The organism is Streptomyces sp. NPDC005774 (genome assembly GCF_042871645.1).
Classification (GTDB): domain Bacteria; phylum Actinomycetota; class Actinomycetes; order Streptomycetales; family Streptomycetaceae; genus Streptomyces; species Streptomyces pratens.
This window is the reverse complement of sequence record NZ_JBIAIV010000005.1, coordinates 112,586-168,367: the sequence shown is the minus strand read 5'-3', so window position 1 is coordinate 168,367 and position 55,782 is coordinate 112,586. Positions and strand designations below refer to the sequence as shown.

Genomic DNA, 55,782 nt, shown 5'->3' with positions numbered 1-55,782 from the left:
TCCGCGCCGACCAGCACCTCCGCGTCCAGCCGGGACTTCGTACGGTCCCGGTGCGAACGGGAGACGCGCTTGATGACGACCAGGATGCGCGAGGGATGCTCGCGCGAGGCGTCGCCGGCGGACCTCAGTGCGTCGTAGGCGTTCTCCTCGTCGGTCACGATGACGAGGGTGAGCACCATGCCGACCGCCGGGGTGCCGATGGCCCGGCGGGCCTTCACCAGCGACTTGTTGATCTTGCTGGCCGTGGTGTCCGTGAGGGCTGTCTTCATGGCCGGCGCCAGCTCCGTCCGTCTCGCTCGAGCATGTGGTCCGCCTCGACGGGCCCCCAGGTACCGGCCGGATACTGGGCCGGCCTGCCGTGGTTGTCCCAGTACTCCTCGATCGGGTCGAGGATCTTCCAGGACAGCTCGACCTCCTCGGTGCGGGGGAAGAGGTTGGAGTCGCCGAGCAGGACGTCGAGGATGAGCCGTTCGTACGCCTCCGGGCTGGACTCCGTGAACGACTCGCCGTAGGCGAAGTCCATCGACACGTCCCGGATTTCCATCGAGGTGCCCGGCACCTTGGAGCCGAACCGCACCGTGACACCCTCGTCCGGCTGGACGCGGATCACGATGGCGTTCTGCCCGAGCTCCTCGGTGGCCGTGGAGTCGAAGGGGGAGTGCGGTGCCCGCTGGAACACCACCGCGATCTCCGTGACCCGGCGGCCCAGCCGCTTGCCGGTGCGCAGGTAGAAGGGGACGCCCGCCCAGCGGCGGTTGTCCACGCCCAGCTTGATCGCGGCGTACGTGTCGGTGTTCGAGGAGGCGTTGATGCCGTCCTCCTCGAGATACCCGACCGCCTTCGCGCCGCCCTGCCAGCCGGCCGCGTACTGCCCGCGCACGGTGTCCCGGCCCAGGTCCTTCGGCAGCCGCACGGCACCGAGCACCTTGGTCTTCTCCGCGGCCAGCGCGTCCGCGTCGAAGGAGGCCGGTTCCTCCATGGCGGTGAGCGCCATGAGCTGGAGCAGGTGGTTCTGGATGACGTCGCGGGCGGCGCCGATGCCGTCGTAGTAGCCGGCCCGGCCGCCGATGCCGATGTCCTCGGCCATGGTGATCTGCACGTGGTCGACGAAGGACCGGTTCCAGATCGGCTCGAACATCGTGTTCGCGAAACGCAGCGCCAGGATGTTCTGGACGGTCTCCTTGCCCAGGTAGTGGTCGATGCGGAAGACCTGGTCCGGGGCGAACACCTCGTGGACGATCGCGTTGAGCTCCTCGGCCGACTTCAGGTCGTGGCCGAACGGCTTCTCGATCACCGCGCGCCGCCAGGAACCGCTGCTCTGGTCGGCCAGCCCGTGCTTCTTCAGCTGCTGGATGACCACCGGGAAGGAACGCGGCGGCACCGACAGGTAGAACGCGAAGTTGCCGCCCGTGCCCTGAGCCTTGTCCAGCTCCTCGATCGTGCCGCGCAGCCGCTCGAAGGAGTCGTCGTCGTCGAAGGTGCCCTGGACGAACCGCATGCCCTGGATGAGCTGCTGCCAGACCTCCTCGCGGAAGGGGGTGCGGGCATGTTCCTTGACCGCGTCGTGGACCTCCTGCGCGAAGTCCTCGTTCGCCCACTCGCGGCGGGCGAAACCGACCAGCGAGAAGCCCGGCGGCAGCAGACCCCGGTTGGCGAGGTCGTACACCGCCGGCATCAGCTTCTTGCGCGACAGATCGCCCGTGACCCCGAAGATGACCAGGCCCGACGGCCCCGCGATACGCGGGAGCCGCCGGTCTGCCGGGTCACGCAGCGGATTGCTGCTCGACAAGATGTCAGCCCTCCGAAGGGGCGAGGCGCGCGAGCTCCGCCTCGGTCGACTTCAGCAGGTCGTTCCAGGCCGCCTCGAACTTCTGGACGCCCTCGTCCTCCAGCAGCTGCACGACGTCGTCGTACGCGATGCCGAGCTTCTCCACCGCGTCGAGGTCGGCGCGGGCCTGCTCGTAGGTGCCGGCGACGGTGTTGCCGGTGATCTCGCCCGACTCCTCGGTGGCCACCAGGGTCGCCTCCGGCATGGTGTTCACCGTGTTCGGCGCCACCAGGTCGTCGACGTACAGCGTGGCCTTGTACGCCTTGTCCTTCACACCGGTGGAGGCCCACAGCGGACGCTGCTTGTTGGCGCCCTCGCGCTCCAGCGCGCTCCAGCGGTCGGTGGCGAAGACCTCCTCGTACGCCTGGTAGGCCAGGCGCGCGTTGGCGAGGGCGGCCTTGCCGCGCAGCGCCTTGGCGGCGTCGGTGCCGAGCGCGTCGATCCGCTTGTCGATCTCGGTGTCCACACGGGAGACGAAGAACGACGCCACGGAGTGGATCTTCGACAGGTCCAGGCCGCGCTCCCTGGCCTTCTCCAGACCGGTCAGGAACGCGTCCATGACCTTGCGGTAGCGCTCCAGGGAGAAGATCAGCGTGACGTTGACGCTGATGCCCAGGCCGATCGTCTCGGCGATCGCCGGGATGCCGGCCTCGGTCGCCGGGATCTTGATCAGGGTGTTGGGCCGGTCCACCAGCCAGGCCAGCTGCTTGGCCTCGGCGACGGTGGAGCGCGTGTGGTGCGCCAGACGCGGGTCGACCTCGATGGAGACCCGGCCGTCCTGGCCGCCGGTGGCGTCGAAGACCGGGCGCAGGATGTCGGCGGCGTCACGGACGTCCGCCGTGGTGATCATCCGGATGGCCTCTTCGACCGTGACGCCGCGGGCGGCGAGGTCGGTGAGCTGCTCCTCGTAGCCGTCGCCCTCGGAGATCGCCTTCTGGAAGATCGACGGGTTGGTGGTGACGCCCACGACGTGCTGCTGGTCGATCAGCTCGGCGAGGTTGCCGGACGTGATCCGCTTGCGCGACAGGTCGTCCAGCCAGATCGCGACGCCTTCGTCGGAAAGGCGCTTGAGTGCGTCTGTCATGGAAATTCCATCTCCTACGTTTGGTATGTGAGCGTCAGCCCTGGGTTGCGGCGGTACCGGTGCTCGCGTCGAGCGCCTCGCGGGCGACGGACGCCACGTTCTCGGCGGTGAAGCCGTACTCCTCGAACAGCACCTTGCCGTCGGCGGAGGCACCGAAGTGCTCCAGGGACACGATGCGGCCGGCGTCCCCCACGTACTTGTGCCAGGTGAGGCCGATACCCGCCTCGACGGCGACGCGGGCCTTCACGGCCGGCGGCAGAACGCTGTCCCGGTACCCCTGGTCCTGCTCCTCGAACCACTCCACCGACGGCATGGACACCACACGGGTGGGCACACCGGCGGCCTGCAGCTCCTCGCGGGCCCCGACGGCGACGTGCACCTCGGAACCGGTGGCGATCAGGACGACCTGCGGAGCGCCGCCGTCGGCCTCGAACAGCACGTACCCACCGCGCGCGGCGTCCTCGTTCGGCTCGTAGACCGGCACGCCCTGGCGGGTGAGGGCCAGACCGTGCGGGGCGCCCTTGCCGAACTCCTTGGTCCAGCGCTTGAGGATCTCGCGCCAGGCGATCGCGGTCTCGTTGGCGTCCGCGGGGCGGACGACGTTCAGACCGGGGATGGCGCGCAGCGAGGCCAGGTGCTCCACGGGCTGGTGGGTCGGGCCGTCCTCGCCCAGACCGATGGAGTCGTGCGTCCACACGTACGTCACCGGCAGGTGCATCAGGGCGGACAGCCGCACCGCGTTGCGCATGTAGTCGGAGAACACCAGGAAGGTGCCGCCGTAGATGCGGGTGTTGCCGTGCAGCGCGATGCCGTTCATCTGCGCGGCCATGGAGTGCTCGCGGATGCCGAAGTGGATCGTGCGGCCGTACGGGTCCGCCTCGGGCAGCGGGTTGTCCGCCGGGAGGAACGACGACGTCTTGTCGATCGTCGTGTTGTTGGAGCCCGCCAGGTCGGCCGAGCCGCCCCACAGTTCCGGGACGATCGCGCCGAGCGCCTGGAGCACCTTGCCGGACGCGGCACGCGTGGCGAGCGACTTGCCCGGCTCGAAGATGGGAAGCGTCTCCTCCCAGCCCTTGGGCAGCTCCCCGGCCGCGACCCGGTCGAACTCGGCCGCGCGCTCCGGATTGGCGCTGCGCCACTCCTGGAACGACTTCTCCCACTCGGCCCGCGCCCGCCTGCCGCGCTCCAGCGCCCCACGGGTGTGGCCGAGGACCTCGTCGGTCACCTCGAAGGTCTGCTCCGGGTCGAAGCCCAGCACCCGCTTGGTGGCGGCCACCTCCTCGTCGCCGAGCGCCGAGCCGTGGGAGGCCTCGGTGTTCTGCGCGTTCGGGGCCGGCCAGGCGATGATCGAGCGCATCGCGATGAACGACGGCCGGTCGGTGACCTTCTTCGCCTCCTGGACCGCGTCGAAGATCGCGTTCGGGTCCAGGTCGCCGTCCGGCTTGGGGGCCACCCGCTGCACATGCCAGCCGTAGGCCTCGTACCGCTTGACGACGTCCTCGGAGACGGCCGTCTCGGTGTCGCCCTCGATCGAGATGTGGTTGTCGTCCCACAGCAGGACCAGGTTGCCGAGCTTCTGGTGGCCGGCCATCGAGGACGTCTCGGCGGAGATGCCCTCCTGCAGGCAGCCGTCACCGGCGATGCAGTAGACGAAGTGGTCGAACGGGGACTCGCCCGGGGCGGCCTCCGGGTCGAACAGACCGCGCTCGTAGCGGGCGGCCATCGCCATGCCGACCGCGTTGGCGACGCCCTGGCCCAGCGGCCCGGTCGTCGTCTCCACGCCCGTGGTGTGCCCGTACTCCGGGTGGCCCGGCGTCTTCGAACCCCAGGTGCGGAACGCCTTCAGATCGTCCAGCTCCAGACCGAAGCCGGCCAGGTACAGCTGGGTGTAGAGAGTCAGGGACGAATGGCCCGCGGACAGGACGAAACGGTCCCGCCCGGTCCAGTCGGCGTCCGAGGGGTCGTGCCGCATCACCTTCTGGAAGAGGGTGTACGCGGCGGGCGCCAGGCTCATCGCCGTACCGGGATGGCCGTTGCCGACCTTCTGTACGGCATCGGCGGCCAGGACGCGGGCGGTGTCCACGGCCCGCTGGTCCAGATCGGTCCACTCGAGGTCTGTGGTGGTCGGCTTGGTGCTCACCCTGAGTCAGGGCTCCTCTCCACATGTTTTCGGATGCCGGACGAGTACATACCGGCGAGGTCGAGCCTACCCCCGCGGGACGTGCTTCCCCCGAGTCCTCCCGGACTGTGGGACTCCCGGCAATCCGCCTTCTGACTGGGAAGTATTCGCGTTCGGCAGATGAATACGGAGCCGCTCATACGGATGCTCAATCGAGCCCGGATCCGTCCCATGAGCGATCATGTTCAACACGACCCGACCCCCGCGAATGTCCGGGTCTGGGCAACGTCTAAGGTGGCGTGGTACGCGCGAACCTTTACCGTCACTTCATACGGGAAGGCTCGCTGGGATGTCTCTGTCAGGGGTGCGAGTGACGGCCGTTGAATCCCGTCCTGCGGGGGTTACCGGGACGAGCCAGAGCCCGAGTCACCGGCCGATCGGGGCCCGTGTCAAGGCGTTCGTGGCGCTGACCAAGCCGCGGATCATCGAGTTGCTGCTCATCACCACCGTTCCGGTGATGTTCCTGGCGCAGCAGGGGGTGCCCGACCTGCAACTGGTGCTGCTGACCTGCCTCGGCGGCTACCTGTCGGCGGGCGGTGCCAACGCGCTCAACATGTACCTCGACCGCGACATCGACGCCCTGATGGACCGCACCTCGCAGCGCCCCCTGGTCACCGGCATGGTCAGCCCGCGCGAGTGCCTGGCCTTCGGCATCGGCCTGGCGGTCGTCTCGACCCTGCTGTTCGGCCTCGCCGTCAACTGGCTGTCCGCCTGGCTCTCCCTCGGCGCGCTCCTCTTCTACGTCGTCGTCTACACGATGATCCTCAAACGGCGTACGTCGCAGAACATCGTGTGGGGCGGCATCGCCGGCTGCATGCCGGTGCTGATCGGCTGGTCCGCGGTCACCGACTCGATGTCCTGGGCGCCGGTCGTCCTCTTCCTCGTCATCTTCTTCTGGACGCCGCCGCACTACTGGCCGCTGTCCATGAAGGTGAAGGAGGACTACGCGCGCGTGGGCGTGCCGATGCTCCCGGTGATCGCCTCCAACAAGGTCGTCGCCCAGCAGATCGTGCTCTACAGCTGGGTCATGGTCGCGGTGTCGCTGCTGCTCACCCCGCTCGGCTACACCGGCTGGTTCTACACCGCGGTCGCGCTGGCCGCGGGCGGCTGGTGGCTCTGGGAGGCGCACGCGCTGCTCAACCGGGCCAAGTCCGAGGTGGCCGGCGGCAAGCTCAAGGAGATGCGCCTGTTCCACTGGTCCATCACCTATGTGTCGCTGCTCTTCGTGGCCGTCGCGGTGGACCCCTTCCTGCGGTAGGCCCTTCGGATGCGTTCCCCGGGTGGGGTCCGTGGCCAAGGCCACGGACCCCACCCGTCGCCGTTCGATCTACCCGTCGGTAGCATTCTGGTCATGGCAGACACGCAGCAGTCGGACCCGAAGGCCGAGCAGACCTCCGAGCAGCGGGCCGAACAGAAGACCGAGCGCAAGGCCGACCGGAAGGCGGCCAAGCTCGCCAAGCGGATCAACGGCTTCGCCGCGGCCCACGGCGGAGCCGAAGGCCAGATCGCCTACCTCGGACAGCGCGGCGCCCGGATCGTGCTCGTCGGCGAGGACGGCGACTGGGGCGACCTGGTCGCCCACTCCTACCCCATCGCCCAGAAGGCGGCCGAGCGGGCGGGCCTCACCCTCCACGACGACTTCGACGGCGAGTTCGCGGCCAAGGTCAGGACCGGCCCGTACGAATGGACCCGTATGGCGGGTCTCCAGATCGGCGGCCCGGCCAACGGCTGAACCACGCCCTGGGGCGGCGTCGGCCCGGCAGGGGACGCCGGGCCGAGCCACGGCAACCCCGCGGCCGGGCAACACCTACTCACCGGTTCACCGTTAGGCCCTGCGAAGCCAGCGCAGCGCCCACCTGGGGAGCCCGGATGATCGACCCGCCGTCCCTCGTGGACCAGTACTGCCACGGCGTGCTGCGCACCGAGCTGGGCCTCGGTACCTTCGAGGCCCAGCTCGCCCGCAGTGAGGGCCCGCCCGCCCCGGGCACCACCCTCTTCGACACCCAGACCGGGTTCGCCGTACGCCGCTGGTGCCCGCCCCTGCTCGGCCTGGAGCCGCACTGCCCGCCCGCCCGCTATCTCGCCCGGCGCCGTGAGCTGGGCGCCGCCGAGACGGGCCGCCGGCTGCTGCGGGCCAGCGGCATCACCACCTACCTCGTCGACACCGGACTGCCTGGCGACCTCACCGGAACGGCCGAACTGGCCACGGCCGGCGCCGCCGAGGCCCACGAGATCGTGCGCCTCGAACAACTCGCCGAACAGGTCGCCGACACCTCCGGCACGGTGGAGTCCTTCCTCGCCAACCTCGCCGAGTCCGTGTACGGAGCCGCCGCGCACGCCATCGCCTTCACCTCCGTCGCCGGCATACGGCAGGGCCCGGCACTGGCCTCCCAGCCGCCGGGGCCCGGGCAGGTACGCGGCGCGGCCGCGCGCTGGCTGGCCGCACGCCGGGTCGGGGACGAGCTGAGAGACCCGGTGCTGCTACGGCACCTGCTGTGGATCGCCGTCGCCTCGGGCCGGCCCCTGCAGCTGCACGCGGGGCCCGGCGCACCCGGCACCCGGCCCGGGGCCACCGACCCGGCGCTGCTGGGCGGCTTCGTCCGGGCCACCGCCGGACTCGGCACCGACCTCGTCCTGCTGCACGGCTACCCGGACCACCGGCACGCCGCCCGCCTGGCCGGCGTCTACCCGCATGTGTACGTCGACTCCGGTGCCGCGCTCGCCCGCACCGGCGCCGGCGCGGCGACCGTCCTCGCGGAGGTCCTGGAACTCGCCCCCTTCGGCAAGATCCTCTTCTCCAGCGGCGCCCAGGGGCTGCCCGAACTGCACGTCGTGGGCGCACGCCTGTTCCGTGAGGCACTCGCCCGGGTCCTCGGCGGCTGGGTCGCCGAGGGCGCGTGGGCGCTCGACGACGCGCGGCGGGTGGCCGCAATGATCGCCTCGGGGAACGCGGGCAGGGTGTACGGGCTGGAGTGAGGCGAGAACGCGGGGTGTACGGGCCGGAGCGAGGTGAGAAGACCGGGCGGATGCCGACCGACGCCCTGCTCGACCCGGGCCTGCTGACCTTCGCCCGTGCCACGGTCACGCTGCGCGGGGGCCGGCTGGTCCCCGAGCGGGCGGCCCTGGAGGCACTGACCGCCCTCGGGGCCCCGGCGCGGTCGTCGAGGACGTCCGGAGGCGGCGCTACGAGGATCCCATGCCGCCCGACGGGGAATGGGTCCTGCGCCGGGCACGGCCGACCCGGGACTACCTGGGGCCGGCGATCGACTCGCTCGTGGCGCGGGACGCCTGATCGGGCGGCACCGGCAGACCGGTCACCGGCGCATCCGGCCGCTCGCGCAGCGACAGCAGGACCCGCACCACCCAGATCCACATCACGCAGGAGCCGAACATGTGGGCGCCGACCAGGACCTCGGGCAGGTCCGTGAAGTACTGCACATAACCGATCACCCCCTGCGCGAGGATGATCAGGAACAGCTCGCGGGTGCGGTGCAGCGGGCCCTTGGGGGCGTCGACCGCCTTGAGGACGAACCACAGGGCGAACGTCAGCGTCGCCACGATCCACGCCAGCACGGCGTGCAGCTTGCTGACCATCTCCGAGTCCAGCGGCATCCGCTCGACCTCGCTGGAGTCACCCGCGTGCGGCCCCGCGCCGGTCACCACCGTGCCGACCGCGATCAGCAGCACGGAGGCGATCACCAGGAACCACACAAGCTGCCGTACCGGTTTGCCGACCAGCGGCCGGGGTTCCCCGTCGCCCTCGCGGACGCGCTGCCACATCACGGCGGCGACCGCGATCAGCGCGGAGGAGAGCAGGAAGTGCGCCGCGACCGTGTACGGGTTCAGGCCGACCAGGACCACGATGCCGCCGAGGATCGCGTTGCCCATCACGATCCAGAACTGCGCCCAGCCCAGCCGCGTCAGGCTGCGCCGGAACGGCTTCTCGGAGCGCACGGCGACGATCGCCCAGCCGACGGCGGCACACAGCACGTACGTCAGCAGCCGGTTGCCGAACTCGATGACGCCGTGCACCCCCATCTCGCGGGTGGAGGTGAGGGAGTCATCGGTGCATTTGGGCCAGGTGGGGCAGCCCAGGCCGGAGCCGGTCAGCCGCACCGCACCGCCGGTGACCACGATGACCACCGACATGACGAGCGCGGCGAGGACCGCCCGCCGGACCGTCCGGGGGTCCGGGGTCCAGCGTGCGGCGATGAAGGCGAGGGGGCTGCGCAGGGCCGCCTGGGCGTCGGCGCGGGTCAGGTTTGGCACGCTACCCATCGTAGGGCGCCGCTTGTGCACGCTTTCACGAGGGTCCGCCCTGTGGCGGTTCCGTCCCGTTTCCGCCGCCCGCTCATTCCCAGCGGAAGAACCTGCCGGCCGCCGCCAGCCCCGCGACCGCCCACACGGCGAGGATCGCGACCTGGCTCCACGGCAGCCCCGCCCCGTCCTGGAGCACGTCCCGCAGGCCCTCCGAGAGCGCCGAGACGGGCAGCAGCCCGAGGACGTTCTGCGCGGCGTCCGGGAAGTTGTCCAGCGGCACGACGACCCCGCCGCCGACGAGCAGCAGCAGGAACACCAGGTTGGCGGCGGCGAGCGTCGCCTCGGCCTTAAGTGTGCCCGCCATCAGCAGGCCGAGCCCCGAGAAGGCGGCCGTGCCCAGCACCAGCAGCAGGAGCACCACCAACGGGTTGCCCTGCGGCGACCAGCCCAGCGCGAACGCGATCACCGTCAGCAGAACGATCTGGAGCACCTCGGTGACCAGCACCGACAGCGTCTTCGCGGTCATCAGCGCCCAGCGCGGCAGCGGCGACGAGGCCAGCCGCTTCAGCACCCCGTACCGGCGCTCGAAACCGGTGGCGATGGCCTGCCCCGTGAACGCCGTCGACATCACCGCCAGCGCGAGGACACCGGGGGCGAGGAAGTCCACGGCCTCGCCCTCGCCGGTGTCCACGATGTCCACGGTGCTGAACAGCACCAGCAGCAGCGTGGGGATGACCACGGTGAGCAGCAGCTGCTCCCCGTTGCGCAGCAACATCTTCGTCTCGAGCGCCGCCTGCGCCGCGATCATGCGGGGGAGCGGCGCCGCCCCCGGCTTCGGCGCGTAGGCGCCTGTGCCGGTCTCGCCGGTCACGCGGGTCTCGCCGGTCTCGCCGGTCACGGTGGATGCCGGATTCACCGGATTCATGAACGCAGCTCCTTGCCGGTCAGTTCGAGGCTGTGTCTTCCCGGGGGGCGACCCCCGGGCCCCCGGCCGGTCTCCGTGCGGACCCGGATCATGAGCGCAGCTCCTTGCCCGTCAGTTCCAAAAAGACGTCCTCCAGGGTGTGCCGTTCGACCGAGATCCGGTCCGGCAGGACGCCGTGCTGCGCGCACCAGGACGTGACCGTGGCGAGCAGTTGCGGGTCCACCTCGCCGACCACCCGGTATGAGCCCGGGGCCAGTTCGTCGGCCTGGGAATCGGACGGCAGCGCCTTGAGCAGGGAGACCACGTCCAGCCCCGGCCGGCCCGAGAAGCGCAGGGTGTTCTCGGCACCGCCCCGGCACAGCTCCTCGGGGCTGCCCTGGGCCACCACCCGGCCGGCGTCGATGATCGCGACGTCGTCGGCGAGCTGTTCGGCCTCGTCCATGTGGTGCGTGGTGAGGATGACGGAGACCCCGTCGGCGCGCAGATCCCGTACGAGGTCCCAGGTGGCGCGGCGGGCCTGCGGGTCGAGTCCGGCGGTCGGCTCGTCCAGGAAGACCAGTTCCGGGCGCCCGACCACGGCCATCGCCAGCGCGAGCCGCTGCTGCTGGCCGCCGGAGAGCCGCCGGTACGTCGTACGGCCGCAGGAACCGAGGCCGAGGCGCTCGATCAGCGCGTCCACGTCCAGGGGGTGCGCGTGCAGCTTGGCCGTGTGCCGGAGCATCTCGTCGGCCCGCGCGCCCGAGTAGACGCCGCCGGACTGGAGCATCACGCCGACGCGGGGTCTGAGCATGGCCGACTGCCGCACCGGGTCCAGGCCCAGGACGCGCACCGTGCCGGAGTCCGGGCGCCGGTATCCCTCGCAGGTCTCCACCGTGGTCGTCTTGCCCGCCCCGTTGGGTCCGAGCACGGCCGTCACGCCCTGCCGTGCCACCAGGTCGAGGCCGTCCACCGCGGTCTTCGTGCCGTACCGCTTCACCAGGGCCTGCACCTGGACCACGGGCTCGCTTCGCATGGGTCACGAGTCTAGGTAGGCGCCGGGGACCTCAGACCGGCGGGTTCGGGAACTCCTCCGTACGGGGCCGGTGCAGTTCCAGCCACTTCTGCGCGTAGGCCACCGCATCCGGCAGCGGGAACAGCCGCGCCTCGGCCGCCCCGACCCTGCCGCGGACGACGGGGCGGTCCCGTTCGAAGTCGTGGCCCAGTTCGTCGAAGCGCTCGGAGGTGATCGACACCTCGGGCAACGTCTCCCAGCCCGCCGGGCTGGGGCGGCCCACGGCGACGAGCGGGGACGGTATCCGGTACTCGGCGAGGTGGAAGCAGGTGCAGGTGTCGTACCCGGTGCCGAGCAGCAGCACCCGGGCGTCCAGCCGTTCCAGCGCTGCCAGCGGGCTGTGCTCGCCCAGCCGGCAGTCCTGCGCGTGCACCGCGACGACCTCCGCCGCGTGCCGTCCGAGCGCGGCGAACGAGGTCTGCGGATGGGCGCTGCGCCGGGCGCCGGGCCAGGTCCGTACCGTCTCCGGGACGATGCCCACCCCGCGGGTGGGAGTGGTCGCCGGGTCGTAGCCGGGCATGGTGACCCGGACGGTCTTCCACCAGGCCTCCGGCACCGGCGGATCGCTCCACAGCGCCGGGTCGGAGAGGTCGCCGGACTGGGCCGGGACGACCAGGGTGCCGTCCGGGCCCAGCACGTCGAGCAGTGCGCCGACGACCGTGACCGGGCCGCCGTTGACCCAGCCCAGGGAACTGAGCGAGGAGTGCACGAGGAGGGTCTCGCCGGGCTGTACGCCGAGCTCGGCGAGACCGGCGGCGAGGGTGTCCCGGGTGACAAGAGGGCCGGTCGGCGGGGGTGCGGGCATGCCCGGGAGTGTCCCGGAAGTGGTCCGGGGGCGCCACCGACTTGATCGATCAAGGATCGTTTCCGCAGGTCATATTAGGTTCACCTAAGTGATGCAGCGCACCCCGGGGTGGATCTGCGCGGCTTGCCCGGGTCGGATGAATTACGCAACAATGGTGTTGTGAAAAACGGTGCGCGATCGACAGAGCCTCCCCAGGAGGAACTTGCGACCGGTGAGCGGTCCACCCGCAACCGGGTCGTGCGCTCCGTCCTGGACCACGGCCCGTCGACCGTCTCCGAACTCGCCCAGCGGCTCGGACTGACCCAGGCGGCCGTCCGCCGGCACCTCGACGTCCTGGCCGTCGACGGAATCGTGGAGGCACGCGAACGGCGGGTCTACGGCGCACGCACGCGCGGACGCCCGGCCAAGGTCTTCGCCCTCACCGACTGCGGGCGGGACGCCTTCGACCAGTCGTACGACGAACTGGCCGTGGACGCCCTGCAGTGGATCGGCGAGCGGGAGGGCGGCGACGACGCGATCGCCGCGTTCGCCCGCGCCCGGATCGCCGCCCAGGCCGGCTCGTACCGCGAGGCGGTGGAAGCGGCGGGCCCCGAGGAGCGCGCCCACGCCCTGGCCCGGGCGCTCACCGCGGACGGGTACGCTGCCACCGCGCGCAGCGCCCCCCATCCGCAACAGGGCGAGCAGCTGTGCCAGCATCACTGCCCGGTCGCCCACGCCGCCGAGCGGTTTCCGCAACTCTGCGAGGCGGAGACGGAATTTTTCGCCGAGCTGCTCGGTACGCATGTCCAGCGGCTGGCCACCATCGCCCACGGCGACGGTGTCTGCACCACCTTCATCCCGAAGTCCTCGACGGTTTCGAGGGACGCGGGGGCCCCACTGCCCCCGAAGCCCCCGAAACCACCGGAGCCTTCGAAACCCCCGAGAACGTCCGGGACGAAGTCCGAGAAGCCTTCGCCCCGCATCCACAACGCAATCGCATCCGCCAGCACGGCCGGGAGGAACCCCGCATGACTCTCCCCACGGAGACTGCCCACCCCGAACTCGAGGGTCTGGGTACGTACGAATTCGGCTGGGCCGACTCCGACACGGCAGGCGCCACGGCCAAGCGCGGTCTGAGCGAGGACGTCGTCCGCGACATCTCCGCGAAGAAGAACGAGCCGGAGTGGATGCTGAAGCTGCGGCTCAAGGGCCTGCGCCTGTTCGACAAGAAGCCCATGCCCAACTGGGGCTCGGACCTGTCGGGCATCGACTTCGACAACATCAAGTACTTCGTGCGCTCCACCGAGAAGCAGGCCGCCTCCTGGGAGGACCTGCCCGAGGACATCAAGAACACCTATGACCGGCTCGGCATCCCCGAGGCGGAGAAGCAGCGCCTGGTCGCCGGTGTCGCCGCGCAGTACGAGTCCGAGGTCGTCTACCACCAGATCCGCGAGGACCTGGAGGAGCAGGGCGTCATCTTCCTCGACACGGACACCGCGCTGAAGGAGCACCCGGAGCTCTTCCAGGAGTACTTCGGCACCATCATCCCGGTCGGCGACAACAAGTTCGCGTCGCTGAACTCGGCCGTGTGGTCCGGCGGGTCGTTCATCTACGTCCCCAAGGGCGTCCACGTGGACATCCCGCTCCAGGCCTACTTCCGGATCAACACCGAGAACATGGGCCAGTTCGAGCGGACGCTGATCATCGTCGACGAGGACGCCTACGTCCACTACGTCGAAGGCTGCACCGCCCCGATCTACACCTCGGACTCGCTGCACAGCGCCGTCGTCGAGATCATCGTCAAGAAGGGCGGCCGCTGCCGCTACACGACCATCCAGAACTGGTCGAACAACGTCTACAACCTGGTCACCAAGCGCGCCGTGGCCTACGAGGGCGCGACCATGGAGTGGGTCGACGGCAACATCGGCTCCAAGGTGACGATGAAGTACCCGGCCGTCTACCTCATGGGCGAGCACGCCAAGGGCGAGACCCTGTCCATCGCCTTCGCCGGCGAGGGCCAGCACCAGGACGCCGGCGCCAAGATGGTCCACATGGCCCCGAACACCTCGTCGAACATCGTCTCCAAGTCGGTGGCGCGCGGCGGCGGCCGCACCTCCTACCGCGGTCTGATCGAGATCGGTGAGGGCGCCCCCGGCGCCAAGTCCAACGTGCTGTGCGACGCGCTGCTCGTGGACACCATCTCCCGCTCGGACACCTACCCCTACGTCGACGTCCGCGAGGACGACGTCTCCATGGGCCACGAGGCGACCGTCTCCAAGGTCTCCGAGGACCAGCTCTTCTACCTGATGAGCCGCGGTCTGTCCGAGTTCGAGGCGATGGCGATGATCGTCCGCGGCTTCGTCGAGCCGATCGCCAAGGAACTGCCGATGGAGTACGCGCTGGAGCTCAACCGGCTGATCGAGCTGCAGATGGAGGGCGCGGTCGGCTGACCCGCCGCCCCGCCCCCGTCGGCCGGTCGACCCGACCCGCCCCGTCGGACAGCACACGTCTCACTCAGAAAGAGAGCACTACGACAGCCATGGCTGAGGCTCAGAATTCCCCCACCTCCGGCTTCGCTGCGGCGGGGGGACCCCCACCGGTGGGCTCCACCACCGCCGGCTCGATCGCGGTGGCCGCCGAGTCGACCGTCGCCACCCGTATGAGCGCGCCCCCGTCCTTCGACGTGGCGGACTTCCCGGTTCCGCACGGCCGCGAGGAGGAATGGCGGTTCACCCCGCTGGAGCGCCTGCGCGGCCTGCACGACGGCACCGCCGTCGCCACCGCCGAAGGCGTCAAGATCGCCGTCGAGGCGCCCGAGGGCGTCCGCGTCGAGACCGTCGGCCGCGACGACGCGCGGCTCGGCCGGGCCGGCAAGCCGGTGGACCGCGTCGCCGCCCAGGCGTACAGCGCCTTCGAGCAGGCCTCGGTCGTGACCGTGCCGAAGGAGACCGTGCTCACCGAGCCGATCCGCATCGCGGTGCACGGCGAAGGCGGCACCGCCTACGGCCACCAGGTGATCGAGCTCGGCGCCTTCGCCGAGGCGGTCGTCGTCATCGACCACACCGGTGACACGGTGCTCGCCGCCAACGTCGAGTACGTCCTCGGCGACGGCGCCAAGCTCACCGTCGTCTCCGTCCAGGACTGGGACGACAAGGCCGTGCACGTCGCCCAGCACAATGCTCTCGTCGGCCGCGACGCCTCCTTCAAGTCGGTCGTCGTCACCTTCGGCGGCGACCTGGTCCGGCTGCACCCCCGGGTGGCCTACGCGGGCACCGGCGGCGAGGCCGAGCTGTTCGGCCTGTACTTCACCGACGCCGGCCAGCACCAGGAGCACCGCCTCCTGGTCGACCACAACGTTCCGCACTGCAAGTCCAACGCCGTCTACAAGGGCGCGCTCCAGGGCGACGCCGCGCACGCCGTGTGGATCGGTGACGTGCTCATCCAGGCCAAGGCCGAGGGCACCGACACCTACGAGATGAACCGCAACCTCGTCCTCACCGACGGCGCTCGCGTCGACTCCGTGCCCAACCTGGAGATCGAGACCGGCGAGATCGTCGGCGCCGGCCACGCCTCCGCGACCGGCCGCTTCGACGACGAGCAGCTCTTCTACCTGATGGCCCGCGGCATCCCCGAGCAGGACGCCCGCCGCCTGGTGGTCCGCGGCTTCTTCGCCGAGCTGGTCCAGCAGATCGGCGTCCCGGACATCGAGGAGCGCCTGATCGCCAAGATCGAGGAGGAGCTGGAGGCGGCGGTCGCATGACCTTCCAACGCGCCTGCGGACTGAGCGAGCTGGAGGAGGACACCCCGAAGCGGGTGGAACTCGACGGCACGCCGGTCTCCCTCGTGCACACCGGGGGCGAGGTGTTCGCGATCAACGACATCTGTTCGCACGCGAACGTCTCCCTCTCGGAGGGCGAGGTCGACGACTGCCACATCGAGTGCTGGCTGCACGGCTCGCGCTTCGACCTCCGCTCGGGCAAGCCCGACAGTCTTCCGGCCACGCGCCCCGTTCCCGTATACCCCGTAAAGATCGAAGGGGACGACGTGCTCGTCTCCGTCACCCAGGAGTCCTGAGGCACCCATGGCAACGCTTGAAATCCGAGACCTGCACGTCACCGTCGAGGCCGACAACGCCACGAAGGAAATCCTCAAGGGCGTCGACCTCACCGTGAAGCAGGGCGAGACGCACGCCATCATGGGCCCCAACGGCTCCGGCAAGTCGACCCTCGCCTACGCCTTGGCCGGTCACCCCAAGTACACCGTGTCCGGCGGCACCGTCACCCTCGACGGCGAGGACGTCCTGGAGATGTCCGTCGACGAGCGCGCCCGCGCCGGCCTGTTCCTCGCCATGCAGTACCCGGTCGAGGTCCCCGGCGTCTCCGTCTCCAACTTCCTGCGCACCTCCGCCACCGCCATCCGCGGTGAGGCCCCCAAGCTGCGCCACTGGGTGAAGGAGGTCAAGGAGACCATGGAGCGCCTCCACATGGACCCCGCCTTCGCCGAGCGCAATGTCAACGAGGGTTTCTCCGGCGGTGAGAAGAAGCGCCACGAGATCCTCCAGCTGGAGCTGCTCAAGCCGAAGGTCGCGATCCTCGACGAGACCGACTCCGGCCTGGACGTCGACGCGCTGCGCGTCGTCTCCGAGGGCGTCAACCGCGTCCGCGAGTCCGGCGAGGTCGGCACCCTGCTGATCACGCACTACACGCGCATCCTGCGCTACATCAAGCCCGATTACGTCCACGTGTTCGCCGACGGGCGGATCGCCGAGTCCGGCGGCGCCGAGCTCGCGGACAAGCTGGAGAACGAGGGCTACGAGGCATACGCGAAGGGTGGAGCATCCGCGTGACACAGCTGCCGGGCCTCCTCACCGAGCCCAGGCTCCTTGACGAGGCCATCCGAGGCGACTTCCCCATCCTGGACCGCGAGGTCCACGACGGCCGCAAGCTCGTCTACCTGGACAACGCGGCGACCAGCCAGAAGCCGCGCCAGGTACTGGACGCACTCAGTGAGTACTACGAGCGCTACAACGCCAACGTCCACCGCGGTGTGCATGTGCTCGCCGAGGAGGCCACGGCACTGTACGAGGGCGCGCGCGACAAGGTCGCGGAGTTCATCAACGCGCCCTCCCGCAACGAGGTGATCTTCACCAAGAACGCCTCGGAGTCGCTCAACCTCGTGGCGAACATGCTGGGCTGGGCCGACGAGCCCTACCGGGTGGACCACGAGACCGAGATCGTCATCACGGAGATGGAGCACCACTCCAACATCGTGCCGTGGCAGCTGCTCGCGCAGCGCACCGGCGCGAAGCTGAAGTGGTTCGGCCTCACCGACGACGGCCGCCTCGACCTGTCCAACATCGACGAGGTCATCACCGAGAAGACGAAGATCGTCTCCTTCGTGCTGGTCTCCAACATCCTGGGCACCATCAACCCGGTCGAGGCGATCGTGCGCCGTGCCCAGGAGGTCGGCGCGCTGGTGTGCATCGACGCCTCCCAGGCCGCCCCGCACATGCCGGTGGACGTGCAGGCCCTCCAGGCCGACTTCGTGGCCTTCACCGGCCACAAGATGTGCGCCCCGACCGGCATCGGCGTCCTGTGGGGCCGCCAGGAGCTGCTCGAGGACCTGCCGCCGTTCCTCGGCGGCGGCGAGATGATCGAGACCGTGTCGATGCACTCGTCGACCTACGCCCCCGCACCGCACAAGTTCGAGGCGGGCACCCCGCCGATCGCGCAGGCGGTCGGTCTCGGTGCCGCGATCGACTACCTGAGCGCGATCGGCATGGACAGGATCCTCGCCCATGAGCACGCGCTCACCGAGTACGCGGTCAAGCGGCTGACCGAGATTCCGGACCTGCGCATCATCGGCCCCGACACGGCCGAGGACCGCGGCGCCGCGATCTCGTTCGCGCTGGGCGACATCCACCCGCACGACGTGGGCCAGGTCCTCGACGAACAGGGCATCGCGGTCCGGGTCGGCCACCACTGCGCGCGGCCGGTCTGCCTGCGGTACGGAATTCCCGCGACCACGCGAGCGTCGTTCTATCTGTACTCCACCCCGGCCGAGATCGATGCTCTGGTCGACGGACTGGAGCACGTACGGAACTTCTTCGGCTGAGGGGCTGGCTGCGCGTGAAGCTTGATTCGATGTACCAGGAAGTCATCCTGGACCACTACAAGAACCCGCACGGGCGGGGCTTGCGGGACGGCGATGCCGAGGTGCACCACGTCAACCCGACGTGCGGCGACGAGATCACACTGCGGGTGAAGTACGACGGTACGACGATCAGTGACGTCTCGTACGAGGGGCAGGGCTGCTCCATCAGCCAGGCCTCGGCCTCCGTGCTGAACGACCTGCTGGTCGGCAAGGACCTCGCCACGGCGCAGCGGATCCAGGAGACCTTCCTGGAGCTCATGCAGTCCAAGGGCAAGGTCGAGCCGGACGACGCGATGGAGGAGACTCTGGAGGACGCGGTCGCGTTCGCCGGGGTGTCCAAGTACCCCGCCCGCGTCAAGTGCGCCCTCCTCAGTTGGATGGCGTGGAAGGACGCGACAGCCCAGGCCCTGGGCCCCGACGCCGAAAGGACAACGGCATGAGCGAGACCGTGGAGATGAAGCCGGCCTCGGAGGAAGAAGTCCGTGAGGCCCTGCTGGACGTCGTCGACCCCGAACTGGGCATCGACGTCGTCAACCTCGGCCTGATCTACGGCGTCCACGTCGACGACACCAACGTGGCGACCATCGACATGACCCTGACGTCCGCGGCCTGTCCGCTGACCGACGTCATCGAGGACCAGGCCAAGTCCGCCACGGACGGCCTGGTCAGCGAGCTGCGCATCAACTGGGTGTGGATGCCGCCGTGGGGCCCCGACAAGATCACCGACGACGGCCGCGACCAGCTGAGGGCACTCGGCTTCAACGTCTGAGACGCCGGCCGTACGGGCGCGGAATGGCCCCCGGTTCCCGCGAATCCACTGGATTCGCGGGAACCGGGGGCCATCGTCGTGTCCGGTCGGACGAGTCGTTCGTTGCGTACAACCGTACGCATCGTTGTGTACGCTCGTACGCATGGGATACCTTCTGCTCGCCGGGGCGATCGCCGCGGAGGTGGGCGCCACCACCGCCATGAAGTACAGCGAGGGCTTCAGCAAGCTCTGGCCCTCGCTGCTGACCCTGCTGGGCTACGTGGTCTCCTTCAGCCTGCTCGCCCAGACGCTGCGCACCCTCTCCATCGGCACCGCGTACGCCATCTGGGCCGGGGTGGGCACCGCCGCCATCGCCGCGATCGGCATCCTGTTCATGGGGGAGGGGCTCACCGCGGCCAAGGCCACCGGCATCGCGCTGATCATCGTGGGCGTGGTCGTGCTCAACCTCGGCGGCGCGCACTGATGGCCCGCCGGTACGACCCCGAGCGGCGCCGGCGGATCATCGAAGCCGCGATCCGCGTCGTCGGCAGGAGCGGCATCGCGGGACTCAGCCACCGCAGCGTCGCCGCCGAGGCCGATGTACCGCTCGGCTCCACGACGTACCACTTCAAGACCCTCGACGAGCTGCTGGTCGCCGCGCTGCGCCAGACGAACGAGGGGTTCGCCAAGGCCGTCGCCTCGCACGGCGGCCTGGAGGACCCGCGCACCGACCTGGCGACCGAACTCGCCGGACTGCTCGGCGAGTGGCTCGCGGGCGAGCGCACCGGCGTCGAGCTGGAGTACGAGCTGTACCTGGCCGCCCTGCGCCGGCCCGCCCTGCGCCCCGTCGCGGCCGAGTGGTGCGAGGACGTCGCCGAACTGCTGTCCCGCCGCACCGACCCGGTCACCGCCCGCGCCCTGGTCGCGCTGATGGACGGCATCTGCCTCCAGGCACTGCTGACCGGCACGCCGTACGACGAGGAGTACGCGCGGGAGATGCTGGGGCGGATCCTGCCCCGGGACGGAGAGAGCGTCGGCGCACCGCTTTGACCTGGGCCCGTCTCCGCTTCCGGGACGGCCCGCCCGGCACCTGAGACGGCGCGGTACCGGTTCGCATCGACGGGCCGGAGCCGGTTAGGTTTCCCTCATGACCGACTCGACTGCTCAGAGCACCACCGGCGCAGTGGCCGCCGGCCTCGCCACCCTCACCGCCGACGGAACCGTCCTCGACACCTGGTTCCCCGCCCCCGAACTCTCCGACGCGCCCGGCCCGTCCGGCACCGAGCGGCTCTCCGCCGAGCAGGCCGCCGAACTCCTCGGCGCCGGCGCGACCGCGGCGATCGGACCGGACACGCGCCGTGGCGTCGAAGTGGTCGCGGTCCGTACGGTCATCTCCTCGCTCGACGAGAAGCCGACCGACGCGCACGACGTCTACCTCCGTCTCCACCTGCTCTCGCACCGTCTGGTCAAGCCGCACGGCCAGAACCTGGAGGGCATGTTCGGCTTCCTCGCGAACGTCGCCTGGACCTCGCTCGGCCCCGTCGCCGTCGACGACGTCGAGAAGGCGCGGCTCAACGCCCGCGCCGAGGGCCTGCACCTGGCCGTCACGTCCGTCGACAAGTTCCCCCGCATGACGGACTACGTCGTCCCCAAGGGCGTCCGCATCGCCGACGCGGACCGGGTCCGCCTGGGCGCCCACCTCGCCGCGGGCACCACGGTCATGCACGCGGGCTTCGTCAACTTCAACGCGGGCACCCTGGGCACCTCCATGGTCGAGGGCCGCATCTCCGCGGGCGTCGTCGTCGGCGACGGCTCGGACATCGGCGGCGGCGCGTCCACCATGGGCACGCTCTCCGGCGGTGGCAGCGTGATCATCTCCATCGGCGAGCGCTGCCTGATCGGCGCCGAGGCGGGCGTCGGCATCCCGCTCGGCGACGAGTGCGTCGTCGAGGCCGGCCTCTACGTCACCGCCGGCACCCGCGTGACCATGCCCGACGGCGAGGTCGTCAAGGCCCGCGCGCTGTCCGGCGCCTCCCACATCCTCTTCCGCCGCAACTCGATCAGCGGCGCGGTCGAGGCCCGCCCGAACAACGCGGTCTGGGGCGGCCTGAACGACGTGCTGCACAGGCACAACTGACGGGTCGTCCCGTGCGCCCGGGTGCGGTCACCGCCCCGGGCGCGGTAGCCGGCGCGGGGGTCCCGCCTCAGCGGATCAGGGCTGTTTCCCGGCTCATGTGGGACAGCTTCTCCGGGTTGCGTACGGCGTAGAGGCCGGTGACGAGGCCGCCCTCGACGCGGACCGTCAGGACGGTGTCGAGCTCGCCGTCGACCCGGAGGAGCAGTGCCGGGCGGCCGTTGACCTGGGCCGGCAGGAACGACGAACCGGCGGGAATCCTGCCCAGGCCCGCGGCCAGCAGGCGGGCCACCTTGTCGGCCCCGAGGATGGGCCGCAGCACGGCCTGTTTGACTCCGCCGCCGTCGCCCAGCAGGACGACATCCGGCGCGAGGATGTCGAGCAGGTTCTGCAGGTCCCCCGTCTCGACCGCCCGGCGGAACGCGTCGAGCGCCTTTCGGGAGTCCGCCGACGACACGTGTCCGCGCGGCCGGCGCGCCGCCACATGGCCCCGTGCGCGGTGTGCGATCTGGCGGACCGCGGCCGGTTTCCGGTCGACGGCCTCCGCGATCTCGTCGTACTCCAGGGCGAACACCTCGCGCAGCACGAACACCGCCCGCTCCGTCGGCGTGAGCGTCTCCAGCACCAGCATCATCGCCGTCGAGACGCTGTCGGCCAGCTCGACGTCCTCGGCCACGTCGGGCGTGGTGAGCAGCGGTGCGGGCAGCCAGGAGCCCACGTAGGACTCCTTGCGGCGGCCGAGCGTACGCAGCCGGTTCAGCGCCTGGCGCGTGGTGATCCGGACCAGGTACGCCCGCCGGTCCCGTACCGTGCCGAGGTCGACCCCCGACCACCGCAGCCAGGTCTCCTGCAGCACGTCCTCCGCGTCGACGGCCGAGCCCAGCATCTCGTAGGCGACCGTGAACAGGAGATTGCGGTGGCCGACGAACGCCTCGGTGGCGGGATCCGTCACCGCGTCGACCCCTGGACATTCGGCCGTGTGCTCGCTTCGCTCGCTCTTCACCGGACGCTCCCTCGCTTCCGACTGCGTCATGCGCACGGGACACCGGTCCCCGCGATCCTGTGACACCCGGCTGTCATGGCTTGTGTCACACGGCGGTTCCGTCACACGAAGCCGGCGGCCGGCGTCTCGTGTTCGTCCGATGCAACACCACCAGTGAGGACGAAGCCATGGAAGCCCGATTCGATCTGTTCGCCAACGAGATCGCGCTCAAGTTCGCCAAGCGGTTCGCCGGTGCCGGCCTGGTGATCCAGCAGTCGCCGCTGCCCCGGTCCACGCAGGAGCTGGTGTCGCTGCGCGCCAGCCAGATCAACGGCTGCGGTCACTGCATCGACATGCACACCAAGGAGGCCGCGGCCGCCGGTGAGACCGCGGTCCGGCTCCACCTGGTCGCCGCCTGGCGCGAGTCCACCGTGTTCACCGAGGCCGAGCAGGCCGCCCTGGCCCTTGCCGAGGAGGGCACCCGGCTCGGCGACGCCCACCACGGTGTCTCCGACGAGACCTGGGACCGGGTCCGCAAGCACTACGACGACGACCAGACCGCGGCGCTGGTCGCCCTGGTCGCCCTGATCAACGCGGCCAACCGGTTCGCCGTGATCGTGCGTCAGAAGGGAGGCTCGTACGAGCCGGGCATGTTCGCCCACACGTTCGATTGAGTGGAGGGTGGCGCTCGGCCCGCCGCACCTGATCGTGCTGTTTGCCTGAACACGCCGGGTGCATTGTTCCACGCAGGTGTTCCTCGACGTCCTTCGCGCCGCGAGGGGCGGTCCTGCACCCGTGGTGGCGGTAAGCCTGCCGTGAGGTTCTCGTAAAGCGACCTGAGGCTCTCGGTCGTGTCGCGGTCCGCCGGCCTCAGGGGCGGGCGGACCGGGCCCGCGGGCAGGCCGAGGGAGGTGAGGAGGGCCTTGGCCGTGACCGTGCCGGGCAGGCCGTTCGCCATCACCGCCTCGATCAGGGCGGTGGCCCGCTGCTGGAGACCGGCCGCGCGGGCCGTGTCGCCCGCGTCGAAGGCGTCCAGGACGGCGCGCAGGTGGTCCGGGACCACGTTCGCGACCGTACTGACGTACCCGGCGCCGCCGACGGCGTACAGGGCGAGGATGTGCTCGTCGCAGCCCGCGTAGTAGGCGAGATCGGTGCGGTCGAGGATCTTCTGGGCGGCCAGGAAGTCGTACGAGCAGTCCTTCACGGCCACGATCCGGGGATGCCCGGCGAGCCGCAGCATCGTGCCCGGTTCGATGCGGGTGCCCGTGCGGGCCGGGATGTCGTACAGGGTCAGGGGCAGGTCCGTGGCGTCCGCGACCTCGCAAAAGTACGCCTCGATGGCGTCCTGCGGCGGGCGGCTGTAGTACGGGGTGGCGACCAGGAGACCGTCGGCGCCCGCCTTCTCGGCCTCGCGGGCGAGTGCGACGGTGTGCGCGGTGTCGGCGGTGCCGACACCGGCGACGATCGAGGCGCGGCCGCCCACCGCCTCCCGCACCGCCGCGACGAGGGCGGACTTCTCGGCGTCCGTCGTGGTCGGGGACTCGCCCGTCGTACCGGACAGCACCAGGCCGTCGCAGCCGTGGCCCACCAAATGGTCGGCCAGACGCGCGGCGCCGTCCAGGTCCAGGGCTCCGGCGGAAGTGAACGGCGTGACCATGGCGCACAGGGCGCGGCCGAAGGGGGGCGTCGATGAGGTCATGGGGATAGTCTCTGCCCGATCAGTGTGTAGCTCCACTTAAATCTTCTACTTGCTATTGGTAAGTGTCGGTAATGGGTACTGCTCGGGATAGGCGCCGCGCGGTGCGGGTACTCGGAAAGCCCGACCGAGAGGAGGCGGAACACCGTGACCGCAACCATCGAGCGACCGCCGGTTCGCGACACGCGCAGCCGTGACGGCCACAGCCGTGCCGAATACAGCCATGACGAGCACAGCCATGATGAGCACAGCCATGACGAGCACAGTGTGGGCGAACTCGTCGGACAGGCCACCGAGCAGGTCTCCCGGCTGGTACGGCAGGAAGTGGCCCTGGCCAAGCTGGAGTTGGCCGAGAAGGGCCGCCGGGCCGGACGCGGCGGCGGCATGCTGGGCGGCGCGGGCGCCTTCGCCTATGCGGGCCTGCTCGCGGCGGCCTTCACCGGGGGTGCCGCGCTTTCTCTCGTCCTGCCGGTGTGGGCGGCAGCGCTGATCATCACGGCCGTGCTGTTCGTGATCGCCGGTGTGCTGGCCGCGCTCGGCCGGGAGCAGCTCAAGAAGGCCACGCCGGCCACCCCGGAACAGACGCTGGGCAGCGTGAAGGCGGACGTGGAGGAGATCAAGGGGAGGGCACACCGATGACGCGGGACGTGAACGGCGTGAACGCGCCTGCGAAGGCTGCGGATTCCGGTTCCGGGTCCCATATCGAGCCCGGGGCCGAGCAGGGCGCCGCCCGTGGGGCCAAGGGGCCCGACGAGCTGCGGCGGGAGATCGAGCGGACCCGGCACGAACTCGGCGACACGGTCGAGGAGTTGGCCGGGAAGATGGATGTCAAGAGAAACGCGCTGGCCCGCGTGGAGGATCTGCGTGACAGGGCCGGGGCGATGACCGTACAACTGCGGAGCAGCGCCACGCAGGCCCGGCTGGCCGGGACGCGGAAGCCATGGCCGGTGATGGTCGCCGGAGGGACGGCGGCCGGGCTGGCGGCGACGGCCGGGCTGGCGGTGCTGCGGCGGCGCGGGACGCACTGACGGCGGGAGCGGATCTCACCGGGGCTGGGCGGGCACGTACCGGAGGGCCGGACGGAGGCGTCCGGCCGGCCCTCCGGTACGGTTCACGCCCTACGGGCGGAAACGCAGGATCTGCGGGTCGTGGTCGCTGATCTGGTCGTGGAACTCGGTGTTGAGGTGCACGCTGTCGTACGTGAACGCCCCGCCGCGGCGGATCGACGGGCTGATCAGGATCTGGTCCAGGACCTGGCTGTTGCCCTGGTAGACGTACGAGTAACGCTCGCTCCGCGGCAGGGACTTGACCGCCGACCAGAGGGTGCCCCGGCCCTCGAGGATCTTCGTCGTCGTGGAGAACTCGAAGTCGTTGATGTCACCGAGGACGACGACGTCCGCGTTCTTCTGGACGGCGAGGATCTTCGCGGTGAAGTCGTGGACCTCCTTCGCCTGGAGGTGGCGCTGCGTCTCCGAGCCGCGCGACGGCGGCTGGTACTGCGACGTCAGGGCCTGGTCGCCGCCCTTGGAGGCGAAGTGGTTGGCGACCACGACGACCGTGCGGCCGCGGAAGACGAACTCGCCGGCCAGCGGCTTGCGGCTGTTCTCGAACGCCGCGGACCCGGGGGCGATACGGCCGGGAGAGACCGTCAGGGCCGCCTTGCCGCGCACCTTGGTGACGCCGGTGGCCGTCGTGGCGTCGCCGCCCGCGCGGTCGGTGAAGGAGACCCGCTCCGGGTTGAAGAGGAACACCTGGCGGATGTTGCCGCCCGGCTCACCGCCGTCGGCCTTGTCGGCCGGGTCGATCCCGCGCCAGTCGTAGCGCGGGCCGCCCGCCGCCTCGATCGCGTCGATCAGCCGGGCCACCGTCCGGTCGGCGGCCACCGTGCCGTCGTCGGTGGCGCCGTTGTTGTCCTGGATCTCCTCCAGGGACACGATGTCGGGCGACTTCAGGTTGCCCACGATCGCCTCGGCGTGCGCGGCGAACGTGTCGTCGGACGGGTCCAGGTTCTCCACGTTGTACGTGGCGACCGCCAGCTCGCCGGAACGCTGCGCGCGCGTCGACTCGCGCCGCAGGTTCCCGCTCTCCAGCGTGCCGAGTTCGCTCGCCACCAGCGTGTAGCCGCCGAACTGGTTGAAGTCCAGCGGGCCCGCGGTGGTGCCGGCGAGCGTGTCGCCGACGTTCGCGTCGGGGAAGTCCGCGGCCCGGCCCAGGGACTGGATCTGCAGGCGGCCGGTGTTCCGGTCGTCGTAGGACCCGTAGACCGTGCCGCCGCGGTGGTTGCGGTTCTCCTTCGGCTTCACCGTGACCCAGAGCTCGGCGTACGGGTCGGTGGCGCCGACCACCCTGGTGTCGGAGACCTGGACGTTCATGCCCTCCAGGGACTCGTAGAAGTCCAGGGCGTAGCGGTCGGGGCGCAGCGGCAGGGCGTTGACGGAGCCGTTCGCCGCGCCGTCCCCGGCCGGGGTGTAGGCGGCGGGGACGGACCTGGCGTCGATCCTGGTCGCGGCCGGGACCGGGTTGCCGCCGGAGACGACGGTGAACGTGGCGCGGGTGATCTCGGTCAGCGCCTGGTTGCCGGAGGACGTGCCGCCGGGGACGTACTCCGACACCGTGCCGGAGACCGTGACGGCGTCCCCGACGGCGACCCCCTGGGGGGTCGAACCCGTGTGGACGAAGACGCCCTCACTGGTGGCCGGGTCGGCGTCCGGCGTCGGATCCTGGATCCAGAATCCGCGAGACGAGCCGTAGGTGCGGACGCCGGTGACGATTCCGGCCACATCGGTGACCTGCTGCCCGGCGTACGGGGATATCCGGGTGTCGCCCTGGATGTCGTGGATGCGCACGGAGTCCGCGTGCGCGGGCGAGGCGAGGGTGATCGTGGACGCCGCGCACACGGCGGCGACGGTGAGCGCGGCGAGACGCGCGGACGACTTGCTCGGCAACGGATTCCCTCCGGGAATGTGATGAGTGCCGGGACGAGGGTGGAAAATCGTGTGACGCGTGGAGCGGGCGCGGGGTGCGGGTGACCTGCTGCGGGCGGGACCCCGCGACCTGCGTGGCCTCCCGTCCTCTCAGGATGCCCCTGCGGATGGCGTCCGCAGCCGGCCCACGAGTGGCGTCCGGGGCGGCCTCCACGGATGGCGTCCATGGTCGGCTTCCGGCTCCGGTGAACAACTGTCCGCCGATTTCTACGCGCGTCAATCTCCAGCCTGGCCAGACCACTTGTCAAGGTTTCGGCCATGCACGGCAGGTGACGCGGAGGTGAAGCGGGCGGCTTGGGCGGAAATCCGTCTAGGCTGAGTGGCCGAGTCGTCTCCGGGCCGGCCGGCCGGCTGCCGCCGGCTGCCCCCGACGTGACCCGACGGACAGACCCTAGGAGAAACAGCCGATGTCAGACAGCTCCATGCCGCCGGCGCGACTGCACCCCGAAGCGGAGCTGGCGCGCGAAGCACTGTCCACGCCGCTGCTGTCCCGGGCCGCCGGGCTCGCCCGCTGGGCCGGGCCCGAAACGCGGGTCGACGCCGGCGGCGGGCTCGTCGACGAGCAGCTGCCCGCGGCGGCCGAGGCACTCGGGCTGAGCGGCGAGGACGCCACCGCCGACGCCAGTGCCGCCTGGCGCGCCGCCGTGGACGCCGGGCTCGTCGACGTCGTCGACGAGGAGGAGGGCACCGTCACCGCGGGCGCCGACCTCGCGCTGCTCACCGGCGGCTCGCCGCAGGACGTCCTCACCGTGTGGCTCGCCGCCCTGGAGACGGTGCTCGCCGACGCGAGCGTGCCCGACCTGGACGGGCTCGTCGACGCCCTCGCCGCCGGGGACGGATCCGGCGAACTCGACCTCTCCTCGGTCGACTGGAACCCCGAGGCCGAGGCGGACTTCCTTGACGGGGTCCTCGGCAACCTGTATCTGCTGACCGTCGGCGAGGCGGGGCCCGCCGGCTCGCCGGTGCCGCTGCCCGCGCTGGCCGCCTCCGTGATCGTCCCCGACGACATGCCGGAGCCCACCAACGACGTGCTCCAGGAGGTGTCCGACGCGATGATGCGGCTGGACGACCGGTTCCGCCTGCTGGAGCCGGCCGGACTCGTGGAGTACCAGCCGGTCGACGAGGCGCTGCTGGCCGAGGGCGACGAGGAGCCCGCCCCGCCCCAGGACGACACCGACGTCACCCGCTACGGCGTGGTGCGGCTGACCCCGCTCGGCCTGTACGGGCTGCGCGCCCGCCTGCTGGAAGCGGGATTCGACGCCCCGGCGGTCGGGGACCTCACGGACAAGGGCGCCGACGCGCTGCTCGACCGCACCCCCGCCTTCCCGCCGGCGGCGGCCCACGCGGAGACCGAGCAGTGGCTCGCCCGCCGCGAACCCCTCGACGCAGCCCGGGAGTTGCTCGCCGCCGCGCGCGGCATCGACGAGAACGCGCCGCTGCGGCGGCTGCAGTGCCAGCAGGCGCTGGCGCTGGTCGGCGTCTCGGCCGAACCCGCCCTGCGCGAAGTGCTCGACGACGCGGAACTCGGCGGGCTGGCCCGGGTGTGGCTGACCGAGCACGGGGCGACGGACGTACCGCCGCCCTCCGAGGCCATGATCTTCTGGCTGACCATCGACACGGTGGCCGCACAGCTCGCGGCCGAGGGCAACTCCGAGGAGCTGCAGGCCCTGGTGGAGGGCCTGGCCCGCCAGCACAGCGGCTTCTTCGCCACCGCCTGGCGGGTGGAGCACCCGGCCACGGCGGACGTGCTGGAGGCGATGGGCCGGCTGCACCCGGACAAGGAGATCGCCAAGGCCGCACGCAAGGCCGCCTTCAAAGCACGCTCACAGCACGGGAGTTGACTCGCGGTGGAGGAGCCGAAAGGACAGCCGGCGCCCGCGCCGATGGCGGAGCGGGCCCGTCACTCCCGGTCGGTGTGCACGGGGGCGGACGTGCACCCCGGTGGGCGGGTGGAGTGAGCGGCGCGTCACCCCCGTTGAGCGGGCGCATCACACCCCGTTCGGTGAGCTGAGCGGAGCGGGCAGGCGTACACCCCGGTCGGCGAGCACAGCAAGCGACCGCGTACCCCGCTCGGTGGGCGAAGTGGACGCGGCCGCGCGTGGTTCACCGAAGTGGCCGCCGGCCGGCCCCGCGGAGTTCAACCGGTGTTCAGGCAGGGGCGCAAGCGTGACGGTGAACGAGACCTGACCCGTCACCCCCTCACGGCACCCCACCGTCACAGGAGGCTCCATGTCGCTCACCCGCAGGGACTTCGCCAGGACATCCGCGGTCGCCGGTGCCGGTGTCGCACTGGTGGGCAGTGTGGGCGCCCTCGCCTCCGCGCCGGGCGCCCTCGCCTCCCACGACGCCGAGAGCGCGGGGGAGGATCAGCAGGAGGCCCGGCACCAGCACCCCACGATCGGCTACGGCCCCCTGCTCCCCGATTCGGACGGCGTCCTCGCCCTGCCCGCCGGCTTCTCCTACCGCATCCTCACCCACTGCGGGAAGACCCGCCTGGAGTCCGGCGAGTACACCCCCGCCGAACACGACGGCACCGCCGCCTTCGAGGGTCCCCGCGGCACCACCCTCCTCGTGAACAACCACGAGATGGACGGCCCGCGCGACGAGGCGGAGCACCCCGTCCCGCTCGTCGAGGGCCTCGTCTACGACCCGGGCGCGCCCGGCGGCTGCACGATCGTCGAGGTGCGCCCCGACGGCAGCGTCGCCGAGTGGGTCGGCATCGCCGGCACGGCCGACAACTGCGCCGGCGGCAGCACCCCCTGGGGCACCTGGCTCACCTGCGAGGAGAACTCCGACCGGGCCGGCGAGAACGGCATGACCAAGGACCACGGCTACGTCTTCGAGGTCGACCCCGCCGACCGGCGCGCCAACCGCGACCCCGAGCCCCTGAAGTTCTTCGGCCGGTACGACCACGAGGCCGTCGTCATCGACCCCAAGCGCGGTCACGCCTACCTCACCGAGGACGCCGACGAGCCCAACGGCCTGTTCTTCCGCTGGACCCCGCCGCAGGACTTCCGCCACGGCCCCGGCAGGTTCCGCACCCTCGCCGACGACGCGGGCGTCCTCCAGGCGCCCAAGTGCTTCGACTCCGGCGGCCGGTTCGTCGACGACCTCTCCCGCGCCACCCGGACCGGCACGGTGTACGGCGTCGACTGGGTGGACGTGCCCGACCGCGACGCGCGGACCGTCTCCGTGCGCGAGCAGTTCGGGGCCGGCGAGATCACCCGTGCCCGCAAACTGGAGGGCATGTGGTGGGGCGACGGCGGGGCGTACTTCGTCTCCTCGTACGCCCGTGGGGAGAGCCCCGTCCAGCACGACGGCCAGGTCTGGTTCTACGACCCCCGGCGCCGCACCCTCACCCTCAAGGTCCTGCTCGGCGTCCACCGGAACCCGGCCGAGGACGGCGCCTTCGACGGCCCGGACAACATCACCGTCTCCCCGTACGGCGGACTGGTCATCGCCGAGGACGGCGAGGGCGTGCAGCACCTGTTCGGCGCCACCGACAGCGGACGCACCTACCCCGTCGCCCGCAACGAACTGAACATCGGCACCGAGGAGAAGCCGGAGTTCAGCGAGTTCACCGGCGTCACCTTCTCGCCCGACGGGAAGACCCTGTACGCCAACATCCAGGAACCGGGCATCCTGCTCGCCGTCACCGGCCCCTGGAAGCGCCAGAGGCGCCACTGAACCGACTGCCGGAACCAATTCGCCGGCCCGGTCCGTGGTCTTGTCGGGGTGCTCGCTGACATCCAGCATCTCAGTGGTGGAAACCATGCGACCCGTGCCGCGCACCCTGCTCAGGGATCGTGCCCATGCGACGATCCGGGACGCCATCGTGGCCGGGGAGATCGCACCCGGCGCGGTGGTGCGGGACGCCGGGATCGCCGAGCGGCTCGGGCTGTCCCGGGTGCCGGTACGCGAGGCGTTCGCGCGGCTGGTCGACGAAGGGCTGCTGGAGAGCAGGCCGCAGCGCTACACGCGGGTGACCCCGCTGGTCGCCCGCGACGTACGGGACGCGGCGGCCGTCGTCGGCCCTGTGCCGGGGCGCCCTGCGGCGGGACGCCGAGCCGAGCGACGTCCCGCGTCCGGCGCGTGTCGCGGCCGAGGCATCCGGACCGGCGGAGGGGGAGGGCCGGCACCTCCGCCGGTGCCAGGACCGCTGACGTACGGCTGTTACAGCGCCTGGGCGGCCGGTTTGACCATGCCCCTGACCGTGCGGGACTTCACGAAGTCGCCGATGGCGGTCATTTCCCACTCGCCGGAGAACTGGCGGACCAGCTTCGCCATCATCACGCCCGTCTGCGCTTCGGCGGAGGTGAGGTCGAAGCGGACCAGTTCCTCGCCGGTGGTGGCGTCCAGGAGGCGGCAGTACGCCTTGGCGACCTCGGTGAATTTCTGGCCGGAGAACGAGTTGACCGTGAAGACCAGGCCGGAGACCTCCATGGGGAGGCGGCCGAGGTCGACCGTGATCGTCTCGTCGTCCCCGCCGCCCTCGCCCGTGAGGTTGTCACCGGAGTGCTTGATCGCGCCGTTCACGATCTGCAGCTTGCCGAAGTAGCAGCTGTCGATGTGGTTGCGCTGCGGGCCGTACGCGATGACCGAGGCGTCCAGGTCGATGTCCTTGCCCCGGTACGCCGGCTCCCAGCCGAGGCCCATCCGGACCTGCGAGAGCAGCGGACGCCCGCCCTTCATCAGGGAGACGGTCTGGTTCTTCTGGAGGCTGACCCGGCCCTTGTCCAGGTTGATCTTCCCGGTGCCCGGCGCGGCGGGCGGTGCCGGGGGAGCGGCGGGCGCGGGCGGAGCCTGCGGGGCGGCCACCGGCGGGGCCGGCGGAGGGGGAGTGACCGGCTGGACCGGGGCGGCCGGCTGGGCGGGGGCGGCCGGTTCCTCGACCGTGACGCCGAAGTCGGTGGCGATGCCGGCCAGGCCGTTGGCGTAGCCCTGGCCGACCGCGCGGACCTTCCAGGCGCCGTTGCGCAGATAGACCTCGACGATCACCAGGGCGGTCTCGGCGCTGAGGCTCGGCGGAGTGAACGTGGCCAGGACGGCGTTGTCGTCCGCGCTCCGGATGGTGGCCGTCGGTTCGATGCCCTGGAAGGTCTGGCCCTGGGCGTCGGGGCTCGCGGTGACGACGATCTTCTCGATGCCCGGCGGGACGGCCGTGGTGTCGATCGTGATGGCGTCCGGGGCGCTGCCGCCGCCGGAGCGGTAGGTCACGCCGGGGCCCGCGGGCTGGTTGTAGAAGATGAAGTCGTCGTCGGAGCGCACCTTGCCGTCGGCGGTGAGCAGCAGGCCCGATACGTCGAGCCGCACCGGTGCGGCGACGTCCACCGCCACACGGGCGGTGGGAAGGGGGATGTTCGAGCCGGGGGTCATAGCTGTCATGCCGGGTGAACGAGCGGGGGCGTTTTGCCGTTCCCTTACCTGTGGTCCGAATGGGTCAGTGGCTCTCAGCCCCGGTTGCGGGGGTGGTCGCGGGCGGTGCGTTCGTTGCCGTGCTTGTAGTCGCCGGTCCAGCGGGCCATGACGAGCTGGGGGTCACCGGTGGCGACCTCGGTGAGGAAGCGGGCGGCGCGGTCACCGTTCAGGGTGGTCGCGGGGCGGTCGTGGTGGGTGATGCGCACGCTGCCGTCGGCGTGGGCCTCGTAGGCGAAGCCGTGGGGTCGGGGCATGCCGGGATGATATGGGGGCGGGGGCGGGGCGGCCCAGGGGTTTTCGCCCCCGGCGGCCCCTGCCCGGCGGCCCCGTCGTCCTCAGGAGGTCCGCTCGTCCGCCCCGTCGACCCGGGCCCGACCCATGGGGGCGCGACCGGGGCGACGGGAGCCGGCCCGGCTCCCGCTAGGGCACCACCACGATCTTCCTGCCCACACCCCTCGCGAACTGCTCCAGCGCCTCCGGGTACCGGTCCAGCGGCACACGGTCGCTGATGAAGACGTCCGGGTCCAGGACACCGGTCGCGAACAGCTCCGCCGCCCGCTCGTAGCTGTGCAGCACCGCCATCGACCCGGTGATCGTGATCTCCTGGTTGTAGATCCGGTACGGGTCGATCGTCACGCGGGTCGCGTAGTCGGCGACGCCGAACTGCAGGAAGGTGCCGGCCTTGGACACACGCTCCAGGCCGTCCTGGATCGCCGCCGCGTTGCCCGTGGCGTCGATGACGAGGTCCCAGCCCTGGGGGCGGTCCAGTTCGTCCGGGTTCGCCGCCGAGGCGGAGACGCCCAACTGCCGGGCGGTCTCCAGGCGGGCCGGGTTGAGGTCCACCATGTCCACACTCGCCGCGCCGGTCCGCTTGGCCAGCTCCAGCATCATCAGGCCCATGGTTCCGGAGCCGTAGATCAGGACGTGCGCGCCGAGGCGGGACTGCAGCACGTCGTAGCCGCGCACCGCGCAGGAGAGCGGTTCGATCAGGGCCGCGTCCTGGGTGCGGACGTGCTCGGGCAGCTTGACGCAGTTCGCCACCGGGGCCACCGCGTACTGGGCGGCCCCGCCCGCCGTGGTGACACCGATCGCCGCCCAGCGCTCGCACAGGTTGTTGTGGCCGGTACGGCAGTAGCGGCACTCGTAGCAGTACAGGGAAGGGTCCACGGCGACCTGGTCGCCGAGCGACACCTCGGTGACCTGGGAGCCGACGCCGACCACCTCGCCGGCGAACTCGTGCCCCGGCACGATCGGCAGCTTGGGCGCGAACTCGCCCTGCAGGATGTGCAGGTCCGTGCCGCACAGCCCGCAGGCCGCGACCTCGACGACGACCTCGCGGGGTCCTGGCGTCGGGTCGGGGACCTCGGCGACGACGGCCCGGCCCACGGACTCGATGACGGCGGCCTTCATTTCACGGCTCCCAACGACAGGCCCTGGACGAGTTTGTCCTGGGCGGCGAACCCCGCGGCGAGCACCGGCAGGGAGATGATGAGCGACGCGGCGCACACCTTGGCCAGGAACAGGCCCTGGCTGGTGATGAAGCCGGTCAGGAAGACGGGGGCGGTCTCGGCGACCACGCCCGTCAGGACCCGGGCGAACAACAGTTCGTTCCAGCTGAAGATGAAGCAGATCAGGGCCGTCGCCGCGATGCCGGGCATCGCCATCGGGGCGATGATGCGGGCCAGCACCGTCGGCAGCCGCGCCCCGTCGATCTGGGCGGCCTCGATCACCGCGACCGGGATCTCCGAGAGGAACGAGTGCATCATCCACACGGCGATCGGCAGGTTCATGGAGGTGTAGAGCAGGACGAGCAGCCAGATGTTGTCGAGCATCCCGGCGTTCTTGGCGAACAGGTAGATCGGCAGCAGGCCCGCCACGACCGGCAGCATCTTGGTGGAGAGGAAGAAGAACAGGACGTCCGTCCACCGCTTCACCGGGCGGATGGACAGGGCGTATGCCGCCGGGAGTGCGAGCAGCAGGACCAGGATCATCGAGGTCACGGACGCCACCGTCGAGTTGATCAGCGACGGCCAGGGGCTCGCGCCGCCGCCCGCGCCGAAGAACTCCCGGTAGCCGTCCAGGGTGAGGGCGGCGGCGAAGGACGGCGGGTTGGTGGCCGCGTCCTCCTCGGAGTGGAAGGACGTCAGGGCCATCCAGGCGATCGGCAGGAAGAAGATGATGCCGGCCAGCCAGGCCACCAGGCCGAGCCCCGCTCCCTTGCGGTTCCGGGTCCGCGGCCGGCCGCGGTCGGGTGCAGCGACGGTACTCATGCGCGGGACGCCTCCTCGCGGAACAGGGACGACACGACGCGCAGGGCGAAGGTCGCGATGATGATCGAGCCGATGACCACCAGGACACCGGCGGCCGAGGCCAGACCGTTCTCGTGGGCCTGGTAGAAGGTCTGGTACACGGTGTACGGGAGGTTGGCGGTGCCCAGGCCGCCGGACGTGATCGTGAAGACCGCGTCGAAGTTCTGCACGATGTAGATCGACCCGAGCAGGGCGCCCAGTTCGAGGTAGCGGCGCAGGTGGGGCAGGGTCAGATGGCGGAAGATCTGCCAGTCGCTCGCCCCGTCCACCCGGGCCGCCTCGATCTGCTCCTGGTCGCGGCTCTGCAGGCCGGCGAGCAGGATCAGCATCATGAACGGCGTCCACTGCCACACCAGCGCCGCCTCCACCGCGAGCAGCGGTGTGCCCGAGATCCAGTCGGGCTGCGGGCCGCCGACGTAGTGCAGCAGGCCGTTGAACAGGCCGTACTCGGGGTTGTAGAGAACGTGCTTCCACAGCAGGGCCGCCGCCACCGGCACCACCAGGAACGGGGCGATGAGCAGGGTGCGGACGATGCCCCGGCCGCGGAACTTCCGGTCGAGCAGCAGGGCCAGCAGCAGTCCGAGGACCAGGCTGGCGAGGACGACCGCCACCGTCAGCAGGATCGTCGTCCACACCGACCGGCGCAGATCGGAGTCGCCGAGGACCTCACCGTAGTTCGCGAAACCGGCGAACTCCCGGGCGTCGGGGTAGAGGGAGTTCCAGTCGAAGAAGGAGATCACCAGAGTCGCCACGAAGGGCAGCTGGGTCACCGCGATCATGAAGATCAGGGCGGGCAGCAGCGGGGCCCTGGTGGCCCAGCCGCGCAGCCGGTCGGAGCGCCGGTGGCCGCCGGGGCGGGTTTCCGGGGCGGCCACGGGGGCCGTTGTCGTGGCGGTCATCGTCCCTCGTACTCCTCGGAGATCTCTTCGGCGAGCTGCTGGGACTTCTTCAGAGCCGATTCGACGGACTGGCGTCCGGCGATGGCCGCGCTGATCTCCTGGGAGACCTGGGTGCCGAGGTCCGTGAACTCGGGGATGCCGACGAACTGGATGCCGGGCGCGGGCCGCGGCTGCACGCCCGGGTCGTCCGGGCGGGCCTGCTCGAGGGCCTTCCTGGTCATCTCCTGGAAGGCCCCGGCCTCCGCGCGGTAGTCGGGGTTCTCGTAGGTGGAGGCGCGCTTGCCGGCCGGGACGTTCGACCAGCCGATCTCGTCGCCGACCAGCTGCTCGTACTCCTTGCCGGAGGCCCAGGAGACGAACTTCCAGGCGTTGTCCGGGTTCCGGGAGGCGTTCTGGATGCCCCAGGCCCAGGTGTAGAGCCAGCCTGCCGACTCCGTCTTCTCCACGGGGGCGGGGGCGTAGCCCATCTTTCCCTTGACGGGGGAGTTGGCGGATTCCAGGGAGCCGGCCGCGGAGGTGGCGTCGTACCACATGGCGGTCTTGCCCTGGGTGGTGTTGTTCAGGCACTCGGCGAAGCCGGACTGGGCGGCACCCGCCTCACCGTGTTCGCGGACCAGGTCGACATAGAACTTCGTGGCCTCGAGCCACTCCGGGGAGTCCAGGCGGGCGTTCCAGTCCTCGTCGAACCAGGTGCCGCCGAAGGTGTTCACCACGGTCGTCAGCGGTGCCATGACCTCGCCCCAGCCGGGCAGCCCGCGCAGACAGATGCCCTTCATGCCGGGCTCGGCCCCGTCGAGCTTCGCGGCGATCTCGCCCACCTCCTGCCAGGTGGGGTTGGCGGGCATCGTCAGGCCCTCCCGCTCGAGGAGGTCCTTGCGGTACATCAGGAACGAGGACTCGCCGTAGAAGGGCTGGCCGTAGAGCTTGCCGTCGTCCCCGGTGAGGGACTGCCGCATCGGCTTCAGGACGTCCTGCTCGTCGTAGCCGGGGTCCTCGCCGACGTACGGGTCCATCTCCTTGAGCCAGCCGTTGCGGGCGTAGATCGGGATCTCGTAGTTGGACAGGGTGGCGACGTCGTACTGGCCGGCCTGGTTGGCGAAGTCCTGGCTGATCTTGTCGCGGACGTCGTTCTCCGGCAGCACGGTGAAGTTCACCTTGATGCCGGTGTCCTTGGTGAAGTGCGCGGCGGTGAGCTTCTGCAGCTCCACCATCTGCGGGTTGTTGACCATCAGGACATTGACGGCATCACCGCCGGATCCGGCCCCGCCCGCTCCGACCCAGCAGCCGGAGAGCAGCGGGGCGAGCAGCGTCCCTGCGGCGACCGCGGCGAGTGTGGCTCGCGGCGGCCTCCGTCGGCTCTGGGTTCGCATGGATCACTCCTGGACGTAGGGGGAGGTATCGGGCGTCGCCTGGGTGGGTCGGCCCACGGGGGGTGGAACTCTGTGCTGTGAATCGATGCACCGGTGAACTCGTGAACTGGTGAATCGGTGGGCGGCGGGAATCGTGTGGTACGTGGTGCGGCCCGCGGTGCCGTGGTCCGGTCAGACGCGGATGACCTGGGGGCCCAGCAGGGAGTAGCGGTGGGCCTCGGACGCCGGGAGCAGCGTGTTCGTGACGATCGCCTCCAGCACGCCGACGTCGGCGAACCGGCAGAAGCTGACCGCCCCGAACTTGCTGTGGACGCCCGCGAACACCACTCGGCGGGAGGCCCGCACCGCCTGTGCCTTGACCTCGCTGACCGCCGGGTCGGGCGTGGTCAGACCGTGTTCGCGCGAGATGCCGTTGGCGCCGATGAACGCCAGGTCGATGACGAAACCGGAGAGCATCTTCGTCGTCCAGTGGTCGACGGTGGCAAGGGTGCCGGAGCGGACCCGGCCACCGAGCAGCAGGACGGACACGGTGCCGGTCTCGGCGAGCGCGCCCGCGACCGGCAGGGAGGCGGTGACCACGGTGAGTGCCCGGTCCCGGGGCAGCGCCTCGGCGATGAGCTGCGGGGTGAAGCCCTCGTCGACGAACACCGTCTCCGCGTCGCCCAGCAGCTCGGCCGCCGCGTTCGCGACCCGCCGCTTCTCGGCCACATGGCTGGTGGCACGGAAGGCGAGCGTGGTCTCGAAGGCGGCGCTCTCCACGGGGTAGGCGCCGCCGTGGGTGCGGCGGACCAGGCCGTGGTCCTCCAGGGCGCGCAGATCCCGCCGTACGGTCTCCTTGGCCACGCCCAGATCGGCGGCGAGCGCCGTCACGTCGACCGAGCCGGTGGCGCGCGCCACCCGCACGATCTCGCGCTGGCGCTCCTCGGCCGTTCTGTCGTTCATGGCCGCACCCCCCGCTTCCTGCGTCGATTGCCCGTTCGGGCCCTTTGGGGCCCTTGCGAGAAGTTGTACAGCGGGTACGCGAACCTGACCAGGCCTGTTACGTGACCGGTACTGCCCGTTTGCGCCCGTTCGACTCGGGCGATGCCCGCCTCGGACCTGGGGGAGAGGCGGTCGGGGGCGGGGAATCGGGCATCGCTGGTGCCCGAATGCGGCAGCGGGCGGGCCCGTTCGGTGCCCGCCCGCCGCTGGGGACGTCGATTTTCCGCCACGACCGTGCGTGCGGATGTCGTCGATTCCGTGCAGTGGTGCTGGTTTCGTGCAGTGGCGCTGCCGGTGCCGTCAGTACGGCCAGATCGGCGGGTCGGTGACGAAGTGCCCGCCGAGGCGTGCCTGTGCCGGGTCGGCCGGATCCAGTTCGCCCTGCTCGGCGACGAGCTTCGCGGCGAACGGCTCGGAGTCGTCCCGCGGGTCGTAACCGAGAGCCCGCGCGGAGGTGAGGTCCCACCACAGCCGGGTGTTGTCGGACGAGCCGTGCACGACCGTGTGGCCGACGCCCTCGGCGGTCAGGGCCGCGTGGAAGAGACGGGCGCCGTCGGCGGGGCTCATCCACACCGAGAGCATCCGCACGCTGGTCGGCTCGGGGAAGCAGGAGCCGATGCGCACGGAGACGGTCTCCAGGCCGTGCTTGTCCCAGTACAGCTGGGCGAGGTCCTCGCCGAAGCACTTGGACAGACCGTAGAAGGTGTCCGGGCGGCGCGGGGTGTCGATGGGGATGAGGGGGTCGTCGCCCTGTGGGCGCGGGGTGTAGCCGACGGCGTGGTTGGAGGAGGCGAAGACGATGCGCCCCACGCCCTCCTCGCGCGCGGCTTCGTAGAGGTGGTAGGTGCCTTCGATGTTCGCCGCGAGAATCTTCTCGAAGGAGGCTTCCAGGGAGATGCCCGCGAGATGGATGATCGCGTCGACCCCGCGGACCGCCTCGCGCACGGCCTCCCGGTCGGCCAGATCCGCCACGATCGCGTCCGGCTCCCCCTCGACGGGCCGCAGGTCGAGCAGGCGCAGCTGGTAACCGTAGTCCGGGAGCAGGCCCCGCATCAGGGTGCCGAGGCCGCCGGCGGCACCGGTGAGCAGGACGGTGCGGGGAGCGGGCATCAAGGATCTCCTTGCGTCACCGGCCGTGCATGTGTGCGCACGGCATTCATAAGCGTGGACACGGTAAGGAGGTGGCCCGCCGCCCGTCAAGTATCCCCCACCCTCCTGTGGGGTGGGGGAATCGGCTGGTGCGTGACGGGTCGGCGTGCTTGACCGGCGTCCCGGGGGCGCTCTAGCGTGGCATCGTTCAGAGATGTAGACGTCAATCAAGAATATGGACCTGGGAGAGCTTGTGACGCCAGCCCCTCTCGCCGCCCCCCTCGCAGCCCGACTCGCCATCCCCAGCGGACCGCTGTTCTTCCCGGTCACCGCCTACGGACCCGACGGCTCCGTCGACCTCGAGACCTACCGGCTCCATGTGCGCGGCGGGGTCGAGGCCGGTGCCGCCGCCGTCTTCGCCTGCTGCGGCACCGGGGAGTTCCACGCCCTGACGCTCGAGGAGTTCGAGGCGTGCGTGCGGGTCGCCGTCGAGGCGGCCGACGGACGGGTCCCGGTCGTCGCGGGCGCCGGGTACGGCACCGGCCTCGCGGTGCGCTGGGCCTCCCTCGCCGAGCGGGCCGGGGCGGACGGGCTGCTCGCCATGCCGCCCTACCTGGTGCGGGCCCCCCAGACCGGACTGGTGCGGCACTACCGGGAGCTGGCCGCCGCGACCTCCCTGCCGGTGATCGTCTACCAGCGCGACAACGCCCTGTTCACGCCCGAGAGCGTCGTCGAACTGGCCCGCACCGAGGGGATCGTCGGACTCAAGGACGGCCACGGCGACCTCGACCACATGCAGCGGATCATCAGCGCGGTACGCACCGAAGCCCCCGGTGACTTCCTGTACTTCAACGGGCTGCCCACCGCCGAACAGACCCAGCTCGCCTACCGCGCCCTCGGCGTCACCCTCTACTCGTCCGCGGTGTTCTGCTTCGTGCCCGAGATCGCCCTCGCCTGCCACCGGGCCCTGCACACCGGCGACCGGGCCACCGTGGACCGCCTGCTCGACGGCTTCTACCGGCCCTTCGTCGAACTGCGCGACCAGGGCCACGGATACGCCGTCTCCCTGGTCAAGGCCGGGGTGCGGCTGCGCGGCCTGGACGTGGGCGAGGTCCGGCCGCCGCTCGACGAACCGGCCGGGGATCATGTCGAGCGACTCGCTCAGCTGATCGAGCGGGGACTCGCACTGATCGAGGAGGCCAAGTGAAGGCATCGGCGTTCGTCTACCCCTGGGACGTCAACGGGGACCCGGAAGCCCCCGCGCGGATCGTCGGGCTCGGCGTGGCACAGGCGACCCTCGCCTCCGCCTACCACTCCACGCGCGCGCTGACCCCCCGTCACCCGCGCCACCGTATCGTCACCGCCGAGCACGCGGCCGTCCTCTACCCGCCCGGCGCCCACTGGGCCGACCGCACCCCGCGCCCGTACCCCTCTGGCGACTGGGCCCCCGGCGACGCCTTCGGCGAGGCCGCCGCGGCGCTCGCGGACGCGGGCCTGAAGGTGCACACCTGGGTCGTGCTCGCGCACAACTCCCGCCTCGGCGCCGACCATCCGGACACCTCGGTCGTCAACGCCTACGGCGACCGCTACCCGTGGGCACCCTGCATCGCACAGCCCGCCACCCGCGCGTACCTGACCGCCCTGGCCGCGGAGGCGGCGGTACGGCCCGGGGCGCGCGGCACCGAACTGGAATCCCTCGGCTGGTACGGACTCGCGCATCTGCACGCCCACGACAAGACCGCAGGGGTCGGCCTCGGGGACGCCGGGCAGTACCTGATGTCCCTGTGCTTCTGCCCGTCCTGCCGCGAGGGCTACGGGGCTCAGGGCCTGGACGCCGGCGAACTGGCCGCGACCGTACGGGCCGCCCTGGAACCGGTGTGGCGGGGGGCGCCCTCCGACGGAGGCTGGGCGGGAGTCGGCAAGCTCCTCGGCGAGGAGACGGCGGCCGCCACGCGTGCATGGCGCGACGCGACGGCCCGCACGCTCCAGGAAGCGGCGGTCCGGGCGGTACGCGACGCGGCACCCGAGGGCTTCCAGGTCCTGCTGCACGCGGACCCGGTGTCGTACCACTGCGGCGCCAACGCCGGCGTCGACCCCGCGCACATCCTCTCCGTCGCCGACGGCGTGGTCGTCCCCTGCACCGGCGGCCCCGCCCCGTTGACACCGTTCGCACGGGAGGCGCGGGAGAACCGTCCGGACGCCGTCCTCGCCGCCAACTTCACCGTGGTCTCCGGCATGGGCGGCAGCCCCGGCACCCTCGCCGCGGACGCGGCCGAGGCCCGCCGCCTCGGCGCGACGCAGCTGCGGCTGTATCACGCGGGACTGGCGTCGGACGGCGACCTGGAAGCGGTGCGCTCGGCGCTCACCGCACTCTGAAACAGGGCCACCGCGACCGCCGACAGTGCGCACCCCAGGGCGATCAGCAGCAGTCGGTGGTCGAGCAGTTCGACCAGCGCCGCGCCGGCCGCGAGACCCAGCACGTTCGGGGGGATACGCCAGAGTGGTGGGGGTGCCGTTAACGAGCGGCGAACCAGGTGACAAGTAACCCGTCAGTAGCTTTCAGATCAAAGGTCGGCCTCCTTGCCAGGACGTGGCGAGGGGGCCGAGTGGTGTTGTTGGCGTCAGGCCGCGGCCGGCTCGGGCTCCGGTTCCTGGGGGACGGGAGGTGAAGTCGTAGAACCCCAGCTCGGCCGCGGGGATGCCGACCTGCTTGGCGACGTGCTCGATGGCGTCGGGCGGCAGCTCCAGACGCATCTTGGGAAACCGGCCGCGCCAGGTCAAAAACTTCAGCTGGACGGCGAAGCCCAGTCTGGTGGCACCGGTCTTGTTCCGTAACCAGCCAGCCTCGTCGCCGGACAGGGTGAAGTGGTCCACCACCCCGTCCAGACCCAGATCCCGCCCCACGCCATAGCCCTTCGGTATGTCTCCGTGATCGGTATTCGGGCTGGACGGTAGAAGGGCAGCTGTACACGGCGCACGAACATCGGCGAAGCCGCCCGGCGAGGTAGGCGATCCTGGTAATGGCGCCGGTCGACCAGTTCAGGCGACGGCCGGATGCCCGGCGGCCTTGCCCGTGGCATCCCGGCGCATGGCGGTCATACCCAGGTCTGCCATGCGGGGCACGAAGACGACGTCGAGTTCCTCGACCGGGTGGAGCAGGACCCGCTCGCAAGTCTCCGCTAGCCACACCGTGCAGCCGGCGGCGGGGTAGGCGGGGTTGACGTCGATCTCGCCCTTGGGGAGGAACCCGTTGAACGGCGTCGTGATCTGATGGTGGTTCCAGTAGTTCCAGGCCCGCAGGGCCTTGGCCTGTTCGAAGGCGAGGTAGAGCTGCGGATAGCGCTGGAGGATCCGCATCTCTCGGAAGAGGGCCTGTCCCAGCAGGGACGGCGCGGCCTGGGCGAGGCTGTCGAAGTCTCGGTCGCGGAAGGTGAAGGTGGTCGCGTCCTGGCCGGGGTCGAGCGCCAGGGCGGTGAATAAGTGGGAGAGGCGGTCTCGGGTGTACTGCGCTGCTCCGGGGGCAAGAGGGGGCTCGATGTCGGCGATCAGGTCGTACAGGCGCTGGTGGTCGGGGTGGAAGCGGGACAGGTCGAACAGCTTGTCCATGCCGCTGACCGCGGAGAACGCCAGACGCTTGTAGAGGAGGTTGTTCATCTCGCCAGCTGCCGCGTACGTCTTCGTCTCGGTGCTGGTGGAGTGGAGCATCAGGTATTCCGAGAGCACCTCGAAGTACATGTAGCCCAGGAACGGCAAGGTGTCGACGGTGGCGGCGAGCCGGTCCACGAACGCGTCCGGCGCCGTCCTGTGTCCGGCGGCGCCTGCCAGCAGTGTGTCCAGGAAGGGGGCGGCCGTACGGATCTGGTACACCGCTTTTCCGCGGAGCTGGGTGTCTTCTGCCTCGGTGAGGAAGCTGCGGTGATCGAGGTAGGTGCGCAGGTGGACGCGGCCGAGCCGCAAGTAGTCGATGCCCTTGGCGGGCGCCGGGCCGACGGGCGTGATCTCGATCATCAGAGTGCGGGTGTGTGGTTTGGTCCGCAGCAGGTAGGCACCGAGGTTGTGCGGGCGCAGGCCGTCGGGGGTCTCGGTCAGCGGCGCGCAGTACAGCGCGGCGAGCAGGCAGCCGGAGGAGGCGTAGAGCTGTCCGCTGGACCGGATGGCGTCCAGTGCCGTCGTGGTGTGCATCAGGTGGATCGGCCGGCCGCTGGTGAGCAATCCTGTCATGGCGTTGTGCGCGAGCAGGTGGCCGCCGGGGTGTCGTGTTGCAGGTATCGGCGCCAGTCGTCTTCGCTCTCGGCGCACCCGGCGGCCATGGGCCGGGTGCGGGGGCTGGTGTAGTCGGTGTGGGCGTCGTCGAGTTCGGTGTCCACGAAGGGGTCTCCTACTGGCCGCGGGCCAGGCTCTGACGGGCGGTGGTGAGGGCGTGGTGGTGGGTGGCGCCGTCGAGGGCGGCTTGCTCGCTGCGTACGACGAGGGCGAAGGCGGCCGGGGGCAGCCAGTCGGGTATCGGGGTGCGCAGTCGGGTCAGGTCCGGCCACCACCGCTGGAGCGGTAGGCGGTAGCGGTCCAGGCAGTCGGCGGCCTTGAGGATGTCGACGAGGTGCGGGGCGGCCTGGTAGGCGCGCTCCTGCTGGGCGGTGAAGTCGTCGTAGGGCACGTCGTGCACGGCGATCGCTTCCGCCGCCCGGTGCAGCGCGGCCGGCGCCACCGGGCGGCTCATCGCACCGGTGACCGTGTCGGTGTGGTGGAGGAACCAGGATGCGGCGTGCCGCCCGTGACCGGCATCCGTCCGGTCGTCGCGTCGTCGGCAGTCGTGGACCGCCCCGGCGGCGCACACCGCCGCGACGTCGTCGTCTTCCAGCCCGTACTCCTGGGCCAGGAGCGCGGCGAGCACGCTGACGCGGGCGTTATGGCGGATGCCGTGGTTGGAGTCGGCCTGGCGCGGAGTCGTGAACCACGATCTGGCCGGTACGAGCAGCAGGCCCGGGCGTGGGAAGCTGGGCGCGGCGTCGAAGTTCACCGGCCGGTTGTCCGGGATCCACTCAAGCGTCATCTGGTCCATCGGCTGGTGGGCGGGCAGTCGGCGCTGAGCAGCGAGTTCATGCAGACAGGCGCGGCCGGGCGAAGTCCGATCGGTCATGGCGTCCTTCACACAGATGGGTACGGGCAGGCGTGAAGCTGGGCGTGGCGATCCTGACGATGGGCACCCGGCCCAAGGAGCTGACGGAGCTGCTGGCCTCGGTCCATTCGCAGACGGCTCAGGCGGTGCGGACGGTGGTGGTGGCCAACGGGTGCGCGCTGCCCGATCTGCCGCCGTGGGTCGAGACGGTGCAGCTCGCGGAGAACCTGGGGGTGACCGGCGGCCGCAACGCCGCCCTGGAGCACCTTGGGGACATGGACCTGGTGCTGGACCTGGACGACGACGGCCTGCTGGTTGCCGACGACGTCTTCGCCACGATCACCACGCTGTACGAGGCGGACCCACAGCTGGGGATCGTCGGTTTCCGTATCGCGGATGAGACCGGGGTGACCCAGCGCCGCCACGTACCCCGGCTGCGGGCCGGCGACCCGATGCGCGGCGGACTGGTAACCGGGTTCCTCGGCGGCGCCCACGTGCTGTCCGTGAAGATGCTGGAGGAGGTCGGCGGTTGGCCGGACGCCTTCTTCTTCGCGCATGAGGAGACCGACATGGCGTGGCGGACGGTCGATGCCGGGTGGAAGGTGCTGTACGCGCCGCAGTTGCTGCTCCAGCACCCGCGCACCTCCCCGGCCCGGCACGCGTTCTTCTACCAGGTCAACGCCCGCAACCGGGTCTACCTGGCACGCCGTCACCTCCCGGCGGTGCTGGTGCCCGTCTACCTGGGGGTGTGGGTGATCTTGACGCTGGCCCGTACCCGCAGTCTGGGCGGGCTGCGGGCCTGGTTCGGCGGGTTCATTGAGGGCTGGCGCACCGAGTGCGGGCGCCGGAAGCCGATGCGCTGGCGCACTGTGCTCCGCCTCGCCCGCCTCGGTCGGCCCCCGGTGATCTGACTCCCTCACGCAGCGTCCCGGACCTCGGTGCGCAGCCATGCCGGGATCGCCTCGGGGGTCCGCTCCAGCCACGTCACATAGCGGCGGATGCCGTCCTCGATGTCGATCTGCGGAGCCCAACGGAGCACCTGACGCATACGGGCGATATCGGCGCAGGCGCCGAGCGGGTCGCCCTGCGGGCGGGGCGTCTCGACGATCCGCGCACCGGGATAGTGGCCGCGCACCAGGTCGGCGACCTGCCGGATGGAAGTGGCGCGACCGGTACCGACGTTGAGCGTTCCGCGATCCGCACCCGCGGTCACGGCCGCCAGCAGGGTCGCCTCCGCGATGTCGTCGACGTGCACGAAGTCGCGGACCTGGGATCCGCCACCGTTGAGTTGCAGCGGCAGGCCGAGCGCGGCCCGCATGGCGAACCAGGCCACCACCCAGCTGTGGCTGTTCTCCTTGACCACCTGCGGCTCTCCGTAGACGGAGAAGTACCGCACGATCGCGTACGAGTCGCCGCTGCCGCCCAGGGTCAGGGCGGTCTGATGCTCGCCCCACAGCTTGGTGTTGGCATAGACCGACGCGGGCACCAGCGGATCGGTCTCACCGAACCGGGCTCTCCCTACGTCTGCCGAACCGGTTCCGGTGCCGTAGACGCTGGCCGAGGAGACGAAGACCAGCCGCTTCAGCGTGCCGCCGTGCCGGGCCGCGGCATCCAGCACGGTCTGGGTGCCGTCGATGTTGGCCTTCAGCGCCGCCGCTGGGTTGCGGGTGCACTCCGCGACGTCCGCCAGGGCCGCAGCGTGGATGACGTAGTCGCTGTGTGACAGCAAGTCGTCCATCAGCGCGGTGTCGGTGATGTCGCCGGCGATGACGTCCGGGTCCCGAGGGGAGATCTCGAACACGGAGGAGTAGAGGGAACTGCCGTAGGCGTCGAGGCGGCCCACGGCCAGCGGCTTGGCGCCCAGCGCCCGGAGCTTGTGCACGATGCGACTGCCGACCAGCCCGAACCCGCCGGTCACCGTGACCGTGGCGCCGGACAGATCAGCCAAGCGATCCTTTGTGTTCACGCGAGCAAGCCCCTCTCGACAGCACCACGCGACTGCGCGGCGTCACGCCGTCGAGAACACCACCAGTCATCCCCCTCGCTCCAGGGGATGACTGTGTGTCCGGTGTGTGCCCGCTCCCAGCGAAGCCGCCCCACCGCCCAACGGGGTACGGCATGGTGGAGAGGGAGGCATCGGCGGCGACACCTCGGGGGACGGCATGGACCTGGACCGGCATCCGCTGGCGCACGTGCGCCGCCATCACCACTGGTCCGGAGACGACCTCGCCCGTCTGCTCCGCGACCAGGCCCGACGGCGCGGCCTGCGCAGCGGCATCGATCGCAACCGGATCTGGCTCTGGGAAACAGGCGGCACGACGCCGAGCGAGGAGAGCCAGGCGCTCCTGGCGGGCGTCCTCGACGTTCCCGCCGCCATGGTCGAACAGGTCGGCTGGCCCCACTGGCTGCCCGCCCTCGAACAGCCCGCCCCCTTCAGCCCGGTGGGAAGCCGGGCCGCACTGAGAGAGGTGCAGATCACCCGCATGGACCGACGATCCTTCCTGGTACTCAGCAGCAGCACCCTCGTTGACATTGCCGCAAACTGGGCCCGCATCGAGCCCCGCCATCTGTCCCAGGCCCTGGGCGGGCAGCGCGTCGACGAGGAACTCCTGACGTGGCTGGAGCAGCGGTCCGGCGAGCTGCGCACTCTTGCCGCCGGACCCCACCCGCAGGTCTCCGGTCTCATCGACGCCCACCTGAACACCGCCATCGACCTCATCACCCAGGACCGCTACACCCCGCCAATCGGCCGCCGCCTCCACGCCGTGACCGCCGACCTCGCGCACTGCGCCGCATGGCTGCGCTTCGACGCCGACCGGCACGCCGATGCCCAACGCCACTGGCAGGCCGCCGTCCACGCCGCCCACCAGGCCGGGGATCGCGATCTGGCTGCTGTGGCCCTGTCCGACCTCGCCTACCAGGCCACCTGGCTCTCCAGGCCCGCCGACGCGGTCCACGTCCTGGAACTCGCCCGCTCCCGTACCCGTACGCCAGCCGCCCGCTCCCTGCTCGACGTACGCCGCGCCCGGGCCTGCGCCGTACTCCAAGACCGTCAGGGAACCGGTCGCGCGCTGGCATCCGCCGAGACCGAGTTGGAGCGGATGCGCCCGCAGGACACGCCTCCAGTGGTCTCCTGGATGTCGATGGCGGACGTCAGCGCCGACGCTGGACGGTGCTGGCTCGACCTCGGCGACCCAGGCCGCGCCGACGCCGCGATCGGCGCCGGGCTGGACGAACTCGACCCGCGCCGCTCCCGCACCAAAGCGGTGTTCCTGACCTACCGGGCCGAAGGCTTCCTCCACGGCCGAGACGCTGCGGCCGCCGCGACCGATGCCCGCACCGCTCTCGATGCCGCCCTCGGCTCAGGAGCCGCACGCTGCGTGGACCTCGTCTCCGCCCTCATCCGCCGTCTGGACAACCGCACCGAGCAGCCGATCGTCGAGCTGCGCGAGTATGCCCGGGAACGACTCGCCGGATGATACGAGCAGCAGTCGAGCCCGGACCCGGAAGCGTCGGCAAACGACCGTCTGCCGACACTCGGCGCATGTGAATTTTCGTAGTCGTGTGCACGGGTGAGCTGGGGGTTGACCGTGGTGTGCAGGGGGCTATGAACTCGCCGGACACGCCGGAGTTGTCTGCGCTACGGTCGTTTTGGGCGTAGTCGTGTGCGCGGCGAGGAGGCTTCCGGATGGCAGAGGGGCCGGTGGCCGAGCGCGGGGTGCTGACCGCGCCGACCGAGATATGGGGTGTCGCGGTGCGGCGGGCCGAGGTGATCGGTCCGCTCGCCGCGAAGGATGCGGTGGGACTGGCCGATGCCGACGAGGCCGCCGCGAAGCTGAGGATCTCCCGGCGTCAGGTGTATGTGCTGCTGGGGCGGTGGCGTGCGGGCGAGGGTGTGGTGTCGGACCTGCTGCCGGGCCGCTCCAGCGGCGGCCGCGGCGGGGGGCGTCTGTCCGGTGACGTCGAGACGATTGTCCGGGAGGTGCTGCGCACCCGGTACTTGACGCGGCAACGCCGGTCAGTGGCGGCGGTCTGCAAGGAGATCACGCGGCAGTGCCGGGCTCGCGGCCTGCGAGCCCCATCGAGGGGGACGGTGCGGCGCCGGATCGAGCGGCTGGACCCGGTGTCGTCGGTCGCGGCGCGGGAGGGAAGTGAGGCGGTTCGTCCGCTGCGGTCGGCCGGGGGTGTGCCGCCCGTGGTCACCGGGCTGTTGGAGCAGGTCCAGATCGATCACACGCCGATGGATGTGATCGTGGTCGACGAACGGCACCGGCTGACGATCGGCCGTCCGTATCTTACGGTCGCGATCGACGTGGCCAGCCGGTGCGTGGTGGGCCTGGTCGTGACGCTGGAGGCGCCGTCGGCGACCTCGGTCGGGTTGTGCCTGGCGCACGCGGCGACGGACAAGCGGCCGTGGCTGGAACGGCTGGGCGTGGAGGCGGTGTGGCCGATGAGCGGCAAGCCGCGCGGACTGTACGTGGACAACGCCGCGGAGTTCAAGAGCGAGGCCCTGCGCCGCGGCTGCGACCAGCACGGCATCGAGCTGCGCTACCGGCCACCCGGCCAGCCGCACTTCGGCGGGATCGTCGAGCGGCTGATCGGCACGATGATGCGAGAAGTGCACGAACTGCCGGGCACCACGTTCTCCAGCACCGTCGAGCGCGGCGCCTACGACAGCGACGGCAAGGCCGCGCTGACCATGGGAGAGCTGCAGAGCTGGCTGTCCTTGGCGGTGACCTGCTACCACGGTCAGGTCCACGACGGGCTCGGCCGCACTCCGGCCGGGGCGTGGGACGACAAGGCCACCGAGACGCCCCGGCCGGTGACCGTGACGAACGAGACGGCGTTCCTGGTCGACTTCCTGCCGGTGGTCCGCAGGACTTTGTCGCGGTCGGGATTCGTGATCGACCACGTGCAGTACTACAGCGACGCGCTCAAGCCGTGGATCGCCCGCCGCGAGCGGCTCGGCCGGTTCGTGCTGCGCCGCGATCCGCGTGACATCAGCCGGATCTGGGTCCTGGACCCGGACGGCACCGCGTATGTGGAGGTGCCCTACCGGACGCTGTCGCGGCCACCGATCAGCGTCTGGGAGCAGAAGGCCGCAGCCGCGCGGCTGCGCGAAGCCGGACGCGCCGAGGTCGACGAGCACGCACTGTTCGCCATGGTGGCGCGGATGCGCGAGATCACCGACGCCGCCGCGGCCACCACCCGCAAGGCCCGCCGTGACACGCAGCGCCGGAGGGCCGCGACGCCCCGGCCGCACCCGACGACAGCGCGGGTCAACCCGCCCGCCCTGGACCCGGAGCGGGCCGAGAAGCCCCTCGCACCGCCGTTCGAGGTGATCGAGCAGTGGTGAGTGAGGACGATCCGGTGGACCTGGCGCACCTGTGCCCGGCCGCGCAGCGGATCGCGCGGCTGCCGGACGCGGAACGGCTGCGCTACGTACGGGCGGACCGGTGGATCGGCTACCCGCGCGCCACCGAAGCTCTTGGCCGGCTGGAGACACTGCTGGCCTGGCCGTCCAAGCAGCGCATGCCGAACCTGCTGCTGATCGGGCCGACCAACAACGGCAAGTCGATGATCGTGGAGAAATTCCTCCGGTCCCACCCGCCGATCTCGCATCCGGACCGCGAGGAGATCCCCCTCCTTGCGGTACAGATGCCTTCCGAGCCGACGGTCATCCGCTTCTACACCGCGCTGCTGGCCACGCTCGGAGCGCCGCTGCGCTCGCGCTACCGGCTGGCCGACCTGGAGCAAGTGGTGCTGCGGCTGCTGCGATCGGCCGGAGTGCGGATGCTGGTGATCGACGAGCTGCACAACGTCCTCGGCGGCAGCGGCGACAAGCGCCGGGAGTTCTTGAACCTGCTGCGCTACCTGGGCAACGAGCTGCGTATCCCGCTGGTTGGCGTTGGCACCCGGGACGCCTACCTGGCTATCCGCGCGGACGACCAGTTGGAGAACCGGTTCGCGCCGCTCACCCTGCCCCGCTGGGAGGCCGACGTCGATGCCTGCTCGCTGCTGGCCAGCTTCGCCGCCTCCTTCCCGCTGCGCCGGCCCTCGCCGATCGCGACCGTGGAGATGGCCGGCTACCTGCTCACCCGCAGCGAGGGCACGATCGGCGAGCTGGCCCATCTGCTCACCGACGCCGCAGTGGCGGCGATCGAGTCCGGCGAGGAGGCCATTAACCAGCGCACCCTGCTGCTGGCCCCGTACGACGGGCCGACCGAACGGCGCCGCCTGTTCGAGCGCGAGCTGACGTGAGTCCGCCGCGACGCTGGCCGCTGCACCCACAGCCCGGCCCGCTGGAAGCACTCTCGTCGTGGCTGGGGCGGCTCGCGGAGCTGTATGAGATGCCGGTGCACGACCTGCTGACGCGCAACCTCGGCCTCGTCGGCCCGACCCTGCCAGCTGATCTCGACATCGACCCTCCGGCGGCGATACTCGCGGCACTCGCGGAGAAGACCGGCGTGGACCTCGCCCGGCTGCGGTCCATGACCCTGGCCGGCTGGGCGCCCTGGCTCTTCGACACACTGCCCGTGCACGCCCAGAACGCGCAGATGCATTTCAACGCCTACGTCCGGGACAACTCCGTCCTCTTTGCTCGCAAAGCCGGAACGCATCACGTACTGCGCTTCAAGCCGGGATGGGCGGGGCCGTGGCTTCTTCCCTATCCCGGCGCTCTGCGAGCCTGCCCGGACTGCGTCGCCGACCCGGACCGGGGCATCTCCCTGGTGTGGCGGCTGGCGTTGATGACTAGTTGCGTCGAGCACGACTGCCGATTCCTGGAGATCTCCGAAGTGCGGGCCGCGCGGATCCTGGGCCGGGAAACACCCAGGGAGCCGCTGGAGGAACCCCGTGCCGCCCTTGACCGCTACACCCACCAGGCGCTCACCACCGGTCGCGTTGCCTTGCCCGGCAGAACTGTGCACGCAGGGGTGTGGTTCCGTCTCCTGCGCTCGCTGCTGGACGAGGTCAGTCTCGCCGCGAGCTCACAGAACACGCACGGCAAAGCCGTGCTGCAGCAGATCTGGCAGGCCACTGGACACCCGGAACGCGCCGGCCTGAACATCTGGCGCCCCTTCGAGCAGATGGGAGAAGACGTCCGGGAGGCGATGTGGGATGCCGTCGCCATCGCGCTCCGTCTGGTCGCCGACGGCACGATCGCCGCCCGCGGGCACCTCGGCTCTGCGATCCAGCCCCCGCACCACTCCGTGTACGACGGCGACCGACCCTCCCCGTACCGCAACGCCTGGCAGGACGCCATGACCGCCATGGAAGAGGCACTCACCCTGGCTCGTACCAACCAGGACACCGCGCGGCAGCTTCTCGCCCTGCTCACCGGGGGCTGCCGCACGCTCGACCGGTTCGAGCAAGAGCGCTCCTATCTGTTCGGCGCCGGCATTCCCCCCGCGTTTCTGCCCGGCGCCCGCGAGCTGGGCCGTACCGACCTGATCTGACCCACTTCCACCTCCACGGAAGTGGAACACCGCGCCCAACGGCGTGTTCGCAAGGGGAACCCCCAACGAACAGAAGCAATCTTGAAGGGCGGGCGACGGCGACCTGCACGATCACCGTCTCATTTAGGGTGTCCGGTGATCTGTACGGTGAGCGGGGGCTTACCGTACGCTCCGGGGCATGAGCGAACGCATCGGCTACGCGAGGTGCAGTCTGGACGAGCAGGACCTCACCGCCCAACGCGAGATCCTGCTCACCCTGGACGTTCCTGAGGACCGGATCTACCTCGACCACGGCCTGACAGGAACCAACCGAGACCGCCCCGGTCTGGCCCAGGCCCTCGCGGCCGTACGCGCTGGCGACACCCTCGTGGTCCCCAAGCTCGACCGACTCGCGCGCTCGGTACCCGATGCCCGCGACATCGGCGACTCTCTCACCGCCCGCGGCGTCAAACTCTCGTTGGGCGGAGCCATCTACGACCCCGCTGACCCGATGGGCAAGATGTTCTTCAACATCCTGGCCACCTTCGCCGAGTTCGAGGTCGACCTCCTGCGGATGCGCACCCGCGAGGGCATGGCGGTCGCACGGTCCAAGGGCAAGCTCAAAGGCAAGAAGCCCAAACTGACCGCCCGCCAGCAGTCCCACCTCGTCCAGCAGCACCAGTCGGGCGAGCACACCATCGCCGACCTCGCCGAGCTGTTCTCCGTCAGCCGCGCCACCGTCTACCGGGTCCTGGAACGCCATCAGGCCACGGCACCCACGTCCACCGTCGTGGGGCAGTGACGTGCTGCCCTACGTCTACCGAATCACCAAGTACGATCCCGCCGACCGCGACGAGCGCGGCACCTACACCGGCACGGAGAACTCGGTCAGCGACCACGGACCTGTCGAGGCCGCCTACCTTGAGGCAGTCGCGGCCTTCGCCGAAGACACCGGGGTCCAGCACCTGCACATCCGCGAACCCGCGGTCGCACCTGGCTTCGTGCACTTCGGCCTGGAGCCCACAGTCGACGGGCACGGCCTGGCAGGGCTCTTCCCAAGCGACCTCGCCGGCTTCCACGACGGAGCAGAAGTGCCGGTCCCGACCGGGCTGGAACTGGTGCGGGCCATGCTCCGCGACAACGGGGCCTGGTGCCGCCTGGAAGTCGAGGGCACGTTTGCCGTGCACGTCGGCTGGGACCAGTACATCTATGTAGGCAGCAGCGAGCCTTGCGAAGCGGCCGTGAGCCGCGTCCGTGCGCTCGGGCTCTTCCCGGAACGTCTGCATTCTTCGCCCTACGACATTGCGCAGGACGGCCCCGGCGTGCAGCGGCCGGCTGACCTGGAATTCTGGGCCCGCGTGAGCTGGGCCGTCAGTGCGTGCTGGGCCGCGATCCTGGAGGAGAACCATGTCGGAAACGCCTCGCGCTGGCACCGCCTCACGCGCGACAACATCGACGCGGTGCGCTCCCGGCTCGCGCCGCGCGCCCTGCTGACGGTCTGGCCGGACTTGTCCACCGACGTGACCGCGCTCCTCGCCTCACTCCCCGACGATGAGATGGTCGAAATTGTCTGGGAGGACCAGGACGGCCGAATCAGTAGCACGGTCGCCGATGGGACCCAGATCGCGGCAATGGCCGCCCAGGTCTCGGCAGCTCGCGCCGCTGCCGTCCTGTCGCTGGCCGTCGATGAGCGTCACCCGCTGTTCACGGCAGTCCTGCCCGACAGTGACGGCGTCGTCCGAGCGCGTTGGCGGACCGAGCCGACGCCCAGCGACCATGACTGGGCCTTCTTGAAGACCCTGCAACGTGGGCAGATCATCACGGGCACGGTGACCGAGATCGCCAGCTTCGGCGTCACGTTCGTGGACATCGGCGGCTTCACAGCGATGATCAACATTCCCCAACTGTCGTGGCGCCACATCAACCATCCCTCCGACGTCGTCACGGTTGGCCAGCAGATCACCGCCGAGATCCTTGACGTCGACATGATTCGGGAACGGGTACCGCTTTCCCTCCGGGCGCTGCAGGAGGACCCGCTGCCCGGGATTGCGCAACAGATCGGCCAGACGGTCACAGGACCGGTCACCAGGCTCGTGCCCTTCGGCGCCTTCGTCCGTATCGAGGACCGGGAGGACGGCCTCGAGGGGCTGGTGCACAACACCGAGCTCGCCGAACCACCTGTGGACCGACCCGAGGATGTCGTCCGGATCGGCGACATCCTCACCGTGAAGATCATCGAAGTCGATCTGGAATGGCACCGCATCACGCTCTCGCGCACGCAGGCTCGCGCGGCAAACTCGCAGGAACACGGCCATGCCTGACGACGAGCTCGATCTGCTGCGGGCCGAGTTGGAACAGACCCGCGCCGAGCGCGACACGACTCGACGCGAGCTCGACGAGCTACGTGCGTGGCTGTGTAAGGAGCTCGGAATCATCCACAGGGCCCCTGTGCCCGAGGGGCTGACCTTGCTGAGTGTCGCCAACGACAAGAAGATCGTGGCGGCAGTGGTGCAGCTCCGGGCCGAGGTCGACGCTCTCACGCAACCGAGCGACGGGACCGATTCCCGCTGGTCGCAGATTGACTACCTCATCTTGGAGGGACGCAGGATTCAAACCCTGCAAAAGATCCGAGACGAGTTCGGCGGCGGCATCCACGACGCGCTCGAACTACTGAATCATCGCTTCCTGTGTCTGCAGAAGGTCCGACCGGAGGACTTCACGACCGGCGAGTGCGAGCTCAAGTAGCGCTTACGGGCGACTGCGGTACCTCCAGGGCACTGCCGACTGCCACACCAGTCGCGCCGGCGTCTTCAGGCGGACAGCGCTGAGCGTCGACAGCGAGTGCAGTCGACTTCGGTCATCCATGCAGCCGACTCCGGAAACTGACAGCGCAGTGATCACGAACCCGCAGGTGGGCGGTGTCGGCAACTCGCGTCGAAAATCAACGTCGGAGAACGGTTCTTCGGGTAGTTTCCGACGATGCTCATTGGCTACTGCCGCACATCGACGGCCGACCAGAACCCCGATCATCAGATCGACGCACTATTCCGCCACGGCGTCGACCGCGACAACATCCACGTCGACGTCGCCAGCGGCGCGAAGGCATCCCGCCCGAAGCTCGATCTCGTCATGCAGCTGCTCCGTGAGGGCGACACGCTGAAGGTCACCCGGCTCGACCGGCTCTCCCGCTCCGTGCTGCACCTGGTGACCCTCGGCGCCGAGCTGCGCGAGCGGAGTATCGGGCTGCACGTCATCGAGCAGGGCATCGACACCGCCACGGTGGAGGGGCGGGCGATGTTCGGGATGCTGTCCGTACTGGCGGAGCTCCAGCGGGAGCTGATCGTGGCGAACACGAACGACGGGCTCGCCTCTGCGCGGGCCCGCGGCCGGGTGGGCGGACGCCGGCCGAAGCTCACCGCGGACCAGGCCGCGCTCGCCCAACGGCTCTACGACGAACGGGAGAAGACGGTCCAACAGATCGCCGACACGTTCAGCGTGCCGAGGTCGACGGTGTACGGGCACCTCGACAAGGTCAAGACCGTTCTGCGTCAGCCGAAGAAGACCGCAATCACGAATCCCTGACCGCTACCGACTGGTTACTTGTCACCTGGTTCGCCGCTCGTTAAGGGCACCCCTGGTGACCCGGCCCGGCAGCGGGCCCGGGGTCTCACGCCGCACGGCGGTCAGCGTGGCGATCAGGACGGCGGGCAGCCCTGCCCCGATCGCCGCACCGCACGTCCGGACCGGTGGATCGTCGTCCACGGCACGGGCGAGCGATGAGTTCCGGGGGCCGGCTCGGTCAACCCTCCGGGAACACCTGTGCGCACGGGCACAGCCATGAGGAGCAGGGAGCAGCCCATGACCGACAAGACCCCCGACCTCGGACCGCAGGCGCGGATCGTGGCGCGTCTCGCCCAGGGTGTCACCGAAGCGCAGCTGACGGACGGGACGCCCTGCCCCCAGTACGCGGTGCACCACATCCTGGGCCACCTCGCCGGGCTGAGCGTCGCCTTCCGTGACGCCGGGCGCAAGGACCTCGGCACCACCACCGACATCAGCCCGGACGCCGCCCTGCCGGACCTCCGCCCCGGCTGGCGCGAGGGCCTGCCCGTGGTGCTCGGTGAACTCGCTGAGGCCTGGGGCGACCCCCTGGCCTGGACCGGCATGACCAGGGCCGGGGGCGTCGACCTGCCGGGCGAGGTGGCCGGAGCCGTGGTCGCCGACGAACTGGTCGTCCACGGCTGGGACCTGGCCCGCGCCACCGGCCAGGACTACGCGTCCGACCCCGCCGCCCTCGAAGCCGCGCACGCCTTCCTCCTCGCCGCCGCGGCGGAACCCGGCCGGGACAGCGGCGAG

The 55,782-nt window shown here is 70.6% G+C and carries 54 protein-coding genes and 2 pseudogenes (2 of these 56 only partly in view); 32 read left to right on the top strand and 24 right to left on the bottom strand.

Going from position 1 to position 55,782, the window contains the following annotated elements; translation table 11 throughout:
- The 4 genes in view from opcA to tkt are tightly spaced (at most 34 nt apart) and all read right to left on the bottom strand, a layout consistent with a single transcriptional unit that may run on beyond the window.
- Window positions 1–269 carry the 5' end (the start) of a glucose-6-phosphate dehydrogenase assembly protein OpcA gene (gene opcA, locus ACFYQA_RS07340; protein WP_388912793.1) on the bottom strand. The gene continues 967 nt to the left of window position 1, outside the view, so 269 of the gene's 1,236 nt are visible here — the first part of the coding sequence; its start codon is at window positions 267–269; its stop codon lies beyond the left edge, outside the window.
- Window positions 266–1,789: a glucose-6-phosphate dehydrogenase gene (gene zwf, locus ACFYQA_RS07335; protein WP_388912790.1), complete on the bottom strand. Its 1,524-nt coding sequence runs from the start codon at window positions 1,787–1,789 to the stop codon at window positions 266–268. The genes opcA and zwf overlap by 4 nt, the downstream gene beginning before the upstream one ends.
- Before the next feature lie 4 nt (window positions 1,790–1,793).
- The gene (tal, locus tag ACFYQA_RS07330) at window positions 1,794–2,912 is read right to left on the bottom strand and encodes a transaldolase (protein WP_388912787.1); all 1,119 of its coding nucleotides are present in this window, start codon (window positions 2,910–2,912) and stop codon (window positions 1,794–1,796) included.
- Between the two features lie 34 nt (window positions 2,913–2,946).
- On the bottom strand, window positions 2,947–5,052 hold the full coding sequence (tkt, locus tag ACFYQA_RS07325; RefSeq protein WP_388912784.1) for a transketolase: 2,106 nt from the start codon (window positions 5,050–5,052) through the stop codon (window positions 2,947–2,949).
- A 328-nt stretch (window positions 5,053–5,380) separates the two neighbouring features.
- Between tkt and ACFYQA_RS07320 the strand changes: the two genes are divergently transcribed.
- The 3 genes from ACFYQA_RS07320 (at window position 5,381) to ACFYQA_RS07310 (ending at window position 8,067) form a co-directional block, all read left to right on the top strand.
- A complete protein-coding gene (locus ACFYQA_RS07320) occupies window positions 5,381–6,349 on the top strand; it encodes a heme o synthase (protein ID WP_388912781.1) in 969 nt (322 codons plus the stop codon).
- 93 nt (window positions 6,350–6,442) lie between these two features.
- The gene (locus ACFYQA_RS07315; RefSeq protein ID WP_388912778.1) at window positions 6,443–6,823 is read left to right on the top strand and encodes a hypothetical protein; all 381 of its coding nucleotides are present in this window, start codon (window positions 6,443–6,445) and stop codon (window positions 6,821–6,823) included.
- Between the two features lie 137 nt (window positions 6,824–6,960).
- Window positions 6,961–8,067, top strand: a complete 1,107-nt coding sequence (locus ACFYQA_RS07310) for an amidohydrolase family protein (RefSeq protein WP_388912775.1) — start codon at window positions 6,961–6,963, stop codon at window positions 8,065–8,067.
- 270 nt (window positions 8,068–8,337) lie between these two features.
- Here ACFYQA_RS07310 and ACFYQA_RS07305 read toward each other — a convergent pair whose 3' ends face one another.
- From ACFYQA_RS07305 to ACFYQA_RS07290, 4 genes are all read right to left on the bottom strand, one after another.
- Window positions 8,338–9,369 carry a heme A synthase gene (locus ACFYQA_RS07305; protein ID WP_388912773.1) on the bottom strand — a complete coding sequence of 344 codons (1,032 nt, stop codon included), beginning with the start codon at window positions 9,367–9,369 and terminating at the stop codon, window positions 8,338–8,340.
- 73 nt (window positions 9,370–9,442) lie between these two features.
- The gene (locus ACFYQA_RS07300) at window positions 9,443–10,159 is read right to left on the bottom strand and encodes an ABC transporter permease (protein ID WP_388913026.1); all 717 of its coding nucleotides are present in this window, start codon (window positions 10,157–10,159) and stop codon (window positions 9,443–9,445) included.
- A gap of 205 nt (window positions 10,160–10,364) precedes the next feature.
- Window positions 10,365–11,288 carry an ABC transporter ATP-binding protein gene (locus ACFYQA_RS07295; protein ID WP_388912770.1) on the bottom strand — a complete coding sequence of 308 codons (924 nt, stop codon included), beginning with the start codon at window positions 11,286–11,288 and terminating at the stop codon, window positions 10,365–10,367.
- A gap of 31 nt (window positions 11,289–11,319) precedes the next feature.
- The gene (locus tag ACFYQA_RS07290; protein ID WP_388912767.1) at window positions 11,320–12,132 is read right to left on the bottom strand and encodes an aminoglycoside N(3)-acetyltransferase; all 813 of its coding nucleotides are present in this window, start codon (window positions 12,130–12,132) and stop codon (window positions 11,320–11,322) included.
- Window positions 12,133–12,291: 159 nt separating this feature from the next.
- On the opposite strand from ACFYQA_RS07290, the gene ACFYQA_RS07285 reads away from it, so the two are divergent.
- The 11 genes from ACFYQA_RS07285 (at window position 12,292) to dapD (ending at window position 21,149) form a co-directional block, all read left to right on the top strand.
- Window positions 12,292–13,143 carry a helix-turn-helix transcriptional regulator gene (locus ACFYQA_RS07285; RefSeq protein ID WP_388912764.1) on the top strand — a complete coding sequence of 284 codons (852 nt, stop codon included), beginning with the start codon at window positions 12,292–12,294 and terminating at the stop codon, window positions 13,141–13,143.
- The gene (gene sufB / locus ACFYQA_RS07280; protein WP_332426582.1) at window positions 13,140–14,561 is read left to right on the top strand and encodes a Fe-S cluster assembly protein SufB; all 1,422 of its coding nucleotides are present in this window, start codon (window positions 13,140–13,142) and stop codon (window positions 14,559–14,561) included. Before ACFYQA_RS07285 ends, sufB begins: the two co-directional genes overlap by 4 nt.
- Before the next feature lie 89 nt (window positions 14,562–14,650).
- The gene (sufD, locus tag ACFYQA_RS07275) at window positions 14,651–15,871 is read left to right on the top strand and encodes a Fe-S cluster assembly protein SufD (protein WP_388912760.1); all 1,221 of its coding nucleotides are present in this window, start codon (window positions 14,651–14,653) and stop codon (window positions 15,869–15,871) included.
- Window positions 15,868–16,185: a non-heme iron oxygenase ferredoxin subunit gene (locus ACFYQA_RS07270; protein WP_055572483.1), complete on the top strand. Its 318-nt coding sequence runs from the start codon at window positions 15,868–15,870 to the stop codon at window positions 16,183–16,185. Before sufD ends, ACFYQA_RS07270 begins: the two co-directional genes overlap by 4 nt.
- Window positions 16,186–16,192: 7 nt before the next feature.
- Complete coding sequence (gene sufC, locus ACFYQA_RS07265; protein WP_359743493.1) at window positions 16,193–16,957, top strand: Fe-S cluster assembly ATPase SufC; 765 nt, start codon at window positions 16,193–16,195, stop codon at window positions 16,955–16,957.
- On the top strand, window positions 16,954–18,225 hold the full coding sequence (locus ACFYQA_RS07260; protein WP_388912757.1) for a cysteine desulfurase: 1,272 nt from the start codon (window positions 16,954–16,956) through the stop codon (window positions 18,223–18,225). The genes sufC and ACFYQA_RS07260 overlap by 4 nt, the downstream gene beginning before the upstream one ends.
- 14 nt (window positions 18,226–18,239) lie before the next feature.
- A complete protein-coding gene (gene sufU / locus ACFYQA_RS07255) occupies window positions 18,240–18,704 on the top strand; it encodes a Fe-S cluster assembly sulfur transfer protein SufU (protein ID WP_388912755.1) in 465 nt (154 codons plus the stop codon).
- A complete protein-coding gene (locus tag ACFYQA_RS07250; protein WP_332426576.1) occupies window positions 18,701–19,033 on the top strand; it encodes a metal-sulfur cluster assembly factor in 333 nt (110 codons plus the stop codon). Before sufU ends, ACFYQA_RS07250 begins: the two co-directional genes overlap by 4 nt.
- A 142-nt stretch (window positions 19,034–19,175) precedes the next feature.
- Window positions 19,176–19,496, top strand: coding sequence for a DMT family transporter (locus ACFYQA_RS07245; RefSeq protein WP_388912751.1), 321 nt, complete (start codon window positions 19,176–19,178; stop codon window positions 19,494–19,496).
- Window positions 19,496–20,062 carry a TetR/AcrR family transcriptional regulator gene (locus ACFYQA_RS07240; RefSeq protein WP_388912748.1) on the top strand — a complete coding sequence of 189 codons (567 nt, stop codon included), beginning with the start codon at window positions 19,496–19,498 and terminating at the stop codon, window positions 20,060–20,062. Before ACFYQA_RS07245 ends, ACFYQA_RS07240 begins: the two co-directional genes overlap by 1 nt.
- A gap of 97 nt (window positions 20,063–20,159) precedes the next feature.
- On the top strand, window positions 20,160–21,149 hold the full coding sequence (gene dapD, locus ACFYQA_RS07235; RefSeq protein WP_388912745.1) for a 2,3,4,5-tetrahydropyridine-2,6-dicarboxylate N-succinyltransferase: 990 nt from the start codon (window positions 20,160–20,162) through the stop codon (window positions 21,147–21,149).
- A 67-nt stretch (window positions 21,150–21,216) separates the two neighbouring features.
- Here the strand turns inward: dapD and ACFYQA_RS07230 are convergent, their stop codons facing one another.
- Entirely contained in the window at window positions 21,217–22,179 is a 963-nt protein-coding gene (locus ACFYQA_RS07230) for an RNA polymerase sigma-70 factor (RefSeq protein ID WP_388912742.1), read from the bottom strand.
- Between the two features lie 137 nt (window positions 22,180–22,316).
- Between ACFYQA_RS07230 and ACFYQA_RS07225 the strand changes: the two genes are divergently transcribed.
- On the top strand, window positions 22,317–22,802 hold the full coding sequence (locus tag ACFYQA_RS07225; RefSeq protein WP_388912739.1) for a carboxymuconolactone decarboxylase family protein: 486 nt from the start codon (window positions 22,317–22,319) through the stop codon (window positions 22,800–22,802).
- A 137-nt stretch (window positions 22,803–22,939) separates the two neighbouring features.
- On the opposite strand, the pseudogene dapA reads toward ACFYQA_RS07225, so the two are convergent.
- Window positions 22,940–23,827 (bottom strand): annotated as a pseudogene (dapA, locus tag ACFYQA_RS07220) (4-hydroxy-tetrahydrodipicolinate synthase); the annotation flags it as partial.
- Window positions 23,828–24,091: 264 nt separating this feature from the next.
- Between dapA and ACFYQA_RS07215 the strand changes: the two are divergent.
- Window positions 24,092–24,463 carry a phage holin family protein gene (locus tag ACFYQA_RS07215; protein ID WP_388913023.1) on the top strand — a complete coding sequence of 124 codons (372 nt, stop codon included), beginning with the start codon at window positions 24,092–24,094 and terminating at the stop codon, window positions 24,461–24,463.
- Window positions 24,460–24,852 carry a DUF3618 domain-containing protein gene (locus ACFYQA_RS07210; protein WP_388912737.1) on the top strand — a complete coding sequence of 131 codons (393 nt, stop codon included), beginning with the start codon at window positions 24,460–24,462 and terminating at the stop codon, window positions 24,850–24,852. The genes ACFYQA_RS07215 and ACFYQA_RS07210 overlap by 4 nt, the downstream gene beginning before the upstream one ends.
- 90 nt (window positions 24,853–24,942) lie before the next feature.
- Here the strand turns inward: ACFYQA_RS07210 and ACFYQA_RS07205 are convergent, their stop codons facing one another.
- Entirely contained in the window at window positions 24,943–26,769 is a 1,827-nt protein-coding gene (locus tag ACFYQA_RS07205; protein WP_388912734.1) for an endonuclease/exonuclease/phosphatase family protein, read from the bottom strand.
- A 446-nt stretch (window positions 26,770–27,215) separates the two neighbouring features.
- Between ACFYQA_RS07205 and ACFYQA_RS07200 the strand changes: the two genes are divergently transcribed.
- The 3 genes and pseudogenes from ACFYQA_RS07200 to ACFYQA_RS07190 all read left to right on the top strand — a co-directional run.
- Window positions 27,216–28,649 (top strand): hypothetical protein, encoded by a 1,434-nt coding sequence (locus ACFYQA_RS07200; RefSeq protein WP_388912732.1) that lies wholly within the window; start codon window positions 27,216–27,218, stop codon window positions 28,647–28,649.
- Window positions 28,650–29,037: 388 nt separating this feature from the next.
- Window positions 29,038–30,495, top strand: coding sequence for an alkaline phosphatase PhoX (locus tag ACFYQA_RS07195; RefSeq protein WP_388912729.1), 1,458 nt, complete (start codon window positions 29,038–29,040; stop codon window positions 30,493–30,495).
- A gap of 76 nt (window positions 30,496–30,571) precedes the next feature.
- Window positions 30,572–30,841, top strand: a pseudogene (locus tag ACFYQA_RS07190) (GntR family transcriptional regulator); the annotation flags it as partial.
- Window positions 30,842–30,981: 140 nt separating this feature from the next.
- On the opposite strand, the gene ACFYQA_RS07185 reads toward ACFYQA_RS07190, so the two are convergent.
- From ACFYQA_RS07185 to ACFYQA_RS07150, 8 genes are all read right to left on the bottom strand, one after another.
- Entirely contained in the window at window positions 30,982–32,184 is a 1,203-nt protein-coding gene (locus tag ACFYQA_RS07185; protein WP_388913020.1) for a TerD family protein, read from the bottom strand.
- A 74-nt stretch (window positions 32,185–32,258) separates the two neighbouring features.
- Window positions 32,259–32,480, bottom strand: a complete 222-nt coding sequence (locus ACFYQA_RS07180; protein WP_388912726.1) for a hypothetical protein — start codon at window positions 32,478–32,480, stop codon at window positions 32,259–32,261.
- 166 nt (window positions 32,481–32,646) lie between these two features.
- Window positions 32,647–33,636: a zinc-dependent alcohol dehydrogenase family protein gene (locus tag ACFYQA_RS07175; protein WP_388912724.1), complete on the bottom strand. Its 990-nt coding sequence runs from the start codon at window positions 33,634–33,636 to the stop codon at window positions 32,647–32,649.
- Window positions 33,633–34,496 (bottom strand): carbohydrate ABC transporter permease, encoded by an 864-nt coding sequence (locus tag ACFYQA_RS07170; protein ID WP_388912721.1) that lies wholly within the window; start codon window positions 34,494–34,496, stop codon window positions 33,633–33,635. The genes ACFYQA_RS07175 and ACFYQA_RS07170 overlap by 4 nt, the downstream gene beginning before the upstream one ends.
- The gene (locus ACFYQA_RS07165; RefSeq protein WP_388912718.1) at window positions 34,493–35,434 is read right to left on the bottom strand and encodes a carbohydrate ABC transporter permease; all 942 of its coding nucleotides are present in this window, start codon (window positions 35,432–35,434) and stop codon (window positions 34,493–34,495) included. Before ACFYQA_RS07165 ends, ACFYQA_RS07170 begins: the two co-directional genes overlap by 4 nt.
- Window positions 35,431–36,804 carry an ABC transporter substrate-binding protein gene (locus ACFYQA_RS07160; protein ID WP_388912715.1) on the bottom strand — a complete coding sequence of 458 codons (1,374 nt, stop codon included), beginning with the start codon at window positions 36,802–36,804 and terminating at the stop codon, window positions 35,431–35,433. The genes ACFYQA_RS07165 and ACFYQA_RS07160 overlap by 4 nt, the downstream gene beginning before the upstream one ends.
- Window positions 36,805–36,975: 171 nt before the next feature.
- A complete protein-coding gene (locus ACFYQA_RS07155; RefSeq protein ID WP_386406591.1) occupies window positions 36,976–37,746 on the bottom strand; it encodes a DeoR/GlpR family DNA-binding transcription regulator in 771 nt (256 codons plus the stop codon).
- A 339-nt stretch (window positions 37,747–38,085) separates the two neighbouring features.
- Window positions 38,086–38,895 carry an NAD-dependent epimerase/dehydratase family protein gene (locus ACFYQA_RS07150; protein WP_388912712.1) on the bottom strand — a complete coding sequence of 270 codons (810 nt, stop codon included), beginning with the start codon at window positions 38,893–38,895 and terminating at the stop codon, window positions 38,086–38,088.
- Between the two features lie 214 nt (window positions 38,896–39,109).
- Between ACFYQA_RS07150 and ACFYQA_RS07145 the strand changes: the two genes are divergently transcribed.
- Window positions 39,110–40,081, top strand: coding sequence for a 5-dehydro-4-deoxyglucarate dehydratase (locus tag ACFYQA_RS07145; protein ID WP_388912709.1), 972 nt, complete (start codon window positions 39,110–39,112; stop codon window positions 40,079–40,081).
- On the top strand, window positions 40,078–41,250 hold the full coding sequence (locus ACFYQA_RS07140) for a hypothetical protein (protein ID WP_388912706.1): 1,173 nt from the start codon (window positions 40,078–40,080) through the stop codon (window positions 41,248–41,250). Before ACFYQA_RS07145 ends, ACFYQA_RS07140 begins: the two co-directional genes overlap by 4 nt.
- A 183-nt stretch (window positions 41,251–41,433) precedes the next feature.
- Here the strand turns inward: ACFYQA_RS07140 and ACFYQA_RS07135 are convergent, their stop codons facing one another.
- From ACFYQA_RS07135 to ACFYQA_RS07120, 4 genes are all read right to left on the bottom strand, one after another.
- Window positions 41,434–41,778, bottom strand: coding sequence for a DUF4158 domain-containing protein (locus tag ACFYQA_RS07135; protein ID WP_388912703.1), 345 nt, complete (start codon window positions 41,776–41,778; stop codon window positions 41,434–41,436).
- A 135-nt stretch (window positions 41,779–41,913) separates the two neighbouring features.
- Window positions 41,914–43,095, bottom strand: coding sequence for a hypothetical protein (locus ACFYQA_RS07130; RefSeq protein ID WP_388912701.1), 1,182 nt, complete (start codon window positions 43,093–43,095; stop codon window positions 41,914–41,916).
- Window positions 43,092–43,241 (bottom strand): hypothetical protein, encoded by a 150-nt coding sequence (locus ACFYQA_RS07125; protein WP_388912698.1) that lies wholly within the window; start codon window positions 43,239–43,241, stop codon window positions 43,092–43,094. The genes ACFYQA_RS07130 and ACFYQA_RS07125 overlap by 4 nt, the downstream gene beginning before the upstream one ends.
- Window positions 43,242–43,252: 11 nt before the next feature.
- On the bottom strand, window positions 43,253–44,011 hold the full coding sequence (locus tag ACFYQA_RS07120; RefSeq protein WP_388912695.1) for a hypothetical protein: 759 nt from the start codon (window positions 44,009–44,011) through the stop codon (window positions 43,253–43,255).
- 59 nt (window positions 44,012–44,070) lie between these two features.
- Between ACFYQA_RS07120 and ACFYQA_RS07115 the strand changes: the two genes are divergently transcribed.
- Window positions 44,071–44,901, top strand: coding sequence for a glycosyltransferase family 2 protein (locus ACFYQA_RS07115; protein WP_388913017.1), 831 nt, complete (start codon window positions 44,071–44,073; stop codon window positions 44,899–44,901).
- Between the two features lie 5 nt (window positions 44,902–44,906).
- On the opposite strand, the gene ACFYQA_RS07110 is transcribed toward ACFYQA_RS07115, so the two are convergent.
- Complete coding sequence (locus ACFYQA_RS07110) at window positions 44,907–45,938, bottom strand: NAD-dependent epimerase/dehydratase family protein (RefSeq protein ID WP_388912692.1); 1,032 nt, start codon at window positions 45,936–45,938, stop codon at window positions 44,907–44,909.
- Between the two features lie 124 nt (window positions 45,939–46,062).
- Here ACFYQA_RS07110 and ACFYQA_RS07105 point away from each other — a divergent pair, with 124 nt between their 5' ends.
- The 9 genes from ACFYQA_RS07105 to ACFYQA_RS07065 all read left to right on the top strand — a co-directional run.
- Entirely contained in the window at window positions 46,063–47,469 is a 1,407-nt protein-coding gene (locus tag ACFYQA_RS07105; protein ID WP_388912690.1) for an XRE family transcriptional regulator, read from the top strand.
- Window positions 47,470–47,678: 209 nt separating this feature from the next.
- Entirely contained in the window at window positions 47,679–49,346 is a 1,668-nt protein-coding gene (locus ACFYQA_RS07100) for a Mu transposase C-terminal domain-containing protein (RefSeq protein ID WP_388912687.1), read from the top strand.
- A complete protein-coding gene (locus ACFYQA_RS07095) occupies window positions 49,343–50,251 on the top strand; it encodes a TniB family NTP-binding protein (RefSeq protein WP_388912684.1) in 909 nt (302 codons plus the stop codon). The genes ACFYQA_RS07100 and ACFYQA_RS07095 overlap by 4 nt, the downstream gene beginning before the upstream one ends.
- Window positions 50,248–51,447, top strand: a complete 1,200-nt coding sequence (locus tag ACFYQA_RS07090) for a TniQ family protein (protein ID WP_388912681.1) — start codon at window positions 50,248–50,250, stop codon at window positions 51,445–51,447. Before ACFYQA_RS07095 ends, ACFYQA_RS07090 begins: the two co-directional genes overlap by 4 nt.
- A 178-nt stretch (window positions 51,448–51,625) precedes the next feature.
- A complete protein-coding gene (locus ACFYQA_RS07085) occupies window positions 51,626–52,228 on the top strand; it encodes a recombinase family protein (protein WP_388912679.1) in 603 nt (200 codons plus the stop codon).
- Between the two features lies 1 nt (window position 52,229).
- Complete coding sequence (locus ACFYQA_RS07080) at window positions 52,230–53,747, top strand: S1 RNA-binding domain-containing protein (RefSeq protein WP_388912676.1); 1,518 nt, start codon at window positions 52,230–52,232, stop codon at window positions 53,745–53,747.
- Entirely contained in the window at window positions 53,740–54,171 is a 432-nt protein-coding gene (locus tag ACFYQA_RS07075) for a hypothetical protein (protein WP_388912673.1), read from the top strand. The genes ACFYQA_RS07080 and ACFYQA_RS07075 overlap by 8 nt, the downstream gene beginning before the upstream one ends.
- A 234-nt stretch (window positions 54,172–54,405) precedes the next feature.
- A complete protein-coding gene (locus tag ACFYQA_RS07070; protein WP_388912671.1) occupies window positions 54,406–55,008 on the top strand; it encodes a recombinase family protein in 603 nt (200 codons plus the stop codon).
- 276 nt (window positions 55,009–55,284) lie between these two features.
- Window positions 55,285–55,782 carry the 5' portion of a TIGR03086 family metal-binding protein gene (locus ACFYQA_RS07065; protein ID WP_388912668.1) on the top strand. It continues 102 nt past the right edge of the window, so the window shows 498 of its 600 coding nt (coding positions 1–498); the start codon lies at window positions 55,285–55,287; its stop codon lies beyond the right edge, outside the window.

Bases quoted from the DNA above. Each gene is read 5' to 3' on its own strand.
- ACFYQA_RS07115 (WP_388913017.1), top strand. From the start codon at position 44,071: ATGGGCACCCGGCCCAAGGAGCTGACGGAGCTGCTGGCCTCGGTCCAT.
- ACFYQA_RS07075 (WP_388912673.1), top strand. From the start codon at position 53,740: ATGCCTGACGACGAGCTCGATCTGCTGCGGGCCGAGTTGGAACAGACC.
- ACFYQA_RS07100 (WP_388912687.1), top strand. From the start codon at position 47,679: ATGGCAGAGGGGCCGGTGGCCGAGCGCGGGGTGCTGACCGCGCCGACC.
- ACFYQA_RS07085 (WP_388912679.1), top strand. From the start codon at position 51,626: ATGAGCGAACGCATCGGCTACGCGAGGTGCAGTCTGGACGAGCAGGAC.
- dapD (WP_388912745.1), top strand. From the start codon at position 20,160: ATGACCGACTCGACTGCTCAGAGCACCACCGGCGCAGTGGCCGCCGGC.
- ACFYQA_RS07120 (WP_388912695.1), bottom strand. From the start codon at position 44,011: ATGACCGATCGGACTTCGCCCGGCCGCGCCTGTCTGCATGAACTCGCT.
- ACFYQA_RS07230 (WP_388912742.1), bottom strand. From the start codon at position 22,179: ATGACGCAGTCGGAAGCGAGGGAGCGTCCGGTGAAGAGCGAGCGAAGC.
- ACFYQA_RS07315 (WP_388912778.1), top strand. From the start codon at position 6,443: ATGGCAGACACGCAGCAGTCGGACCCGAAGGCCGAGCAGACCTCCGAG.
- ACFYQA_RS07210 (WP_388912737.1), top strand. From the start codon at position 24,460: ATGACGCGGGACGTGAACGGCGTGAACGCGCCTGCGAAGGCTGCGGAT.
- ACFYQA_RS07290 (WP_388912767.1), bottom strand. From the start codon at position 12,132: ATGCCCGCACCCCCGCCGACCGGCCCTCTTGTCACCCGGGACACCCTC.
- ACFYQA_RS07305 (WP_388912773.1), bottom strand. From the start codon at position 9,369: ATGGGTAGCGTGCCAAACCTGACCCGCGCCGACGCCCAGGCGGCCCTG.
- ACFYQA_RS07225 (WP_388912739.1), top strand. From the start codon at position 22,317: ATGGAAGCCCGATTCGATCTGTTCGCCAACGAGATCGCGCTCAAGTTC.
- ACFYQA_RS07165 (WP_388912718.1), bottom strand. From the start codon at position 35,434: ATGACCGCCACGACAACGGCCCCCGTGGCCGCCCCGGAAACCCGCCCC.
- ACFYQA_RS07195 (WP_388912729.1), top strand. From the start codon at position 29,038: ATGTCGCTCACCCGCAGGGACTTCGCCAGGACATCCGCGGTCGCCGGT.
- ACFYQA_RS07310 (WP_388912775.1), top strand. From the start codon at position 6,961: ATGATCGACCCGCCGTCCCTCGTGGACCAGTACTGCCACGGCGTGCTG.
- ACFYQA_RS07175 (WP_388912724.1), bottom strand. From the start codon at position 33,636: ATGAAGGCCGCCGTCATCGAGTCCGTGGGCCGGGCCGTCGTCGCCGAG.
- ACFYQA_RS07300 (WP_388913026.1), bottom strand. From the start codon at position 10,159: ATGATCGCGGCGCAGGCGGCGCTCGAGACGAAGATGTTGCTGCGCAAC.
- sufC (WP_359743493.1), top strand. From the start codon at position 16,193: ATGGCAACGCTTGAAATCCGAGACCTGCACGTCACCGTCGAGGCCGAC.
- ACFYQA_RS07320 (WP_388912781.1), top strand. From the start codon at position 5,381: ATGTCTCTGTCAGGGGTGCGAGTGACGGCCGTTGAATCCCGTCCTGCG.
- ACFYQA_RS07150 (WP_388912712.1), bottom strand. From the start codon at position 38,895: ATGCCCGCTCCCCGCACCGTCCTGCTCACCGGTGCCGCCGGCGGCCTC.
- ACFYQA_RS07145 (WP_388912709.1), top strand. From the start codon at position 39,110: ATGGACCTGGGAGAGCTTGTGACGCCAGCCCCTCTCGCCGCCCCCCTC.
- ACFYQA_RS07180 (WP_388912726.1), bottom strand. From the start codon at position 32,480: ATGCCCCGACCCCACGGCTTCGCCTACGAGGCCCACGCCGACGGCAGC.
- tal (WP_388912787.1), bottom strand. From the start codon at position 2,912: ATGACAGACGCACTCAAGCGCCTTTCCGACGAAGGCGTCGCGATCTGG.
- ACFYQA_RS07270 (WP_055572483.1), top strand. From the start codon at position 15,868: ATGACCTTCCAACGCGCCTGCGGACTGAGCGAGCTGGAGGAGGACACC.
- ACFYQA_RS07250 (WP_332426576.1), top strand. From the start codon at position 18,701: ATGAGCGAGACCGTGGAGATGAAGCCGGCCTCGGAGGAAGAAGTCCGT.
- ACFYQA_RS07295 (WP_388912770.1), bottom strand. From the start codon at position 11,288: ATGCGAAGCGAGCCCGTGGTCCAGGTGCAGGCCCTGGTGAAGCGGTAC.
- sufB (WP_332426582.1), top strand. From the start codon at position 13,140: ATGACTCTCCCCACGGAGACTGCCCACCCCGAACTCGAGGGTCTGGGT.
- ACFYQA_RS07185 (WP_388913020.1), bottom strand. From the start codon at position 32,184: ATGACCCCCGGCTCGAACATCCCCCTTCCCACCGCCCGTGTGGCGGTG.
- ACFYQA_RS07160 (WP_388912715.1), bottom strand. From the start codon at position 36,804: ATGCGAACCCAGAGCCGACGGAGGCCGCCGCGAGCCACACTCGCCGCG.
- ACFYQA_RS07070 (WP_388912671.1), top strand. From the start codon at position 54,406: ATGCTCATTGGCTACTGCCGCACATCGACGGCCGACCAGAACCCCGAT.
- ACFYQA_RS07170 (WP_388912721.1), bottom strand. From the start codon at position 34,496: ATGAGTACCGTCGCTGCACCCGACCGCGGCCGGCCGCGGACCCGGAAC.
- ACFYQA_RS07200 (WP_388912732.1), top strand. From the start codon at position 27,216: ATGTCAGACAGCTCCATGCCGCCGGCGCGACTGCACCCCGAAGCGGAG.
- ACFYQA_RS07245 (WP_388912751.1), top strand. From the start codon at position 19,176: ATGGGATACCTTCTGCTCGCCGGGGCGATCGCCGCGGAGGTGGGCGCC.
- ACFYQA_RS07130 (WP_388912701.1), bottom strand. From the start codon at position 43,095: ATGACAGGATTGCTCACCAGCGGCCGGCCGATCCACCTGATGCACACC.
- ACFYQA_RS07240 (WP_388912748.1), top strand. From the start codon at position 19,496: ATGGCCCGCCGGTACGACCCCGAGCGGCGCCGGCGGATCATCGAAGCC.
- sufD (WP_388912760.1), top strand. From the start codon at position 14,651: ATGGCTGAGGCTCAGAATTCCCCCACCTCCGGCTTCGCTGCGGCGGGG.
- ACFYQA_RS07155 (WP_386406591.1), bottom strand. From the start codon at position 37,746: ATGAACGACAGAACGGCCGAGGAGCGCCAGCGCGAGATCGTGCGGGTG.